The sequence below is a fragment of the Shewanella sp. S1-58-MNA-CIBAN-0166 genome, assembly GCF_040310085.1.
GTDB lineage: Bacteria > Pseudomonadota > Gammaproteobacteria > Enterobacterales > Shewanellaceae > Shewanella.
The window spans coordinates 1-57671 of the sequence record NZ_JBEOPN010000013.1 but is presented as its reverse complement, the minus strand read 5'-3'; the positions used below and the strand labels follow the sequence as shown (position 1 = coordinate 57671).

The 57671-nt window shown below is 41.3% G+C and carries 52 protein-coding genes, 7 tRNA genes and 1 pseudogene (1 of these 60 running past the window's edge); 35 read left to right on the top strand and 25 right to left on the bottom strand.

Translation table 11 applies throughout. The annotated features are described in order from the left end of the window. A protein-coding gene (miaB, locus tag AAEY99_RS10020) for a tRNA (N6-isopentenyl adenosine(37)-C2)-methylthiotransferase MiaB (RefSeq protein ID WP_101088708.1) crosses the window boundary here: on the bottom strand, positions 1-798 show its 5' portion. The gene continues 627 nt to the left of window position 1, outside the view; 798 of the gene's 1425 nt are visible here — the first part of the coding sequence; its start codon is at positions 796-798; its stop codon lies off the left edge, out of view. Positions 799-880: 82 nt separating this feature from the next. Next, positions 881-1288: a hypothetical protein gene (locus AAEY99_RS10015; RefSeq protein WP_351010341.1), complete on the bottom strand. Its 408-nt coding sequence runs from the start codon at positions 1286-1288 to the stop codon at positions 881-883. A gap of 227 nt (positions 1289-1515) precedes the next feature. Between AAEY99_RS10015 and AAEY99_RS10010 the strand changes: the two genes are divergently transcribed. The 11 genes from AAEY99_RS10010 to AAEY99_RS09960 all read left to right on the top strand — a co-directional run bounded on the left by AAEY99_RS10010 (position 1516) and on the right by AAEY99_RS09960 (position 7060). Beyond that, positions 1516-2739 (top strand): FAD-dependent monooxygenase, encoded by a 1224-nt coding sequence (locus tag AAEY99_RS10010; RefSeq protein WP_351010339.1) that lies wholly within the window; start codon positions 1516-1518, stop codon positions 2737-2739. A 218-nt stretch (positions 2740-2957) separates the two neighbouring features. After that, positions 2958-3545 (top strand): aminoacyl-tRNA hydrolase, encoded by a 588-nt coding sequence (pth, locus tag AAEY99_RS10005; RefSeq protein WP_101088711.1) that lies wholly within the window; start codon positions 2958-2960, stop codon positions 3543-3545. A gap of 77 nt (positions 3546-3622) precedes the next feature. Further along, positions 3623-4714 (top strand): redox-regulated ATPase YchF, encoded by a 1092-nt coding sequence (gene ychF / locus AAEY99_RS10000; RefSeq protein WP_101088712.1) that lies wholly within the window; start codon positions 3623-3625, stop codon positions 4712-4714. A 213-nt stretch (positions 4715-4927) separates the two neighbouring features. Next, positions 4928-5004: transfer RNA gene (locus AAEY99_RS09995), tRNA-Met, on the top strand. 45 nt (positions 5005-5049) lie between these two features. Beyond that, positions 5050-5134, top strand: a tRNA-Leu gene (locus AAEY99_RS09990). 45 nt (positions 5135-5179) lie between these two features. Beyond that, positions 5180-5254, top strand: a tRNA-Gln gene (locus tag AAEY99_RS09985). 23 nt (positions 5255-5277) lie between these two features. After that, positions 5278-5352, top strand: a tRNA-Gln gene (locus AAEY99_RS09980). A 5-nt stretch (positions 5353-5357) separates the two neighbouring features. Next, positions 5358-5434, top strand: a tRNA-Met gene (locus AAEY99_RS09975). 93 nt (positions 5435-5527) lie between these two features. Continuing rightward, positions 5528-5612, top strand: a tRNA-Leu gene (locus AAEY99_RS09970). Positions 5613-5660: 48 nt separating this feature from the next. Then, positions 5661-5735, top strand: a tRNA-Gln gene (locus AAEY99_RS09965). A 299-nt stretch (positions 5736-6034) separates the two neighbouring features. Then, positions 6035-7060, top strand: a complete 1026-nt coding sequence (locus AAEY99_RS09960; protein ID WP_351010337.1) for a patatin-like phospholipase family protein — start codon at positions 6035-6037, stop codon at positions 7058-7060. Between the two features lie 266 nt (positions 7061-7326). On the opposite strand, the gene AAEY99_RS09955 is transcribed toward AAEY99_RS09960, so the two are convergent. From AAEY99_RS09955 to lolB, 3 genes are all read right to left on the bottom strand, one after another. Beyond that, complete coding sequence (locus AAEY99_RS09955) at positions 7327-8274, bottom strand: ribose-phosphate pyrophosphokinase (protein ID WP_011636202.1); 948 nt, start codon at positions 8272-8274, stop codon at positions 7327-7329. A 90-nt stretch (positions 8275-8364) separates the two neighbouring features. Continuing rightward, entirely contained in the window at positions 8365-9237 is an 873-nt protein-coding gene (gene ispE, locus AAEY99_RS09950; protein ID WP_182744294.1) for a 4-(cytidine 5'-diphospho)-2-C-methyl-D-erythritol kinase, read from the bottom strand. 46 nt (positions 9238-9283) lie between these two features. Then, the gene (gene lolB / locus AAEY99_RS09945; protein WP_162023774.1) at positions 9284-9895 is read right to left on the bottom strand and encodes a lipoprotein insertase outer membrane protein LolB; all 612 of its coding nucleotides are present in this window, start codon (positions 9893-9895) and stop codon (positions 9284-9286) included. A 237-nt stretch (positions 9896-10132) separates the two neighbouring features. Between lolB and hemA the strand changes: the two genes are divergently transcribed. The 8 genes from hemA to AAEY99_RS09905 all read left to right on the top strand — a co-directional run bounded on the left by hemA (position 10133) and on the right by AAEY99_RS09905 (position 18018). Next, a complete protein-coding gene (gene hemA / locus AAEY99_RS09940; RefSeq protein ID WP_101088716.1) occupies positions 10133-11383 on the top strand; it encodes a glutamyl-tRNA reductase in 1251 nt (416 codons plus the stop codon). 14 nt (positions 11384-11397) lie between these two features. Then, positions 11398-12483 (top strand): peptide chain release factor 1, encoded by a 1086-nt coding sequence (gene prfA / locus AAEY99_RS09935; protein WP_101088717.1) that lies wholly within the window; start codon positions 11398-11400, stop codon positions 12481-12483. 9 nt (positions 12484-12492) lie between these two features. Further along, on the top strand, positions 12493-13347 hold the full coding sequence (gene prmC, locus AAEY99_RS09930; protein ID WP_059744790.1) for a peptide chain release factor N(5)-glutamine methyltransferase: 855 nt from the start codon (positions 12493-12495) through the stop codon (positions 13345-13347). A 124-nt stretch (positions 13348-13471) separates the two neighbouring features. After that, positions 13472-13867 (top strand): SirB2 family protein, encoded by a 396-nt coding sequence (locus AAEY99_RS09925; protein ID WP_351010335.1) that lies wholly within the window; start codon positions 13472-13474, stop codon positions 13865-13867. Positions 13868-13877: 10 nt separating this feature from the next. Then, positions 13878-14666 carry a transglutaminase family protein gene (locus AAEY99_RS09920; protein WP_101088718.1) on the top strand — a complete coding sequence of 263 codons (789 nt, stop codon included), beginning with the start codon at positions 13878-13880 and terminating at the stop codon, positions 14664-14666. Positions 14667-14859: 193 nt separating this feature from the next. Next, entirely contained in the window at positions 14860-16107 is a 1248-nt protein-coding gene (locus AAEY99_RS09915) for a DUF819 family protein (protein ID WP_101088719.1), read from the top strand. 17 nt (positions 16108-16124) lie between these two features. Then, positions 16125-16976 carry a 3-deoxy-8-phosphooctulonate synthase gene (kdsA, locus tag AAEY99_RS09910; protein WP_011636211.1) on the top strand — a complete coding sequence of 284 codons (852 nt, stop codon included), beginning with the start codon at positions 16125-16127 and terminating at the stop codon, positions 16974-16976. 169 nt (positions 16977-17145) lie between these two features. Continuing rightward, entirely contained in the window at positions 17146-18018 is an 873-nt protein-coding gene (locus AAEY99_RS09905; RefSeq protein ID WP_162023772.1) for a DMT family transporter, read from the top strand. Between the two features lie 94 nt (positions 18019-18112). On the opposite strand, the gene AAEY99_RS09900 is transcribed toward AAEY99_RS09905, so the two are convergent. Together AAEY99_RS09900 and AAEY99_RS09895 are read right to left on the bottom strand one after the other, a co-directional pair. After that, complete coding sequence (locus AAEY99_RS09900) at positions 18113-19090, bottom strand: ketopantoate reductase family protein (protein ID WP_351010333.1); 978 nt, start codon at positions 19088-19090, stop codon at positions 18113-18115. A 6-nt stretch (positions 19091-19096) separates the two neighbouring features. After that, complete coding sequence (locus AAEY99_RS09895; protein WP_101088722.1) at positions 19097-19453, bottom strand: VanZ family protein; 357 nt, start codon at positions 19451-19453, stop codon at positions 19097-19099. 337 nt (positions 19454-19790) lie between these two features. Between AAEY99_RS09895 and AAEY99_RS09890 the strand changes: the two genes are divergently transcribed. Beyond that, complete coding sequence (locus AAEY99_RS09890) at positions 19791-20276, top strand: YajQ family cyclic di-GMP-binding protein (protein WP_101088723.1); 486 nt, start codon at positions 19791-19793, stop codon at positions 20274-20276. A 272-nt stretch (positions 20277-20548) separates the two neighbouring features. Here AAEY99_RS09890 and AAEY99_RS09885 read toward each other — a convergent pair whose 3' ends face one another. From AAEY99_RS09885 to AAEY99_RS09865, 5 genes are all read right to left on the bottom strand, one after another. Beyond that, positions 20549-21820 (bottom strand): histidine kinase N-terminal 7TM domain-containing diguanylate cyclase, encoded by a 1272-nt coding sequence (locus tag AAEY99_RS09885; RefSeq protein ID WP_351010331.1) that lies wholly within the window; start codon positions 21818-21820, stop codon positions 20549-20551. Positions 21821-22232: 412 nt separating this feature from the next. Continuing rightward, positions 22233-23597: an AmpG family muropeptide MFS transporter gene (locus AAEY99_RS09880; protein ID WP_101088725.1), complete on the bottom strand. Its 1365-nt coding sequence runs from the start codon at positions 23595-23597 to the stop codon at positions 22233-22235. Between the two features lie 128 nt (positions 23598-23725). After that, on the bottom strand, positions 23726-24058 hold the full coding sequence (locus AAEY99_RS09875) for a hypothetical protein (protein WP_180957210.1): 333 nt from the start codon (positions 24056-24058) through the stop codon (positions 23726-23728). Positions 24059-24448: 390 nt separating this feature from the next. Beyond that, positions 24449-25033: a peptidylprolyl isomerase gene (locus AAEY99_RS09870; protein ID WP_182744290.1), complete on the bottom strand. Its 585-nt coding sequence runs from the start codon at positions 25031-25033 to the stop codon at positions 24449-24451. 60 nt (positions 25034-25093) lie between these two features. Next, the gene (locus AAEY99_RS09865) at positions 25094-25660 is read right to left on the bottom strand and encodes a YajG family lipoprotein (RefSeq protein WP_011638554.1); all 567 of its coding nucleotides are present in this window, start codon (positions 25658-25660) and stop codon (positions 25094-25096) included. 281 nt (positions 25661-25941) lie between these two features. On the opposite strand from AAEY99_RS09865, the gene AAEY99_RS09860 reads away from it, so the two are divergent. Together AAEY99_RS09860 and AAEY99_RS09855 are read left to right on the top strand one after the other, a co-directional pair. Then, positions 25942-26967: a DUF2804 domain-containing protein gene (locus AAEY99_RS09860; RefSeq protein WP_162023768.1), complete on the top strand. Its 1026-nt coding sequence runs from the start codon at positions 25942-25944 to the stop codon at positions 26965-26967. Between the two features lie 195 nt (positions 26968-27162). Further along, the gene (locus AAEY99_RS09855) at positions 27163-28041 is read left to right on the top strand and encodes a sterol desaturase family protein (RefSeq protein WP_351010329.1); all 879 of its coding nucleotides are present in this window, start codon (positions 27163-27165) and stop codon (positions 28039-28041) included. Between the two features lie 30 nt (positions 28042-28071). On the opposite strand, the pseudogene AAEY99_RS09850 reads toward AAEY99_RS09855, so the two are convergent. From AAEY99_RS09850 to AAEY99_RS09825, 6 genes and pseudogenes are all read right to left on the bottom strand, one after another. Then, positions 28072-28844: pseudogene (locus AAEY99_RS09850) on the bottom strand (class I SAM-dependent methyltransferase). A 187-nt stretch (positions 28845-29031) separates the two neighbouring features. Beyond that, a complete protein-coding gene (locus AAEY99_RS09845; RefSeq protein WP_350999693.1) occupies positions 29032-29973 on the bottom strand; it encodes a sugar kinase in 942 nt (313 codons plus the stop codon). Between the two features lie 2 nt (positions 29974-29975). After that, positions 29976-31262 carry an MFS transporter gene (locus AAEY99_RS09840; RefSeq protein ID WP_351010327.1) on the bottom strand — a complete coding sequence of 429 codons (1287 nt, stop codon included), beginning with the start codon at positions 31260-31262 and terminating at the stop codon, positions 29976-29978. Further along, positions 31259-31606 (bottom strand): cupin domain-containing protein, encoded by a 348-nt coding sequence (locus AAEY99_RS09835; RefSeq protein WP_162023764.1) that lies wholly within the window; start codon positions 31604-31606, stop codon positions 31259-31261. Before AAEY99_RS09835 ends, AAEY99_RS09840 begins: the two co-directional genes overlap by 4 nt. Before the next feature lie 31 nt (positions 31607-31637). Continuing rightward, positions 31638-33884, bottom strand: coding sequence for a heparinase II/III domain-containing protein (locus AAEY99_RS09830; protein ID WP_351010403.1), 2247 nt, complete (start codon positions 33882-33884; stop codon positions 31638-31640). A 32-nt stretch (positions 33885-33916) separates the two neighbouring features. Continuing rightward, the gene (locus AAEY99_RS09825) at positions 33917-36208 is read right to left on the bottom strand and encodes a chondroitinase-B domain-containing protein (protein WP_351010326.1); all 2292 of its coding nucleotides are present in this window, start codon (positions 36206-36208) and stop codon (positions 33917-33919) included. Positions 36209-37053: 845 nt separating this feature from the next. Between AAEY99_RS09825 and AAEY99_RS09820 the strand changes: the two genes are divergently transcribed. Next, positions 37054-37794 (top strand): FadR/GntR family transcriptional regulator, encoded by a 741-nt coding sequence (locus AAEY99_RS09820; RefSeq protein WP_101088735.1) that lies wholly within the window; start codon positions 37054-37056, stop codon positions 37792-37794. Between the two features lie 1005 nt (positions 37795-38799). Here AAEY99_RS09820 and AAEY99_RS09815 read toward each other — a convergent pair. Further along, the gene (locus AAEY99_RS09815) at positions 38800-39978 is read right to left on the bottom strand and encodes a methyltransferase (RefSeq protein ID WP_351010324.1); all 1179 of its coding nucleotides are present in this window, start codon (positions 39976-39978) and stop codon (positions 38800-38802) included. Between the two features lie 331 nt (positions 39979-40309). Between AAEY99_RS09815 and AAEY99_RS09810 the strand changes: the two genes are divergently transcribed. Further along, positions 40310-40720, top strand: a complete 411-nt coding sequence (locus AAEY99_RS09810; RefSeq protein ID WP_101088737.1) for a hypothetical protein — start codon at positions 40310-40312, stop codon at positions 40718-40720. 28 nt (positions 40721-40748) lie between these two features. On the opposite strand, the gene AAEY99_RS09805 is transcribed toward AAEY99_RS09810, so the two are convergent. Next, positions 40749-41231, bottom strand: a complete 483-nt coding sequence (locus AAEY99_RS09805) for a type II secretion system protein (RefSeq protein WP_192114342.1) — start codon at positions 41229-41231, stop codon at positions 40749-40751. Positions 41232-41442: 211 nt separating this feature from the next. Between AAEY99_RS09805 and AAEY99_RS09800 the strand changes: the two genes are divergently transcribed. Then, positions 41443-43236 carry an ABC transporter transmembrane domain-containing protein gene (locus AAEY99_RS09800; protein WP_351010322.1) on the top strand — a complete coding sequence of 598 codons (1794 nt, stop codon included), beginning with the start codon at positions 41443-41445 and terminating at the stop codon, positions 43234-43236. Positions 43237-43475: 239 nt separating this feature from the next. Here the strand turns inward: AAEY99_RS09800 and AAEY99_RS09795 are convergent, their stop codons facing one another. Beyond that, positions 43476-45074 carry an AMP-binding protein gene (locus AAEY99_RS09795; protein WP_351010321.1) on the bottom strand — a complete coding sequence of 533 codons (1599 nt, stop codon included), beginning with the start codon at positions 45072-45074 and terminating at the stop codon, positions 43476-43478. A 459-nt stretch (positions 45075-45533) separates the two neighbouring features. Between AAEY99_RS09795 and AAEY99_RS09790 the strand changes: the two genes are divergently transcribed. Beyond that, positions 45534-48140 (top strand): TonB-dependent receptor plug domain-containing protein, encoded by a 2607-nt coding sequence (locus AAEY99_RS09790; protein WP_192114344.1) that lies wholly within the window; start codon positions 45534-45536, stop codon positions 48138-48140. 125 nt (positions 48141-48265) lie between these two features. On the opposite strand, the gene AAEY99_RS09785 is transcribed toward AAEY99_RS09790, so the two are convergent. Continuing rightward, positions 48266-48799, bottom strand: a complete 534-nt coding sequence (locus AAEY99_RS09785; RefSeq protein WP_101088741.1) for a thioredoxin family protein — start codon at positions 48797-48799, stop codon at positions 48266-48268. 134 nt (positions 48800-48933) lie between these two features. Between AAEY99_RS09785 and AAEY99_RS09780 the strand changes: the two genes are divergently transcribed. After that, a complete protein-coding gene (locus AAEY99_RS09780) occupies positions 48934-49551 on the top strand; it encodes a LysE family translocator (protein WP_162023756.1) in 618 nt (205 codons plus the stop codon). Between the two features lie 195 nt (positions 49552-49746). On the opposite strand, the gene AAEY99_RS09775 is transcribed toward AAEY99_RS09780, so the two are convergent. After that, entirely contained in the window at positions 49747-50073 is a 327-nt protein-coding gene (locus tag AAEY99_RS09775) for a DUF3144 domain-containing protein (RefSeq protein WP_101088743.1), read from the bottom strand. A 71-nt stretch (positions 50074-50144) separates the two neighbouring features. Then, positions 50145-50696 (bottom strand): prepilin-type N-terminal cleavage/methylation domain-containing protein, encoded by a 552-nt coding sequence (locus AAEY99_RS09770; RefSeq protein ID WP_409085818.1) that lies wholly within the window; start codon positions 50694-50696, stop codon positions 50145-50147. 89 nt (positions 50697-50785) lie between these two features. Here AAEY99_RS09770 and ung point away from each other — a divergent pair, with 89 nt between their 5' ends. Further along, the gene (ung, locus tag AAEY99_RS09765; RefSeq protein WP_335692408.1) at positions 50786-51448 is read left to right on the top strand and encodes a uracil-DNA glycosylase; all 663 of its coding nucleotides are present in this window, start codon (positions 50786-50788) and stop codon (positions 51446-51448) included. A 119-nt stretch (positions 51449-51567) separates the two neighbouring features. Here ung and ispB read toward each other — a convergent pair whose 3' ends face one another. Further along, positions 51568-52539: an octaprenyl diphosphate synthase gene (ispB, locus tag AAEY99_RS09760; RefSeq protein ID WP_182744166.1), complete on the bottom strand. Its 972-nt coding sequence runs from the start codon at positions 52537-52539 to the stop codon at positions 51568-51570. 403 nt (positions 52540-52942) lie between these two features. On the opposite strand from ispB, the gene rplU reads away from it, so the two are divergent. The 7 genes from rplU to AAEY99_RS09725 all read left to right on the top strand — a co-directional run bounded on the left by rplU (position 52943) and on the right by AAEY99_RS09725 (position 57127). Next, positions 52943-53254, top strand: coding sequence for a 50S ribosomal protein L21 (gene rplU, locus AAEY99_RS09755; RefSeq protein ID WP_101088747.1), 312 nt, complete (start codon positions 52943-52945; stop codon positions 53252-53254). A gap of 16 nt (positions 53255-53270) precedes the next feature. After that, a complete protein-coding gene (rpmA, locus tag AAEY99_RS09750) occupies positions 53271-53525 on the top strand; it encodes a 50S ribosomal protein L27 (protein WP_011638531.1) in 255 nt (84 codons plus the stop codon). A gap of 200 nt (positions 53526-53725) precedes the next feature. After that, positions 53726-54892, top strand: a complete 1167-nt coding sequence (gene cgtA, locus AAEY99_RS09745) for an Obg family GTPase CgtA (protein ID WP_011638530.1) — start codon at positions 53726-53728, stop codon at positions 54890-54892. 20 nt (positions 54893-54912) lie between these two features. After that, entirely contained in the window at positions 54913-55671 is a 759-nt protein-coding gene (locus AAEY99_RS09740) for a threonine/serine exporter family protein (RefSeq protein WP_101088748.1), read from the top strand. Further along, positions 55671-56141: a threonine/serine exporter family protein gene (locus AAEY99_RS09735; protein WP_101088749.1), complete on the top strand. Its 471-nt coding sequence runs from the start codon at positions 55671-55673 to the stop codon at positions 56139-56141. Before AAEY99_RS09740 ends, AAEY99_RS09735 begins: the two co-directional genes overlap by 1 nt. A 19-nt stretch (positions 56142-56160) precedes the next feature. Then, positions 56161-56643, top strand: a complete 483-nt coding sequence (folA, locus tag AAEY99_RS09730) for a type 3 dihydrofolate reductase (protein ID WP_101088750.1) — start codon at positions 56161-56163, stop codon at positions 56641-56643. Positions 56644-56740: 97 nt separating this feature from the next. Further along, the gene (locus AAEY99_RS09725) at positions 56741-57127 is read left to right on the top strand and encodes a DUF3718 domain-containing protein (RefSeq protein WP_101088751.1); all 387 of its coding nucleotides are present in this window, start codon (positions 56741-56743) and stop codon (positions 57125-57127) included. The last annotated feature ends 544 nt before the right edge of the window (positions 57128-57671 follow it).

The window sequence follows — 57671 nt, the reverse complement described above, 5'->3', positions numbered from 1 at the left end:
CACCGGTAAATGCAGGAAGCTCACCAATTCAGGCGTGTCTTCATACACATCGATAATGTCTTGGGTGAATTCAATTGGGTGGCTAGTGGTAAAACGTAGACGGTCGATACCATCAATTGAGGCCACTAGGCGCAATAATTCCGCAAAGGTACATATCTCATCATCATGAGTTGCACCGCGATATGCGTTAACGTTTTGACCTAATAAATTGACTTCACGTACACCTTGGGCCGCTAATTGAGCCACTTCAAGAATAACGTCATCTAACGGACGGCTGACTTCTTCACCACGGGTATAAGGTACCACGCAGAAAGAACAGTACTTACTGCAACCTTCCATAATTGACACGAACGCGGTTGGACCGTCAGCGCGAGGCTCAGGAAGACGATCGAACTTCTCAATTTCTGGGAAACTGATATCAATCACGGCTTTTTCGCCACGTTGAATTTGTTCAATCATCTCAGGTAAACGATGCAATGTTTGTGGACCAAAGATAATATCAACGCATTGAGCGCGATCTTTAATTGCTTTACCTTCTTGCGAGGCAACGCAACCGCCGACCCCAATAATTAAATTAGGATTTTTATCTTTTAAAGATTTCCAACGCCCTAGCTGATGGAATACCTTCTCCTGTGCTTTTTCACGAATAGAGCAAGTATTAAGCAGCAGAACATCTGCTTCGCTTGCGTCCTCGGTCAAGGTATATCCTTGATAGTCGTCTAATAAATCGGCCATCTTTGATGAGTCATACTCATTCATTTGACAGCCCCAGGTTTTAATATGAAGTTTTTTACTCATCAGTGCTCGCCAGTAAATCACAGTAAAAATAGCGCGACATTTTACCTGTTGTCAGGCGGTCTGGCTAGCACTAGTGCAAGTTTCACTCATTTGAATCTAAACTTTGTAATAGCCTTGAAAATTGTAATGATTTATCGTTGGCGTTAAACGTGATGGATTGAGCGGAGTAAAAACCAAATTCCGCGGCCATTTGGCGACTTTGTTGCTGGACTTGAACGAGATTACTTTGGCTTAAATCGCGATTAAAGCTGAGCAACATTTCCGTGGTTTGTTGATATAGGGCATAATCGAATGCATTACGATATGTCACGGTAATGGTTTCAATGGAACCTATATTTGTTACGTCCGGAATGATTAAATTATTTTTGGGGTTATTGGCACTGGCATTAGTCGACAGTATTAATGCGCAACTTATGATTGTGGTGATCAAAACTGTGGCAATTAAACCATAGCGAATGTAATGGCGTACAAATTGATGGTGACGGTTCATGATGTCCTCTCTTGATTACGTAAAGTGGATCAATTAATCAGACAGTCACAGTATATAAAATCGTTTATTGATTGATTTTTGTTCATTGTAAGCGGATGTAGGAAAAAGCCGTTATAGCAACATTTGGTCATGCTTTAGCTCTTATAGACATATTTATACATATATTGACCTCTATTCACTGTCATATTAAACAGAAACTCATCTCACTATTTATGGATGCCAACACAATGCAAGATGCTTCATTTACATCAACGAACACCACTGGTCACACTAATCATTATGATGTTGTCGTTGTTGGCGGCGGAATGGTCGGTGCAGCAGCAGCGATTGGATTAGGTCAGTTAGGGCTCAGTGTTGCAGTGATTGAATCTCGCCAACCGCAACCTTATGAACCAGAGCAGCCTCTAGATGTACGAGTTTCGGCAATTAGTGTGGCATCTGAGCAATTGTTAGCGCGACTTGGTGTTATGGATGAGCTGCTAACCATGCGTCATGTGCCATATACTGGTTTAGAAACATGGGAACTTGATGGCTGCCTTACTGCATTTAGCGCCGAACAAGTTGGCCAGCCGCACTTAGGCTATTTTTTTGAAAACCGTTTAATTCAATTAAGCCTATGGCAACAAATTCATCAAATGGACAACATCACCTTACTGTGTCCAGCTAAAGTGATGCAGTTTTCGCGTTTAAGAGATGGTCATCAAGTCGGTGTTTTGCTGGATAATGGCGATATGCTTACTACAACATTACTTGTTGGTGCCGATGGGGCTAACTCGCAAGTGCGCCAATGGGCTGGTATTGGGGTGACAGGTTGGGATTATGCCCAATCGGCAATGTTAATCAATATAAGTACTCAAACTCCTCAGCAATCAATTACCTGGCAGCAATTTACTCCAGCAGGGCCTAGAAGCTTACTGCCGCTGCCTGGAAATAATGCTTCGTTAGTGTGGTATGACGATGCCAATCGAATTAAACAGTTATCTCAACTGAATGATCTACAACTTGCCGAACAAATCAGACTGCATTTCCCATCGAGATTAGACCCTGATTTTACTGTTGAAAATCGCGGTAGTTTTCCATTAACTCGGCGCCATGCACAACAATATTATCAAGATAATCTGGTTATTATTGGCGATGCAGCTCACACGATTAATCCATTAGCTGGTCAAGGCGTTAATATTGGTTTTAAAGATGTCGATGTGCTGGTGGCTCAAATTGCTAATGCTATTGGTAATGGTAAAACATGGTGGCATGCGAGTGTATTAAAGCATTATCAGCAAGCGCGATATTATGATAATCAATTGATGATGACTGCAATGGATGCTTTTTACGCTGGTTTTAGTAACAATTTATTGCCATTAAAATTACTGCGTAATGGCGCGTTAAAACTGGCCAATATCGACTCACCGCTAAAACGTAAAGTATTGAAGTACGCGCTTGGGCTGAATTAAACTATCGGTTGGCGATATGTGCCATTTGTTAGCTAGGCTTACTACGCAACAAACATGACTTCTGTAAAGAGTCGTCAACCGTAAAGCATGAGTGGCTTTGAATGATTACATTATGAGTGAAATTGGTATAAAATGCCGCGTTTTGCATCATGTGTATTTTGATGTACCCCATGAAGGCATTTAGCAGCATTGTTTGCTATTAAACTGACTAGGTTGTGATGAGTAACATTAAATTGATTGTCGGGTTGGCAAATCCGGGTGCTGAATACGCACAAACTCGCCATAATGCTGGTGCATGGTACGTGCAAGAATTAGCGCGTATATGTAATGTCCCTTTGGTTGCAGAGAGTAAATATTTTGGTGTCACAGCCCGTGCAACGTTGCATGGCAGGGATGTTCGTTTACTGATCCCGACAACTTATATGAACTTAAGTGGTAAGTCGGTTGCAGCGTTAGCCAATTTTTTCCGCATTTTGCCCGAGGAAATCTTAGTCGCCCATGATGAGCTGGATATGGATCCTGGTGTGGCTAAATTCAAGTTGGGCGGTGGCCATGGCGGTCATAATGGTTTAAAAGACATTATTGCCAGTTTAGGTAACGACAAAAACTTTCATCGTTTGCGCATTGGCATTGGCCATCCAGGCGATAAAAATAAAGTCAGCGGCTACGTACTTGGCAGGGCACCAACGATAGAGCAAGAGCGAATAAACGCCGCGATTGATGAAGCGGTTCGTTCAACCGAGATTTTATTTAACCAAGACATGGCGAAAGCCATGCATAGATTACATTCGTTCAAAGCAGAATAAGCCAAGCGAGTTTTGTTTTAACACCCTTTCGACATCATTATCCAATGGGATAACTCTACATATATAAAGGTAAGCATATGGGTTTTAAATGCGGCATTGTTGGTCTGCCAAACGTGGGTAAGTCAACGTTGTTTAATGCGTTAACACAAGCGGGTATTGAAGCGGCAAACTTTCCGTTTTGCACTATTGAGCCAAACACGGGTGTGGTACCGGTACCAGATGCACGTCTTGATGCGTTAGCTGCTATTGTTAAACCTCAACGTATTTTACCTACTTCTATGGAGTTCGTTGATATCGCTGGTCTAGTCGCTGGTGCATCGAAAGGTGAAGGCTTAGGTAACAAGTTTTTAGCTAACATTCGTGAAACTGATGCAATTGGTCATGTAGTACGCTGTTTTGAAGATCCGAACATTGTTCACGTAGCGAATAAAATTGACCCAGCTGGCGATATTGAAGTCATTAATACTGAGCTAGCTCTAGCAGACTTAGACGCATGTGAGCGCGCTATTTTTCGTCAAGCTAAACGTGCTAAAGGCGGCGACGGTGATGCAAAATTTGAAGTCGCTGTACTTGAAAAAATGCGTCCATTGTTAAATGAAGGCCAAATGTTGCGTTCGTTGGAATTAACTAAAGAAGAGTTAGCAGCCGTTGCTTACCTTAACTTCTTAACGATTAAACCAACAATGTACATTGCTAACGTTGCCGATGATGGTTTCGAAAACAACCCTCATTTAGATGTTGTTCGTGCTATTGCCGCTACAGAAAATGCTATCGTTGTGCCTGTATGTGCTGCTATTGAATCTGAATTAGCAGAAATGGAAGCAGATGACCGCGCAGAGTTTATGGCTGACCTTGGTTTAGAAGAGTCTGGCTTAGACCGCGTAATTCGTGCAGGTTACGAATTACTGAATCTGCAAACGTACTTTACTGCAGGTGTAAAAGAAGTTCGCGCATGGACAGTACCTGTTGGTGCTTCTGCCCCACAAGCTGCTGGCGTAATCCATACCGACTTTGAACGTGGCTTTATTCGTGCACAGGTTATGGCATATCAAGATTTTATTACCTACAAAGGTGAAGCTGGCGCCAAAGATGCGGGTAAATTACGTGTTGAAGGTAAAACATACATCGTTAAAGATGGCGATGTAATGCATTTCTTATTTAACGTATAAGTGTCACTTACGTTAATTAGAAATTAAAATGGGGCGTAAAGGTGTTTAAGGTGTGTTAATTGGGTTTATTTTGTCGATTCGGCATTCAGTTTGGTGAAGTTATAGCCGAACAAGTCGAATTGATGAAAATAGCGAAAAAAACCAGTTGACCTAGATAACCTGAATAAGCATAATACGCCCCGTTCCTCACCAAGAGGGATAGCAAGAAATAGTGGCAATATAGCTCAGCTGGTTAGAGCACAGCACTCATAATGCTGGGGTCGCAGGTTCAAGTCCCGCTATTGCTACCATCTATTTCTTACCCATCTGCTCAAGATGTTAAACTAGAGTGTTGTGCGGGAGTGGTGGAATTGGTAGACACGCCAGATTTAGGTTCTGGTGCCGCAAGGTGTGAGAGTTCAAGTCTCTCCTTCCGTACCATTTATTAGAAATATTGGCTTAAGCGGATGTTTCAAAAAGTTTGATTGGGATATCGCCAAGCGGTAAGGCACTGGGTTTTGATCTCAGCATTCCAAGGTTCGAATCCTTGTATCCCAGCCATTTATAAAGTTAGACAAGATTATTGGGATATCGCCAAGCGGTAAGGCACTGGGTTTTGATCTCAGCATTCCAAGGTTCGAATCCTTGTATCCCAGCCATCTTTGGCAATGTAGCTCAGCTGGTTAGAGCACAGCACTCATAATGCTGGGGTCGCAGGTTCAAGTCCCGCCATTGCTACCATATTTACTGGGTAGAGTGAGTTGTACTTACGTTAGCTGGTAAAGCAAAGTTTACTCTGAAATAAAAAGAGTATACTCTAAGTTAAAATTTGATGCGGGAATGGTGGAATTGGTAGACACGCCAGATTTAGGTTCTGGTGCCGCGAGGTGTGAGAGTTCAAGTCTCTCTTTCCGTACCATCAAATTTTAGTCACAATTGTTCTTCATATCTGTTTAAAAAATACTATTGGGATATCGCCAAGCGGTAAGGCACTGGGTTTTGATCTCAGCATTCCAAGGTTCGAATCCTTGTATCCCAGCCAAATTCTAAAAAGCCCGTCTTATAGACGGGCTTTTTGCTATTCTTTTTCAGCAAAATGTTTTCAGCAAAATGTTTTGAGCATATTGAAGCCTGTTGATGTTAATACTGCTCAAAGAAAATCACCCCTTAGCCTTATCCCATCTGCTATCAAGTTACTCTGAATAAGCAGATAATTAATACAATCGGTATTGTTTACCAATAGTATTTTCCTATCAACGCGATTGATTCTATCGGTTATCTATTTTACTTACTGTTGTTTAGACTTGTCTTATGCAGTGAATATTTTTAGAAAGGCTTATCATGAACGTCCTAACACCAACACCATTAACGAACCCTTATGAAGCATCACAACCCAAGATGGCACTGATTGCTGAAGGTGGTGGTCAGCGAGGGATATTCACTGCTGGTGTTTTAGATGCGTGGTTAGATAATGATTTTGATCCCTTTGATTTATTCATAGGCACATCTGCTGGTTCACAAAATCTCACGAGTTTTTTATCTCGCCAAAAAGGCTATGCCAAGCGATTAATCCGTGGGTTATCACGACATAAGCGATTTTACCAACTGGGCCGAGGGTTAGTTGGCGGAAATGTTGTCGATTTGGACTGGTACTTTGATAAAACGACTCAAGGTAGTTTTGCCTTAGACTTTACCGCAGCAGCAAAATCTTTGGGACAACGCGAGTTATTGATCACCGCAACTAATTCACGCGACCGACAAGGTTATTTCTTACGCCCAAATGGTGATAATGACCACTGGCGCGAATTGCTTAAAGCCTCAAGTGCATTACCCTTTCTATATAAACAGGGGGTTAAACTTGCGCCCTGGTTAACCGCCAGTGCAGCTAATCAAGTTCATACCGACGATGATTACCCTCAAGCGGACTTTTATCTTGATGGTGGACTGGCTGCGCCGTTACCGGTTCGTGAAGCATATCGCCGTGGTGCGAGAAAAATAGTGGTAATTCGTACTGTTAATGAAGATTTTCATGCACAGTCTGCTTGGGTGCATAAATTAAAATCATGGATTTGTGTGTCAGGTTATTGTCCCAAAACCATAGATTACTTGGTTCAGCATGAACATGCTTACGAACAAGAGCTCGCGTTTATCGCCAATCCACCAGATGATGTCGAGATCATTCAAATTTTTGCTGATGATGATCTGCAAAGCAAATTGTTGGGCAGCACAGATATGGGCTTACGCCATGATTATCAAACCGGTATCACTGCGGGCAATACTTTTTTACACACTCAAAAGACATTCTATTCTGCACATTCTCAGCATCCGCTAGAGTCGAATGCAGTCATGCAAAGCATGACTGCATAGATGAGTCTGGTTTTTGGGTTTGGAAGCCGACGATGAGATGATGCTATTGATTCAATCAATAAATGCACTTGTGAGTTGAATGCTTGAAGGTTGTAGAATGATTTGACGGTTAATGTTAGACATCAGCCATTCAATAATGACGAACATCTGGTAATGGTGGTTCGGCTTATTTCTCAAGTAACTTATATAAAGTATTTTTGCGAGGTTTAACCAAACAAAAACGCACTCGTAAGAGTGCGTTTAGTTGTTTCACTCACTAAAGATGATTAGTGGCGGAACATCGCAGAGATTGACTCTTCGTTGCTAACGCGACGAATCGCTTCAGCTAATACTGCAGACATCGTTAGCTGGGTCACTTTAGCCACTTTCAGCATTTCAGGGCTTAATGGCACCGTGTCTGTCACGATAACTTCATCGATAACAGAATTAGCAATATTTTCAGCAGCATTGCCTGAGAATACCGGATGAGTAGCATAAGCGAACACGCGGTTAGCGCCATGTTCTTTTAATGCTTCAGCAGCTTTACATAAGGTGCCACCCGTGTCGATCATGTCATCAACGATGATGCAATCACGGCCTTGAACATCACCAATAATATGCATTACTTGGGCAACGTTAGCTTGTGGACGACGCTTATCGATAATCGCAAGGTCAGAATCATCTAATAGCTTGGCAACTGCACGAGCACGAACTACACCGCCAATATCAGGAGACACAACAACAGGATTTTCTAATTTCTTTGCCAACATGTCTTCAAGTAACACAGGGCTACCGAACACGTTATCAACAGGGACATCAAAGAAACCTTGAATTTGCTCAGCATGTAAGTCACAAGTCAATACGCGGTCAACACCCACGCTTGACAAGAAATCTGCAACAACTTTTGCGGTAATGGGTACACGTGCACTGCGTACACGGCGGTCTTGACGAGCATAACCAAAGTACGGAATAACGGCAGTAATACGACCCGCTGATGCACGACGTAGCGCGTCAACCATTACAATAAGCTCCATGAGATTATCGTTAGTTGGTGCGCAAGTAGATTGGATGATGAACACATCCGCACCACGTACATTCTCGTTTATTTGAACACTGATTTCACCGTCGCTGAAACGGCCTACAACTGCGTCGCCAAGTTTGCAAAATAAACGGTCGGCTATCTTGGCGGCTAGATTTGGGGTAGCGTTACCAGCAAAGAGCTTGATGTCGGGCACTTTATGAACCTCAGGTGTTTGCTTTACGATTAAAGGCTAGATCAATTTTACGTGTTGTCACTCAAAACTGACCCAGAAGAAATAATGTTGTTAGAGCTGCTCAAGTCGTATTTGTAATGGCGACTTGTTCATCCCTTTTGCGACAAAACCTCGCATATCAGCCGGTAATTTGGCTAAAGCGTCAAGGGCTTGTTGCGAATGTGTAAATTCCCCGAACACGCATGCACCTGTTCCGGTCATTCTCGACGGCGCATATTCTACCAGCCAGCTTAAGGCATTGGCAACTTGAGGGTGCTTAGTTGTGACCAGTTTCTGACAATCATTGCTCCATTGTTGAGTCATTAAACTACTCATATCCAATTTTGGTGTGTTACGTGGCAAATCAGGATGTTGAAAAACATCCTGGGTTGACACATGTACATCAGGGACAATAACTAAATACCATGACTCGGGTGGATGTACTGTGATTAGCTTCTCACCTACACCTTCGGCAAACGCAGATAAACCATTAATAAAAACAGGGACATCCGCACCAAGCGTTAAGCCAATTTCAGCCAGTTTACTGGGTGAAACATTGGTTTTCCATAAGGCATTTAGCGCCACTAATGTGGTTGCCGCATCAGATGAACCGCCGCCTAAACCACCACCCATAGGCAACAATTTTTCTAACCAAATATGCGCACCGCCTTGATATTGGGCGTAACGCTTAAGTGATTTTGCGGCCTTAAGAATTAAGTTATCGCTGTTAGCGACAGAATCGGACATCGTAGAATGGAGAATTAAATCTGGTGTGTCTGTGATATGAAAATCAAGGTAGTCACAATGGTCAATAAATTGAAATAGTGTTTGTAATTCGTGATAGCCATCGGCTCGTTGACCAGTTACATGTAAAAATAAATTCAGTTTTGCAGGAGCAGGCCAACTTTTGGATACCGCTGATTTGCGTGATTTCGTCGATGTCATGTTTTGTTCACTACCTTGTTGATTAGCCAGCACTGAATATTTAACGTTATTTAGTTTTGGCTGCTACCGCTGTCCATTGATTAGTTTGAATTTTTATTTGTACATTCTCACGCTCAACCTTCAACAACCTAGGCACAAGCGCGCCGCTTTGTTGTTGCCAACCGAGAAAACTGACTACCCAATTGGCTTCAGAGTCGTGACTGATTAATTGTTTAATTGTGCCATCAGGATTATAGCTGACAATTTTATCATTGCTGCCAATTTGGCCGGTAATCCATAAAGGAAGGCTATCAAGCGGGATTGACCATCCGCTAATACCTGTCAGTAAATCTTGTGCATTACTGTCACGATAGGTTTTGCCGTCAACTTCAAGTGTCGCCATACCTTGATTTGTCTTAAGGGTTAATACTGTAGTGCCTAATACCGTTGTTAGGCGTAAATCATTTGCTTTAGGTTGATGTAGCCAATACAAATTGGTGCTGAATTTGTCTTGCGATGTCTTGACGGCAATTTTGCCTTGAAGTTCCCATGCTTTGGCTTGAGCTGCGTTGGTCACATCGATAGGGGTGAAATCATCAGATGGAGTGACACTACAACCGGCTAAGACAAGCAACACGGTAATGAGAGCTGTATGAAATAAAGATGCAGATAAACGCAATGGATTGCCTAGCGGTTGCTTAAGATGATCTTATGATACTGGGCTTAAGCCATTATGTAAAAATGCTTTTGCCAAAATTAATGTGATATTAATGTAATGGTTTGCACAATAGATATGTGATCAATAAATAAAAATTTAGACATTTATTCGGTTTTGTTAAGCCAATTGTGTTTTTAGTTGGTCCAATTCAGTAGAATAGCCTAATTAACGTCACCGAAAAGAACTTGATACCGTCTAATGAGCCTAGTAATAATCGGGATAAACCATAAAACCGCCACGGTAGATTTGCGTGAAAAAGTCGCTTTCTCTCCAGACCGCATTCATGATGCCATGAAAAGCTTGGCCAGTCGCACCCGCACGGGTGAGGCTGTTATTGTGTCTACCTGTAACCGAACTGAGCTATATTGCAATAATGCTGAAAAGGAAGACATTATTGAATGGTTAGAAGATTATCATGGTTTAGAACATAGCGATTTAATGCCGTGTATCTACGCCTATGAAGAACAAGTTGCTGTCAAACATTTAATGCGGGTAGCGTCAGGTTTAGATTCTCTGGTGCTAGGCGAACCGCAAATTTTGGGACAGGTCAAACAAGCGTTTGTGAAAGCCAAAGAAGCAGGCACTATTGCATTAACCATCGATCGTTTATTTCAAAATACTTTCTCAGTGGCTAAAAAAGTGCGTACTGACACTGAAATCGGTGCCGCCGCGGTTTCTGTTGCCTTTGCCGCTGTCAGCATGGCCAAACATATTTTCTCATCGTTGAGCACCACTAAGGTGTTACTCATTGGTGCTGGAGAAACCATTGAATTAGTCGCTAAGCACCTTAAAGATAATGGTGTTGCTTCTATGGTGGTGGCAAATCGCACGATTGAACGTGCTCAAGCCATGTGTGAAGAGTTTAATGCGACCGCAATTACCTTAGAACAAATACCAGACTTTCTCGCTAAAGCCGATATCGTGATATCCTCTACCGCCAGCCCTTTGCCTATTTTAGGTAAAGGTATGGTCGAAAAAGCGCTAAAACAGCGTCGTCACCAACCTATGTTGTTGGTGGATATTGCAGTTCCAAGAGATATTGAAGCAGAAGTCGGTGAGTTAGACGACGCATTCCTTTATACTGTAGACGATCTGCATAGCATAATTGAACAGAACATGGCTTCACGTAAAGAAGCCGCCGAGCAAGCAGAATTAATTACTGAAGATCAATCACACTTATTTATGGAGTGGATTAGGTCTTTAGAGTCAGTCGACAGTATTCGCGAATATCGCAGCCAGAGCTTGGCTATTAAAGATGAATTAGTTGAACGTGCCTTGAATAAATTATCTCAAGGCAGTGATAGTGAACAAGTGATACTTGAGTTAGCTAACAGGCTGACCAATCGTTTGATACATTCACCTACACAAGCGCTCACTTCAGCAAGCCGCCAAGGTGATTTGAATACGTTAGGCCAATTAAGAACTGCGCTTGGTTTAGATAAAAACTAAGGTTAGCGAGCTAAATGAAAGAATCCGTTATCCGCAAGCTTGAAGGCTTGCTCGAACGTAATGAAGAAGTATTAGCGTTACTCAGTGATGCTACCGTGATTTCGGATCAAGACCGTTTTCGTGGATTATCAAAAGAATATTCTCAACTTGAAGATGTTGTGAGTAGCTTTAAGGCATTTCAACAAGCTCAAAAAGATTTCGACTACGCCAAAGAGATGCTTGAAGAAGACGATCTTGAAATGCGCGAAATGGCGCAAGATGAGTATAAGCAGTCAAAGCAAGTGCTAGAAAAGCTTGAAGATGAATTACAAGTTTTACTATTGCCAACAGATCCTAACGATGACACCAACGCGTTTCTTGAAATTCGCGCCGGTGCTGGTGGTGATGAAGCGGCTATTTTTGCTGGCGACTTATACCGTATGTATTCACGTTACTGTGAAGCCAACCGTTGGCAAATGGAAGTGATGAATGTCAACGAAGGCGAGCATGGCGGCTTTAAAGAAATCATTGTTAAAATCAGTGGTGACGGTGCTTACGGCAAATTAAAGTTTGAGTCAGGCGGACATCGCGTTCAACGTGTGCCTGAAACCGAATCTCAAGGCCGTGTGCATACTTCTGCTTGTACTGTTGTGGTATTGCATGAAGTACCAGAGGCTGAAGCGATTTCGATTAATGCAGCAGACTTAAAAGTGGATACATTCCGCGCCTCTGGTGCGGGTGGTCAGCACGTTAACAAAACCGATTCTGCTATTCGTATTACCCATATTCCATCTGGCATTATTGTTGAGTGTCAGGATCAGCGTTCACAACATAAAAACCGTGCCCAAGCGATGAGTGTATTGGCAGCGCGTATTCAAGCGGTTGAAGATGAAAAAAGACGTAGCGCTGAAGAAACAACCCGCCGTAGTTTAGTGGCCAGTGGTGATCGTTCTGAACGTATTAGAACGTACAATTACCCACAAGGTCGCGTAAGTGATCATCGTATCAACTTAACGCTATATCGCTTGAATGAAGTCATGGAAGGCGATTTAAATGTCTTGCTTGAACCTATCATGCTAGAACATCAAGCAGACATGCTTGCAGCGTTAGCTGACGATTAAGGAGTGCTCTTGACTCAGTCTTCGTATTCAACAATTGCTGAAGCCCTGCAATGGGCTTATTCACAATTAGCTGCAACCTCTGAATCTGCACATGTGGATGCAGAGGCATTGCTATTGCATTGTATGAATAAAAATCGCAGTTTTTTATACACTTGGCCTGAGCGGCAGCTGACCAGTGAGCAATTTAAAGCTTATAGTCAGATGATTACTAAGCGTCAAAGTGGCACTCCGGTTGCGCATATTATTGGTGAGCGAGAGTTTTGGTCATTACCCTTCATTGTTAACGACTCCACCCTTATTCCACGACCTGATACTGAAATTTTAGTAGAGACTGCACTGAACTTATCTGTGCGTCACAATGCCAAAGTATTGGATTTAGGTACCGGAACGGGGGCCATTGCATTGGCTCTAGCGTCTGAGCGGCCAAAATGGCGAATTACTGCCATTGATAATGTGCCTGAGGCTGTCGAGCTTGCTAAAGCTAATCGCGGTAATCTTAATTTAACCGAAGTCGAAATTATCCAGTCGGACTGGTTTTCAGCGGTAGAGCAGCGCGATTTTGATTTAATTGTGTCTAATCCTCCTTACATTGATGAAGCCGATGAGCATCTTCATTTAGGCGATGTTCGCTTTGAACCGCAAAGTGCACTCACCGCAGGCAATGAAGGTTATGCTGATTTGTATTACATTGCAGAGCAAGCACGGGCTCATTTACTTCCCGGTGGTTACTTATTGCTTGAGCATGGCTATGAGCAGGCAATCAAAGTTCGTGAAAAACTGATTGAGCTGGGTTATCAAAATGTCGCCACAGTGCGAGACTTTGGCAGCAATGATCGATGTACGCTAGGACAATGGGCTGATTGATAATCCTGTCTTACTCGGCGTTTCCCTTCTAAGTAAATAACACTCATCGTGATATTGGTATGTGGCTGGTTGATAGAGTAGACTAGCCACCTTTTATTTTGACCTTTTTAATGAGACTTAATTAATGGAAACATTTTACAGTTTATATCCAGCGGTAAAGCATACTCACATGATGCTAGTTGCCATGAGTGTGATCTTTTTTATCGTGCGTTTTGTTTTGCATTTACGTCAGTCTCCTATTATGGAAAAAAAGTTTGTTAAAGTGGCGCCACATGTTATTGATACCTTTTTATTACTATCAGGCTTCACTCTTTGCTTTATGATCAAACAATATCCTTTTGTTGATCCATGGATGACAGAAAAAATCATCTGTGTTGCGGCATACATTGCTTTAGGCATCATGGCACTTAAATCTAACCGTAATAAACTGTTTAAGTTTTTTGCTTTTATCGGTGCAATAGGTTGGATAGTGTTAGCGGCCAAACTGGCTCATTTTAAACAAGTCGTATTCATGGGTTAATTGGTTTTTAATGGCAAAATATCATCTTGATGATGCAGTTTCGATACCTGAAACTGCATTTGAACTCTCTGAACATCTTGGCTTTTCAACCTCTAAACCTGCTATGTGGGCATGGTATGAAATGGCTGGTTCGGTATTGAGTCACTATGTTGTTGACCAACAAGCACGGCTTGAAGGTCTGTTTAAGTGGTTTTACAATGATTTAGGCTTTTGTGCTCGCGATGACTATTTTAGTGTTGAGGCGGCAGATTTAAGCTATTGCGTGTTAAAGCGTCAAGGTAACAGCACCACGTTATCAATATTACTCATTTTATTGGCTAAGCAACTCGACTTAACACTCGAGGCGGTTTTATTACCCGGTAATACGGTATTAAAAAGCCAAGTGAATGATGTTATTAGATATCATGATCCGCTTACAGGTGAAGAGCTTAGCCGTCATCAGTTGCATGCATTTGTACGCGGTGAATTGGGTAATGCGGCTAAATTAAAGCCGAGTCATCTAAAAACAGCTACGCTAAAACGATTAATTAGCCGCATGTTACATGAGCTAAAAGCGGGTTGTATTGTCAGTCATAAATTTGAACAGGCAATGGAATGCTGTAATTTATTATTACAATGGCATCCAGATGATGTACATCTTAATCGCGAGCGAGCGTTTATTGCGCAGCAATTAGGTTGCATTAAAGTGGCCATGTCTGATTTACAACACTTCATTGATTTGAGTCCGCATGATCCGGTGATTGAGCTGGTTAAGATTCAATTAAAGGAACTCAGTCAACATATGCAGGTTTATCATTAATGATGTGATATTACCTGCCGAACAGGCTGCTTTGGGTTAACTCAAAGTGGCTTTAGTTCGCAAGTCGGGCGCCAGCAAGCTCAGTTTTAAAAGCTCTGCTGCGAAATCATGCGATTTTAATCACCATTGATTTTCGCAATAACAATCACAATAACAACAAAAAATATAATGTATTTGTAAGGGAGAACACTGCATGACAACGTCAGCAATGGTGAGCAATGATGCCACCGCACTGGGTATACTCGCCGTTATTTTAGGTTTTGTTTTTTACACTAGTTCATCTACCCATCCGTTTTGGCAAAAATTCTATAAATACATCCCAGCATTACTACTGTGCTATTTCTTACCTTCATTATTAAACACTTTTGGCGTGATCGATGGTCATGCGTCACAACTGTATTTTGTTGCTTCGCGGTATTTATTGCCTGCGTGTTTAGTGTTATTGATTTTAAGTGTCGATTTAAAAGCCATTCTTAGTTTAGGCCCTAAAGCGGTGATAATGTTTTTAACCGGCACGCTGGGTATTGTTATTGGCGGACCGATTGCGCTATTAAGCGTATCAATGATAGATCCATCACTACTAGGTGGTAATGGTCCAGATGCCGTATGGCGCGGCATGACAACCTTAGCGGGAAGTTGGATTGGTGGTGGTGCAAACCAAGCCGCGATGAAAGAGATTTATTCGGTCGGTGGTGAGATATTCTCGGTAATGGTTACGGTAGATGTCATCGTGGCCAATATCTGGATGGCAGTACTGCTGTTTATGGCATCAAAAGCTAAAGAGATTGATGCCAGAACGGGTGCAGACACCACCGCAATTGAAGCACTAAAAGAGAAAGTAGAAAAGTACCACGCCGAGAATTCACGTATTCCATCACTTCGCGACATCATGTTAATTGTGGCTGTTGGGTTTGGGGTAACAGGTTTTGCCCATTTTGCGGCAGATTTCTTGGGGCCATTCTTTGAAGCCAACTATCCGTGGACCGAAGATTACAGTTTAACCTCTAAATTCTTCTGGTTAGTGGTAATTGTGACTACTATTGGCTTAGGACTTTCATTTAGCCCTGTGCGTCATCTTGAAGCCTCTGGCGCATCTAAAATCGCCTCAGCATTTTTATACATTCTCGTTGCAACCATAGGTTTGCATATGGATGTGTCTAAAGTCATGGATACGCCGATTTATTTCTTAATCGGTATCGTGTGGATGTTAGTGCATGCAGGATTAATGTTATTGGTTGCTAAACTCATTAAAGCGCCATTGTTTTATATGGCAGTGGGCAGCCAGGCAAACGTGGGCGGAGCTGCATCGGCGCCAGTGGTGGCTGCTGCGTTCCATCCAGCATTAGCACCTGTAGGGGTGTTGTTGGCAGTATTCGGTTATGCATTAGGTACTTACATGGCATGGCTATGTGGTCAGTTATTACAAATTGTTGCAGCGTAATGCGCTAAGAGGATCAAATGGATCAAAAAATTATTCAGTTATCTAATAACGTTCAAGTCGCTAACGATAAGCCGTTCGTGTTATTTGGTGGTATGAATGTGCTTGAGTCGCGCGATTTAGCGATGTCGATTGCCGAGCATTATGTGGAAGTGACCCAAAAGCTTGGCATTCCATATGTGTTTAAAGCGTCTTTTGATAAAGCCAATCGTTCATCGGTTAACTCATACCGTGGCCCTGGTATGGAAGAAGGTTTACGTATTTTTGAAGAAATAAAATCAACCTTTAACGTACCGATGATAACCGATGTGCATGAAATTCATCAGTGTGCGCCAGTTGCAGAAGTTGTCGATATTATTCAGTTGCCTGCATTTTTAGCACGCCAAACTGATCTTGTAGTGGCAATGGCGAAAACCGGTGCAGTGATCAATGTGAAAAAACCGCAGTTTCTAGCGCCACACGAAATGCGTCACATCATTACCAAGTTTAACGAAGCCGGTAATGACAATATTATTTTATGTGAACGTGGCAGTAGTTTTGGTTACAACAACCTCGTTGTAGACATGCTAGGCATGGACGAAATGAAACAAACCGGTTATCCGGTAATATTTGATGCCACTCATGCACTACAACGCCCTGGTGGACGAGCAGATTCTGCTGGTGGACGTCGTGCACAAGCAACCGAGCTTGCTCGTAGTGGTATGGCATTAGGTTTAGCGGGTCTATTTATCGAAGCCCATCCCGATCCTGATAATGCAAAATGCGATGGCCCATGTGCGCTACCACTGCATTTATTAGAGAAATACCTAACGCAGATGAAAGCGGTTGATGAATTGGTTAAATCTTTTGAGTTTATTGATACCAGCAAGTAAGCCATCAATGACATTGAATGACTGAAACAGCGGTAAGTTGATTTTTAATCAATTAGGCATTTAATCAGTGTCTTTTAATGGTCGTAAACAGTAATCTAATTGCCCTTGTATAAGCCCTGACTTTTTACCAAGTTTCAGGGCTTTTTTATGTAATGAGCAATAGTTAATTATGTGGATCATGTTTACCTTCCTCGCTGCGTTTATGCAGGCGTGGCGCAATGCATTTCAAAGCAAACTCAGTAAAGAAGTCAGTGTTGCAGGTGTTACCTTGGCTCGATTCATTTGGGCCGGCCCCATTGCTGCGTGTTATCTGTATGGTTTACATCAATATCAACCTAGTGCATTACCTGAGTTTACAGGGACATTTTGGGGTTTTGTGATTGGTGCATCATCGATGCAAATTCTAGCAACAGGCTTGATGGTTAAACTGTTTAAAATGCAAAACTTTGCCATTGGTGCCGGGCTGGCTAAAAGTGAAGCATTAGTCGCTGCAATACTTGGGGTGCTATTTTTCGGCACACAATTATCCCTATTAGGCTGGATAGGCGTTGTTATTGGCGGCTTAGCAATAATGTTGTTAAGCAGCAAACAGGGTTTTAAACAACTTTCAGTTAAAACAGTCTTATTAGGGCTTGCATGTGGCAGTGCTTTTGCGTTGACCTCGCTATGGGTACGCGAAGCAAGTTTAACTCTGCAAGGGCCGTTTACGCATCGTGCAGCATGGGTATTACTGTGGGTTATTGGTTTACAAACCATCGTGCTCATTGGTTATTTGCTGGCAAAAGATAAATCGACTTTAGCGGCGTTGTGGCAACGACCCACATTAACCTTATCAATTAGTATCACCAGTTGCATCGGTTCAATTGGTTGGTTCAGTGCAATGTCGTTGCAGGCTGTGCCTTATGTTAAAACACTCGGCCAGATTGAGGTGTTTTTTACCTTGATGATCGCTGTTTTTTGGCTTAAAGATAAAGTTAAAATTAACGATGTAGCGGGTTTGATTTTAATCGCGATAGCAGCTGTTTTGGTAATGTGGAGCTAAATCCAGTAGCGAATAGTTATCAGTCCAAATATTTTGATTTGGGCTGACTTACCCGATGATTTAAATTGAGTTGAGGCCAGTGATAGCATCGCATTCAAGATTTACTCAATTGCAAAACCTTGTCGACGAGATATTGATTATTGGGCACATTAAGATGAAGCGCCTTAGCTTGCTGGCAAATGTAGCCATTTATCTCATTAATTTCAGTCGGTCTGCTGTGGGCGACATCTTGATACATAGATGAGAAGTTTGCCGAGGTTAACTCAATCACCTGATAAACCCGCACTTTGACAGCCGCCTTATCTAATATGATGCCATCATATTTAGCCACTTCTACTAGCTCATCGATAATGGCACTGATCTGTGATTGATATTCTGTTGCTGCCAATTGGCCATTCGCACACTGATTTAACGCGGTTAACGGGTTTATTACTGCATTAATGGCCAGCTTTTGCCACAAGACTGGTAATACAGGTTGATGCCACTCAATCGGTTGGTTGTCACTATGTAGACGAGTTAAGCATGTCTTTAATGCTGCCGACATAACAGAGCCACAATAATGACCTAGCTGAGTCACACCCAAACCACTGTACTTCACCTGCCACGGGCTTAACTTCAACGCCGCTTGTGAAGTGGTGCCTAAGGTTAAGCCCATATCCTTATACCGCATAAGGGCTGCAGCAACAGGTAAGTGCGGGCCTAAACCATTATGCAGTAATACAATATGGCATTGAGGCGACAGTTTCGGTAATAAAGGTAAAAGCGCTTGCTCGACTTGATAGGCTTTAACACACACAAACAGTAATTCAACTCGCGCTAAGCGGTTATCATCTGTTCCCAATATAGTCGCTAAGGCTTCATGGGTGTGTTGGGTGTGGTCAATAAAACGCAATTGTTGATGGCGAGTCTGCTTATCTCTGCCAATCAATATCACCTCGTTTACTTGAGCTTCTTGGGTATTAACACTCAATTTATGATACATCAATTGCCCAATCGCACCTGCACCTAAAACGGCAATAAGAGCATTATTGTCGTGTGTGGATGACGCTGGCAACGCTGATGTTTTTACCATGAGGTATTAACGATTCGCTTTTAATTTACGGTACTTATTGATAGAAAAGTGCAATAAGTAAAATAATGCAATCCCGACAAAATCGGCAATGACATCGGCAGCTGATGCACTGCGATAAGGTAAGCGAGATTGAATCAATTCAATTAACACTGCATAGGCAGCCAAAGAGGTACACAAAAAATACCAACGCGGTTTAAAAGCGTAATGTGCTAGATATGAAAGGGCTAAAAAACTGCCTAAATGGCCCACTTTATCCATATGGGCGAACGTTTGCGGGTAACTTGGTTTTGAAAAAACAAGATAGCTAGTCACTATCACAGCAACAACTAACGCAAGTTTAAAAATGTTTTTATAAGTGATCACGAGCGTAACATCAGCCTTGTGAAATGAGAATATCGCTAATAATAAGAAACCTGTTTAAAATTGTCACTAATTAACCTCTATAGAAAGTAACAATTGTTCAAAAAGGGCCGTTTTTACTATTGATAATGACAAACCCATAGTCGTAAAACTCAATAGAATGGGCGTTTTAACTACATTATCATTTAAAATAGCTGGTTAATGATATTTTGTTAATCAATGGGATATTAGCGCACGATAATCGGTTTAATAGAGCCTAAGTTGTACTCCACTATCCTGTTAATGACTCCTAGTGTAAAATAGCCGTATATAAATGTGATGAATCAAAGAGGAAAGCAACATGCCATCTATGGATATTGTGTCGGAAGTTGATGAAGAAGAATTACGTAACGCGGTAGAAAACTCTCGCCGTGAAGTGGCTAGCCGATTTGATTTACGTGGTAAAGAAATTGAAATTGAATACAAAGACAACGTTGTCACGCTAAAAGCGGAAGATGATTTTATTTGTAAGCAGCTCGTTGATATTTTACGTATTCAGTTGAGTAAACGCAACGTCGATCCGTCGTCAATGGAAGTCGATGACAAAGCGGTTCACAGTGGCAAAACCTTCAGTTTAAAAGTTAATTTTAAGCAAGGTATCGATTCACTGATTGCTAAAAAGCTAGTTAAAGCCATCAAAGACAGCAAGCTTAAAGTGCAAGCCGCTATTCAAGGCGACTCAGTACGCATCACTGGCAAAAAGCGCGATGACCTACAAGCGGTCATGCGTCTAGCCAAAGAATCAGAACTCGGACAACCATTCCAGTTCGACAACTTCAGAGACTAATCCTGAAGTGATAAATTCTCCACAGGCAAGTTCTGTAGAGACAAAAAGCCGATAAGGGAAACCCTATCGGCTTTTTTGGGAAGTAATGTTTGCGTTAGTTTGTTTTGCTTATATTCAATTTTGATTAGCGTACATTGTATGGGGGGACAACATCATGAATGACAATGTGTTCGACTCTGTAACAGATTCTGTATAGCTTCTTAGCATTGATAGTAGTCCATGACTAAATAGATACATAATAAATATTATCAATCGTTTCTTGCTCCAGCACGCTAGGTCATCAGTGCTTCTGATTCCGATAGATTTAACACTCTAATTGTATTCTTTCCTTGATTTTTGGCGATATAGAGGGCTTCATCTGCTTTAGATAATAGTTGTTTTGATAGATTTTTACTTACTAAGTTTTCAGCCCCTGAGCTCACCATCCCAAAAGAACATGAAGCACTAAATTGCAGTGTGCTTAGCCCAAATGTGGTTTCAAATATACTCTTTTTGATCCGTGCAACGATCTCATAAGCGTGCTGATCATCTAAGTCAATAAGTAGAAGAACGAATTCATCCCCGCCCAAACGAGCAAAGCAATCAATGGGGCGAATGTTCTCTTTGACAATAGTTGCGATTGCTTTGAGTAATTCATCTCCGTTTATATGTCCATAACTATCATTAATGGTTTTAAAATTGTCTATATCAAATATACATAGGTGTAATTTAATTGAATGGTTTCTCGACATTTTATTAATGGCTTCGGTCAAACGGAATTCAAAGTAGCTGCGTGAGAAAGCCTGAGTAAGATGATCATGCATAAGACGATTATTTAACTGTCGCCTTTGCTCATAAAGATCGTCAATATGAAGGACTAGAATCCAAGCATTGCAGCATGTTACTAAAAAAGAACCAACCCATGTTAAGGGCGGCAGATCAATAACTTGTATTCCTGTTAAGGTATCAGCTACGCCAGTTACCATCCATATGCTCGTAGCCCCTAAAAGTAATTGCACTGTGCCAAGAGAATTATTTTTCTTTTTGTATTGACGCACATAGATCCGAGTAAGAATAACGATACAGTATCCTGCTAATAACAGTATCCAGATCCCCCACAGCTGGAATAAAGGACCAAATACCAGGCCGGTGTAATATGTTGAGGTGGCATAATACTCTTTGGCTAGAAAATATTGATTTGGTACCAAGGCTAGTAAAGAAAAGACGCCACATATGGCATAGCATAATTTGAGTAGCACAGGGGCTTTATATTCAAAGAATGCGACAAAGAAATGCAGGCCAATCACAATGGTGAACATTGCAGTAATGATGGTCACTCGGTTGGATATATTGAGATAATCGAGATTTTCAGAAGAATTAATGAGGATCGCAAAGGCTGCTAAAAAGACACTACTTAACAATGCTGATAGCGAAAAAATCAAGTAATAGTACACTTGTTCTTCGTGACGTGATTTCAGACGATGATATAGCAACATGAAAAACAAGCTTAGAATAAAGCTGATGCTAGAGCAGACAATTAAAGGTAAGGAGTAAAGTTGAATCATTATTTATCCGTTCAAATACTATGATGCAGCGCTTTGTTGTTTTATCGTCTGAACCAAGCTGGTGTCCTAGTAGAACGCCCTCCACAAGTCAGTCAAAAATCTCTTAACCCTACACATATTTATCTGCTGAATATTACCATACAACAAATAGTCTCAAGGTAAACATATTTTTCATTTCAGCCAGTTGGGCGAGGCTTAGTGATAAGACCGATTTGAAGAGAGTACTGTCAAGTCTGTTTATCATTTCGGCTTTGTGATGAAACACTTTTTGATTAATAAAAACTGTGATTTAAAAATGCCATCAGATAAAGTATTACAAGGTTGTGTTGGTGTCGCTATGCTAATTTTAATCAAGTTAGGTTAGTTCAAAAGATGATTTTGCCACATCAGTAATTTTTCTATTACCTCACTTTTATTTTAAATTTTGGTTTTGCGATCGATTCACCAACACCACTAATAGCAACACCGGAAAGCCAATTAAACTCGCAGCAATAAAGAAATTGATGTAACCAAAAGCATCAACATACAAGCCCGAAAATCCTGCGATAAATTTAGGAAATAGTAACATTATCGAAGACAATAACGCATATTGTGTCGCGCTATAACCACTGCTGGTTAAACTGGACAAATAAGCGATAAACGCTGCGGTTGCGATACCTGCACTAAAATTATCTACCGATATGGCTAAGGTTAAAAATGGCACGTTGTAGCCAATATACGCTTGCCAAGCAAACAACAGGTTAGTGACCGCGACTAACAAGGCACCTAAGAATAGAATTTTCATGGTGCCATAACGCATAAGCAACACACCACCAAAAGCGGCGCCGACTAAGGTCATGATCAAACCATAGACTTTACTGATAAAAGCGATTTCTTCTTTGCTAAAACCGATATCAACATAAAACACATTTGCCATAATACCCATGACAATATCGGAAATGCGATAGCACGAGATTAACAACAAAATCAGAATAGCGCTTTTGCCATAACGCTTAAAAAAGTCAATAAAAGGCAATACGCTAGCGCTGTATAACCAGGCTAATGCCCCAGCGACTTTAGCAGGGTATTTGGCAGCAAACTCGGCTCTTAATAGGCGTTCTTTATCGTCAGCCTGTTTGGTATCGACTTGCGGTTCTTTGGCACATAACGTGGTAATGATACCAATGCCCATTAACATCGCCATGGCAAAGTAAGCTGTTTGCCAAGCTTCTAAGTTGTAAGCATCATCGCCAGGAGAAACCCAAGCTGCAATGGTTAATGCGCCTGCTGTTGCGATGATCATCGCACTGCGATAACCGACTTGGTACGCTGCAGCAAGCGCTGCTTGCATTTTTTCAGGGGCGGATTCAATCCGAAAAGCATCAATGACAATGTCTTGGGTGGCGGAGGCAAATGCCAAAAGTAGGGCGCATAAGGCCAAACGTTCAAGATTGACCACTGGATCGCTAACAGACATACCGAGTATGGCGCCGACTAAGCACAGTTGTGCGAACAGCATCCATCCGCGTCGTCGTCCTAAAAAACGGGTAAAAAAGGGCAATGACATACGATCGACTAATGGCGACCACGCCCATTTAAATGCATACGTTAGTGCTATCCAGCTAAAATAACCAATCGCCGCTCGGTCGATGCCAGCTTCACGTAACCAAAAACTTAAGGTCGAAAAGACTAACATTAATGGTAAGCCGGCAGAAAACCCCAGCAAGAGTAAAATAAATACTCGTTTGTGGTAGTAAACCGATAACGCTTCACGGGTACGAGACAAGAAAACCGACATAAGACAACTGGATAAAGGAGAATGGCTCTAGCTTATGTTGCAAGGGGTTTAGGTTCAAGCCATTCTAAAAGATTATTCAGTCAGTTTGAGGTTAAATTAGCATTCAGAGCAGATTTAAGATAATCGCCTTAAGGTCTGATACCAATACAACTTTGTGGCACATTGCCGCCAATATTAATGTAGTCGCAACATTCATGAACTTGCTGGCGTAAGTATTGATTGCCTTTAATTGCCCAACCAGACCAATGATCGAAGCAATACAATAAGTGCCAAAACACTTTCTCGGTATCGCTAGGTTGTTCGGCTAATTGGATGGGATTATTTGATATAAATTGCCACTCTTCTAGTACATCCCACATATAGAGCTGTATCTCTTTGTAATCTAATTGATTATTTAAAAAAGCTTTACCAAAATAGGCAAGTTGTGGTGCTTTGGTTTCAATAAAATCATTAGCCGTCATCATAATTGCGTCCTTGAATATTCGAAATGCGGTTGCGAAGAATTGCGCAGCTAACTAGGTGAATGGGTCAAATAGAGTATAGACGTTAATTTAGCTGTCGATAGTCAAAAGCTTAAAAAAGTGTCGATTCAGTCATTCAATAGTGCTATTTAGTTGATTTATCAGCTAGTAAAAATGTATAGGGTAACAATTTATGACGTCACAATATTGAGCAAGTTTGGACCAATTAATCGAGCTAAAACTGGTTGAGATAATATTGACCGAGATAAGACTGACCGAGATAAGACTGACTGAGATAAGACTGGCCAATATGACATTGTTGGAGACAACATAAATGCCGATGGCATGCATTAACATGACCATCGGTAGGTATAGGCGATTAGTGGGATATTAGCGAGGCAGTAGAGTCGCTTTTTTCAACATGACAGTATTAACCGGAAAATCGGGCCAATTTAGGGTGGTGTTATGTTCAGTTGGTACCAATGAAATGGCTTCTAATACATCCATCCCCTGAGTCACTTCACCAAAAACGGTATAGCCCCAACGACGTTTAGAAGGGTCTAATTTTTTATTGTCACCTAGGTTGAAGTAAAACTGACGTGTTGCTGAATGAGGATCGTTATCTCGAGCCATGGCAATTGTGCCAAGGGAGTTTGATAAACCATTACCGGACTCATTTACAACCGGCTCTAGCGAAGGGCGTTCTTCTAATTTAGTGGTTAACCCGCCACCTTGCACCACAAATTCGGCAATCACACGATGAAAAATAGTATTGTCATATTCGCCTTTAACCACATAGGTTAAAAAGTTATCTACGGTAAGCGGTGCACGAGTGCGATCTAACTCAACCACTATTTTCCCCATAGAGGTGTCCAACTCTACTTGCGGATATAAAGTGTCTTTTTGAATGTCGACCGCAGCGTTGGAACTTAAGCTGGTCAATAACAGTAGGCAAGTGGATAACCATTTCAACATAATGTGACGTCCTTTTTTATTGGCATCTCTCGATGCCAATACCTGATAAAGCGGGTTGGATTAACGTTGAATAAATTGGTGTAACTCTTCATCGTTAAGAATTTCAGTGGTGAGCTTATCAACGAGTTTGGTGATATCTAATTCAAGAGTGGCAAAATCTGGACTTAGCGGGCCTTTTAAATAGCCATTAGCGTTATAGGATTTGGTGAACTCTTGTTGTGAGTTTTTAGCCAATACATTGATAACTAAACGTGTTTTTGATTCGTAACTGAACGTGGTATCCGTGACGTCAGCTAACAAGTAATTTAGCTGAAACTGCACTGAATTGCGTGCGGCAGGGTCAATAACATAACCGGCTTTGTTCATGCCATTACGGAACAGTGTATCCAACTGTTGACGGATGGGCTCACTGGCGCTGACTAATCTTGGTGATTTGCCTTCTTCATTAAAGCGCACCACAAAGCTTGCTTCGCGAGTATCGATGGTGTCGACCAGTACAGGGAAATCGACTTCAGTTTGTAACTGAATCGGACCCAGCGTGGGATTAAGACCAACATGAGTCGGTTCATAACTTGCGCAAGCCGACAACAATAATGTGGACAGTAAAATAGGGATCAATAACTTCATGAGACAACAATAACCAGTAAAAGGTGGATAAATGATACCAGAATTTGTCTGGGTTTCCAGTATCGCTAAGGTTATGTTGTTATAAAGAGAACTAGAGTGATGCCCATTACAATTTATGCAGGCGCCATCACTTATTAATATCTGGTTTTAACGTCATTTTAACGTCATTTTAATGGGGTTATACGGCAACTATATACTTGGTTATTGACATTAATGACTGATCAATTCAGGTTAGTGATATGTAACTTAAGTTTGATAAACAACATGATGTAGGTAATGTAATGCAACATAAACAGCCGCAATTGGCTCCTGATAAATTGATTAATGTCAACGGCCAGCCTGTGTTTGGCATATTTGATGGGATTGTTGATTCACTCAATGTTAATCAGTTTGCTTATTCGACGGTAATGGACAAGCCTGCATCGGCAATGGCTAAGTACTTTGATTTTAAACAATTCCAATTCGTTAGTATTATCACTCCTCATTATATTATCGCCCTGGCGATTGCCGATATTCGTTATGTCGCCAATGGTTTTTGCTACCTTTATGACATTAAAACTAACAAGCTGACCCAAACGCAATGGCTAACGCCATTCGGGTTTGGCTGCCAGCTAAGTGACTCTCCTAAGCGTGGGCGCGCCGAAATTGGCCGTAAACACAAAGGTATTGTTATCAATATTGTCGACGGACAATGGCAAGTCGAGATTAACCTTGCAGACATACAAGCCAATTTACGTATTCAACCTGCGCCGTTGAGTTTACCCATCAGTTTGTGTACCCCAACGGGTTATAACGGTTGGACCTATACACAAAAGCACAATGGCTTAGCCGTAACAGGGCAATTAACTATTCATCATGAACCGCAGCCTTTACAATATGCGCTTGCAGGTTATGACTTTTCGGCTGGGTTTATGCGCCGCGAAACCAGTTGGCGCTGGGCTTCAATGAATGCCAAAACTGACGCCGGGGTTATTGGGTTGAATTTAGCCGCTGGCGTTAATGAAACGGGTCAAACAGAAAATGTGATGTGGATAAATGGCCAACGCCATATACTGGGCGGGGCACAGTTTGATTTTAATCGACACTCACAACAAGATGTGTGGCATATCACCACTAATGATGGCAATGTCGATTTGCATTTTAGGCCGTTAAATCAACGCAGCGAAAAGCTCAATTTAATCTGGTTAAAAAACAACTTTAGACAATACATTGGCTACTTTAGCGGAGTGATTTGCGACAACAATGGTAATCAATATAAGTTAACTAACCAGCTAGGATTAACAGAAGATCATTTTGCCAAATGGTGATGACGATTAACGGTGTCGACTAGATTAGTGACCTTTTTAGTCTATGGCTTATTAAAAACGGCCTATTAAAAACGGATTATTAAAGCGGTTTACTAAAATGGGTTGTGCCGGAAGAGCGATTTGATTAGGAATGCGAAGTAGCGAAGCGTTATTACAAACGTTGTTAACATAATAATAAATAGAAATGGATAACATATGGACATGGATTTACTGATAGCTCACCCAGAGTGGTTATTACTGGTGTTAGCGCCGATTTTTTTCGGCTGCATTTTACTGGAATGGTGGTTTGGTGTTCGCGCCCAGCGATTACCGAGTAATGCTCAATATCGTCCTGCCGAAGTATTGTGTAATTTTGTATTGGCAGGTATGCACCAAGTGGCGGATATCGTCGCTGGCTTGTTTATTGCGAAGATATATTTACACTTTTTCGGCTGGCGCTTATTTGATATTGAAATGACATTATTCACTTTTGGTTTATTGCTCATTGCGCAAGACTTTTGTTATTACTGGTTTCATCGCGCTAGCCATCGTATCCGTTGGATGTGGGCTGCACATGTGGTGCATCACAGCTCAGAAAACATGAACTTCAGCACCGCCTTTAGACAAAGCTTAATGTACCCGTTGGCAGGCATGTGGTTGTTTTGGTTACCGTTGGTGGTGATTGGCTTTGATCCTAACTGGGTGGTGTTTGCGGTGTTGCTCAACCTTGGATTGCAGTTCTTTGTTCACACCCAAGCGATTAAATCGTTAGGACCGTTAGAATTGATTTTCAATACACCGTCCCATCATCGTGTTCATCATGGGCGCAACCCACAATATATCGACAAAAATTATGCCGGTGTGCTGATTATATGGGACAAAATGTTTGGTACGTTTGAGCCTGAAAATGAAACTGTGGTGTACGGTATTACCAAACCGGTAAACAGTTTTAATCCGTTAGTGGTAACGTTTAGTGAATGGCGCGACATGTGGGGTGATGTTACCCAAGCGCAATTATCGCTAACACAACGTTTACGGATATTATTTGCACCGCCTTCAACACATCAACAGTCATCCACTAAATCCGATATTTGAGCCCATTGTAAACAGGCTTCAGGCTAGTACTTATCCCACTTTGCTTGCTTTAATAGAGTAAATAAGTGGGATGAGGTGGTCTTGATGTTTCAGCTGGTAACCTTTGCCTACCACAAACTCCAAACCTTCGACGCAGTTGTAGGGACTGTAAGGGTGCTCGTTAAACGCTTCGATACAGAGTCCTGCACTAATGAGTGCGCTAATGACTTCGCTTATCGGATGTGGCCAAGTGACTACCGTTTCAATTTGGTCATTGTGGTTTTCGGTGTAAGTGACTTCATCTTCGATATCCGGTTGTGTCTGTGGAAAGTAGCCATAACCACACAACACATCATTAAAAGGGTGGAACTCAACCAAATGAAATTCACCGCCTGGACGTAATGCTCCAGCAATGGTTTGCGCCCAGCGAGTTAAATCTGGTAACCAAGCTAACACCCCATAAGAGGTGAATACGATGTCATATTGCTCGACATTGTGGTCACCAAATTGATAGATGTCATTATTGATGAATGTTGCTGGTAAGTGTAATTGAGCAGCCAGTTTTTTTGCAGTTGTAATCGACTCGCTTGATAAATCTACGCCAGTGACATTGGCGCCAAGCCTTGCCCACGATAAGCTGTCTTGTCCAAAGTGACACTGTAGGTGCAACAGGTTTTTTGGTGCACATCGCCGACTTGTTCAAGTTCAATGGGGTTTAATGATGACTTACCTTGGATAAATGCGTCTAAATCGTAAAATGTTGAGTCGAGGTGGATTTGAGTTCGCTGGTTCCATGCGTGTTTATTGATGGCTAAATAGTCCATGTTCAATGTCTTCTTATTGCTTTAATGGGGTAAATTATCGAAATTATTCAGTAATGTTACTTGGTTTGAAGCTAAAACACGAATGGCTCAATAGGCGATGTGTTACTTTTTCTTAGCAAATAAAAAGGCTTGATAACTCAGTGTTATCAAGCCTTTTTAAAAGCGACAAAAGATGATTCTTTAGCTGTTATTGCATGATTAATTTTTGACGTTCAATAAATTGATGAAACTCAATTTTAGGTGCTATGGCACCTTTATGTTGGATCACAAATCCTGCTGCTTGGGAGGCTAATTTTATCGCTGTGCTGATATCTGCGCCAGTTAAGCGTGCGCCTAAATACACCCCGTTAAACGAGTCCCCCGCTGATGTGGTGTCGACAACATTCGTTACTGGTGTGATTGAGAAATGCTGTTGCTGACCATTAATTACATAATTAATGCCGTTTTCACCATTTTTTATCACCAGTTCATTAATGTCGTAAGGCTGGCAGAACGCAATAATGTCTTCAACGGAGCTAATACCGTAAAGTTGATTAAAGTCATCAACACCTGGCAGTACGACATCGGCCACACTAAACGCAATATCAAACTGCGCCTTTGCTTGGTCTGGACTGTGCCACATTCTTGCGCGGTAGTTAGGGTCAAATACAATACTGACACCTGCTTGCTTACATTGTTTAATCAGTAACCAAAATGCGTCGCGATCTTCTTCATTAATTACTGCTAAAGAAATGCCCGAAAAAAACACCATATCTGCCTGAGATATTTTACTGATGGCCGCATCATCAATAAATTGCATGATTTGCTTGGCGGCTGAATCGTTGCGCCAGTATGTAAAGCTGCGCTCGCCTTTACTGTCGGTTTGTATTGCATACAGACCGGCAATTTTGTCGGTGCTTTGAAAGACCATATCAGTATTAATTTTTTCATCGTCAAAGCGTTGCAACATGGCCTGGCTAAAACTATCTTGGCCAATGGCTGTGACTAGGTGGGTATTAATATCACTAAAGGTGCGTTTAAGGTAAACCCCAGTGTTATACACGTCACCAGCAAAAGATTGCTGTAAACTGGTGGCCGTTACACGCTGTAATTCGACCATACACTCACCAAATAAATACAGACTCTTCACGGTTATGCCTTCCTTTTTACCGGTTCAATTTTTCCGCCTAACCACAACGAAATTAATGCTAGTGGAACTAACGCCGCACCTAAAATAAAGAATGGCGTATAGTCACCGCCTTTGGTCATCATTGGCACTAATTGGATGGTGATAATTACACTTAATACTGCCGATGTACCACTAATACCAGCTAAGGTTCCGACAGTTTTACCGGAGAAGTAATCACTTGGTAATGTTTGAACGTTGCCAATAGCTGTTTGAAAACCAAATAAGATAAGCGCTATAAGGCCCATTGCCATCCAAGGCGTTGCAGCAAGAGATGTCAGTAACAGTGCTGGCAGCATAACCATACAACCTAAGACAATTGCACTACGACGGGCTTTATTCACCGACCAGCCTCGGCTCATCAAGTGGCCACTAAACCAGCCACCAAATAATGCTCCGATGGCAGCTCCGACATAAGGTAACCAAGCAAATGCGCCAATTTGTTTAACATCAAACCCAAATTTTTCGTTTAAATACAATGGTAGCCAAGCAACAAATAACCACCAGATAGGGTCGATAAAGAAACGTGCTGCAATCACTCCCCAAGTTTGACGGTGGCGTAATAACTGTCCCATAGTGGGCACGTATTCTTTGTCCTGTTGTATTTCTGAAGTGCATCGTTGTCCGGTTAAGATATGTTGGCGTTCTTCTTCAGTGATCCATGGATGTGAGTCTGGTGATGATTTATAAACAATCAACCAAGGTAAAATCCAAAGAATACCCAAACTACCAATGACGATAAAGGTTGCCTGCCATCCTAAAAAGGCATACAAAAAAGCAATTAATGGTGGGGCGATAATCGAGCCTAAAGACGCACCAGCATTGAAGATGCCTTGTGCTAGAGCGCGTTCTTTAATCGGAAACCATTCAGCATTCGCTTTGGTTGCGCCAGGCCAGTTACCCGCTTCACCTAGCCCGAGCATGGCTCTAAAAATAGCAAATGAGGTAACGCTTGCTGCAACAGCATGGAGGGCGATTGAGACCGACCACACTACAATGGATAGTAAAAAACCTAAGCGTGTACCAATAGCATCAAATATCTTACCAAATAGAGACTGACCAATTGCGTATGAGATCATGAACACGGTAATAATGTTGGCATAATCACTTTTATCTAAACCTAAATCTTCTGCAATGCCTGGCCACATAATGGCAAGGGCAGATCGGTCGATATAGTTAATGACAGTAGCGAGTGCCACTAAGCTGACAACAAGCCAACGTAGGTGCTTCAATTTAAGGGGAACTTTTTTCATGCTAAACCCTCAACAAAATCTTCTCTAGCCGGGCTAAAGGTATCAATTAAAATGCCGCCAGTTGGGCAAACTGCACCATGGTCTACATGAGGTGGCACAAAGAAACTGTCTCCAGCCGTTAGCACCTTAATCACGCCATCGACATTGACATGAAACTCACCTTCTACCACATAAGATACTTGTGAATGGCGATGAGCATGCACATAGCCTTCTGCTCCCTTATCAAACCAAATCTTTACTGCCATGAGTTCATGATTAAATCCAAGCATTTGGCGCTTTAACCCTCCGCCAATATCTTCGATTTCTGTTTGTTCCCCAAATGAAAAATGTTCACTTTGCTGCATGGTGTTTATTCCTTTTTATTTTAATTTTGTGTTACTTGAATTCTTTAATGTCTAATAATTCGGCGCGTCCGCTAAATGGGTATTGCACCCCATTGACGCTAATGACACTTTGAGTTTCTTGAGTCACAGCGATATCTGCGTGGTTGATTGCTAATAGATATTGTTGTCCATCGGTAAAGCGTATTTGCACCGCTTCTAGATCAGCTTGTTGATGATGAATCAGCTCAGCAATACTGCTGGTGGCTTCTAAGGTGTATTCTTTTGATGGGTTGTACTCGCCGTGTGGCTCCATCACGCTGACATAAGTATGATTAGTAGCATTCACTCGATGAATGAACGACTGCTGTTGGCGTAAGTTCATATCCGGATCGTTGGCACCCAATTGGGTGAATAACATTTGCTCGTCAGTGGCGTTGTTAAAGTTAGTATTAACTAACGTGCTAAGGGTATAAAAATGGCCGTTATCATTTAACCAAGTGACTTTAGCCAGTTTATTCGCGGCTTTGTCTTTGGCTAGGTTAGCAGTTGCTAACAACCATAGATGTTGATAACCATTTTCGGTACCCAAAGCAGACAATTGAGTCAAGGATGCCTGTCTGTCAAAGTTGGTATCGATTAATTGCCCTTGATAATGCACGGGTAAGTCGTATTGATGTGGCTTGTTAGCTGTAACACGCATTATATCGATGCCAATTACCGCATCACGTTGCTTGATGTTGACTAAGGCGAGAGTGCGCTTAAATGCGACATCATCATAAGCGGTATCGATAGAAGCCGACGCGATGGTGAGGTCTTGCTTTGCTGAGTAGAAGTGTAATGTAGGGTTATTTTTGTTAGCCGCTTTAAGCTTGCCATTAAAATGACTTTTCTCGTCAACAATTAAAGTGTTATGGGCAATGGTTTGTTTAGCCCACGATTCATTTTCAGGTAAATAACGGCCACCAAATTTAGCTTCAACATTTAGAAAACGTGCAGCGCCATAATCGGATACGATTTCATTACCAGCATCGTAAAACTGCCACGTTAACTTATCAAAATGGCCATGACCTAAACCTTGAGCGGTTGCTTTAAATACAATGGCTTGGTCGGTTGCTTTGCCTTGACGCATAACCACTAATGCACCGTCATCACCTTGTTGGCCATCACGGAATAATGTGGAAACGAATGGAAATGGCTGTTGTAGTTTGTTGTCTAACCCTTGTGCAACTTTGAGCCCATCACCCGTTAATAAAATATTGTGTTGTTGCTGAGCAATATCTAATAAACGTGGATCAGCGTTTAGGCCATAAGCAATGGCGACGCCGTTGACGAGTTCAATAGTGTCGATGCCTTTGCTTTTAATCGCATCGTTAAGCGGGAAAAACAGTTTGTTATAACTGAGTTCAACCGTACTCGTAATAGCTTTAAGTAATATACCGTCACGGTATTGAAAAATCTTACGCTGCGGTTCATTTTGCTCAATGGCTTTAGCAAAAGTCACAAATGGCATTAATGCATAACGTTGATAATATGGCCCTTCATTGTAATAACCGTCTGGTGAAAATAATTCGTCCAACTGACGCATAAAACCGCCTTTTTTGGCGAGATTTAAGTCGTACAATGCACGTTCAACCCAAAGTGGCTTATCGAGTACATATCCACTCATACCAACAGCAGCAGTGGCCCAAGTGCCGTGGTTATGTACCTTATTAAAGGTGTGCGGAGATTGTTCTGACAAAAAGAGTGCGGCGGGTATTATTGCGCCCGTTTCGATGGTATTACGTTCTGCAGGTGTTAACGCATCATAGATAAAGTCGTACGCCTGAATGGTGTGTACCAACCAAACTGCTTCATTGAGTCCTTGCCAGAAAAGTTTACCTTCATTGTTACTTTTACGCATAGGGTGCAAAGGTAGCGTTGGGTAAAGTGTGGCATATTGCAACAGCATGTCTTTAACGTATTTGGCATATTTTTTATCGCCAGTCAGCTGATAAATAATGCCAGTGTCATACATTTGTTGGTAATTGCTTTTGTGTTTTTCGTGGGTATAACCACCACCTGCATCTTTGGGTACTGGTACTTCAATTGGCTGATCCAGTCCTTTGTCCACATTGTTCTGCGTGGTATTGAATGCATTTTGAAATGCCCCAGGTTGAGTGATGGCCTGTTTCATGGCTGCCACATCTTGCTGGTTTATGACTAAGTTTGGATGTTGCGCAGCCATAACGGGTAATGAAATAGCGCACGTCATTGACGCCAATAGCGCTATTTTTCCTACTTGCTTAATGACACGCGTCATCGGGCTTACGCCTGCGGCTATATTGAAGTTTTTCATAGTTTTTGCACTTTATTATTGTTGATATCTGCAGTGTGTTTACCTATTGCAACTAACTCCGTTACTTGTGGGCTAGGTGTATTAATAAACTGATTATGCGTAATGCGGGTTTGTGGTTCACCGACGGTGTGCTCAACAATAATAACGGCACTGTCGTTAAATTTATTGTGCTCTATTTGGCTCATTTGAACCCCATGTAACTTCAGTGACGCGCCTGTTTTATTGCGCTTACCTTGACCGACTTTAGTGAACACATTGTTGGTTACCGATACATGGGGACCAAAGGTGCTCTCATCCGTACCACCGCGGTATACCGAGGCAATAGCACCTTCAATATCGTCAAACTGGTTATTGTCCAATATGAGGTATTCGGTGTTATAAATTCCTAAGTCGTCGGTTTCTTTGTCGAGGCGAAATAAATCCCCGCTAATATGGCGGAACTGGCTATTGCTGACATTAATACTATCTGCAAAGGCGCGACTGCCCGAATCGAAAAAGTGAAATGAGTGATTCACATTAAGTTGCTCAACAATGCTGTTTGTCATTTCAAAACGATAATTCGTTAACATGCCCCATTTGCGGGTTCTTACCACGCTATTACCGGCAGCATCAGGGCTGTTTAAGCCAGTAATGACTAGACCATCGAGTTGCAAACTACCATTGTCTTGAATTTCAAATAGACTAGGGCGTTCAAAGCTGATTATTGCTTGGTGAGCATTAGCGGCTTTAAAGCTTAACGTTTTGTTGATCGCCAGTATTCTGCTGATGTTATATTTGCCATCACTGAGTAATAAAATATCGCCTGGTTGAGCTCGTTCAACTGCGCTTGCTAATTCATCGTCACTGGCGCTAACCTTGATGGTGTTGCCAGATTGAAATGCGACAGTAGGCTCTGCTTTTGGATACCAAAGTGTGCCGGTATCTTGCTTTAATGTAGGGGTCAGTTTTTTACTGGCACCATATGCTGCAAAATTTTCATCACTTGGGTATAACAAGCCATTAGCAGCGCGTTTCATGGTGATATCTTGTGAATGAATACCTTTAGCCATTAATGGGCTTAACGTTTTGGTCGCAAAATTACTCAGGTTGTCGTTAAAGCTAAGTCCGCTAATATCATCGTATAAAGTAAATGGCGCGGTTGGGCTAATAAACAGATTGTGGTTTAATTTACTGTCTAGTGGCACTGCTGAACGTTCGCTGTCACTGCCCGCGGCCAGCTCAATATGGTCAAGATTAATAAAGCTGTTGTTATTAACATTGGCGTTAACCACCTGATGATAGCGATTAATTGATGAATTTGGCACGCCATTCATAATAGTAAAACCACTGCCAAATCGATTGCCGGTTAAGCCTTCTAGATAGTTGTTAGTAATGGTTTGATCGCGGTTAATCACGCGGATCCCGCCGGTATGTTCAACGCCATTACCCAAAAACACATTACTATCGATAATATTACCGTTACCGTGCCTTAAGGTTAATGTGCCTCTTGATTCATAAAAGACGTTATTTTGAATACGGTTTTTACCCGATTTGACTGAAATAATTTCGACTTCGCCATCGCAGCGATCAAAATAATTATTTTCAACCACGGTAAAAGAATCCGTTAGTGAGTAATGGCTGGTGCCAATTCTGAGGGTTTCGCCACCATTAGAGCCTAAGATTGGGCGAGGACCAAAATAGTTATGATCAATTCGGTGATGGTTTTGCTGGCTGCTTTTACTGTCTAAACGCACAGCAACAGTTACGCCTACATTGCGTTTACCAACAAAGTGATTGTGATCAAGTCGGTTATTTTGTCCATATAAGCTGACCCAATAATCAGACTCTTGGCGATCTAGATTGCTGTAGTTATCGATAACCACTTCGGTTACTCGTGAGTGATTGGCTAACTGAGTTTTACTTTTACGAAAAGCAATAATTTCATTACTTGGCGTAGAGCCATTTTTAAATACTAGCCCCGATACCTGTAAATATTCACCAGCCAGTTTAAGGTTCGATTGGCCAGACAGGATCACTTTACCTTTAGTTTCGGCAGTTAATTCAATAGGCGCATTGGCGGTGCCTGTCGCCATAAACAACACTTCAAAATTTTGCCATGTACCATTTTTTAAAATGATTTTATCGCCAGGCTCAACCAGCTTTAGTGCTTTTTTGTACTCAGCCTGGGTAGTCACTAAGCGATCTTTTGCCTGCACATAGATTGATGGGATGCAAAGCATTAATAAGACTAACAACTGCGTGAATAACCAATGCCTTGACGATGACGTATTGTTATTTGAATGATTCATCTAGTCTCTCGTTTAATACTGTTAAAATGATATCCCCATGGCTACATTAAGTAGTTATCAAGGGGGAAAGGCTCAAAATTACTTTTTCACCTTAGAATTCGTTAGCGCCATAACGTGAATAATCAGCAACTGTGGTGTTATTTTTATTGGGAATTATTTTGAGTTTACCCAACATTTTCATGACTTTGAAACAACATGACAAGAAATCTGCCACTGTAACGTTAGCCAACAAATTGAGGTCGTCCACTGTCATGCGCATCGTGATAAGAGCTGTCTGGAAATGGTAAGTTATTTGGCTGGGTGTCACTCTCACGGTATTGCTAAGTAAGCGTAACCGTAATTAAGCGTAGCCTAGTCCAATTACCTAGCATTTAAGAGACTGTGACGTGCTGTTTTTGTATTGACTCGTTTGTCTCTGTTGCACGTTCATGATTGCTTGATAGAGATATTAGTGCCGCGTCGTAAATTGCTGATCTTGATTGCGACTTTAATCCTGTTAATCTCAAAGTATTGCTTGTCTTGATAAATTTCACGTTAACCTCCCCAGATTAGTTGATTTCCTTTTCTTTACGTACACACAAAATTTAAATTATTCTGTTAAATGATCATTTGTGCTTGAATAGAAACTAACCAATCATTAAGATTATGTCAATAAATTGTTTTACCAATTGCTATGATTTTATATTTTTAGTCTATTACCAATATTTTTAAAGGTATGACAATGTGCTATTATTTCTATATTGAGATTAACATAACATGTAATTTAGTTGTTTGCTGCTAAGGTATTAACCGATAATATGTCAGCATTAACCAGTAAATTGGTTTTACTTTTCGAAGGAAGGTATATGAAAAACCGTCGTTTATTTTGGCGAATAGTCGATACGATTGAAGCCGCTATCGCCAGTGGCGAGTATCCGGTAGGCAGTCGTTTACCCCCAGAGCGTGAGCTTGCTGAAAAGTTTGAAGTAAGCAGGCCAACCATTCGTGAAGCTATTATTGCACTAGAAGTGCGTGAAAAAGTGGAAGTGAAAACGGGTTCTGGCGTGTACGTGGTTGACCATCAGCAAAAACCGGTAGCGGTGAATAATGTTAACGCATTTGAATTAACCCAAGCACGTGCTTTAGTTGAAGGTGAAATAGCTGCTTTAGCAGCAAAAACCATTACTGCAGAAGAACTTGAAAAACTCCATGACACATTAGTAATGATGAAAGATATGCAAAATGTCGAAGAGGCAGACGAGCTGTTTCATCAGATCATCGCATATTCTACTCGTAACGGCGCGTTGATAAATTTGTTTGAAAACATGTGGGCGCTGCGTTCATCAAGTAATGAAATCATTGAAGATTATAATATTGTTTGTAGCACAGATAATAATAAAACCTTAGCAGAGCATACCGCAATTTATCAGGCATTATCACTGCACGATGCCGCTGAGGCTCGTTTAGCAATGCATAAGCATTTTAATCGCTTAATCAATGTATTGTTTGATAAATTAGAACAGCAGGCATTAGAAGAAGTACGCCGCAAAAATAGTGCTAATCGCGACTTGTATTCAATTGAGAGTTTAGTAAAAACAAAAGGTTAATGCTTTTTAAGCGTATTAGCTCATTGCGATAAAATTAACGTGCCGACACTTAAGTGTTAGCGCGTTTTTTATGGTTTTTTATGAGTAATGTTATGAGTAATGTTATGAGGGATGTTGACCATAATATCGGTAACGATGACTTCATGATTTCAACTGCCAGCTTGAGATAACAAGCAATTTAGTTAACGCCATCAATAATCCTATCCCCAATGCAATGATGTGTCGCATTTTCAGCGGCCACTTTAGCTATTTTGTTACGTGACTTGTTTCTTGCGCTAATGGAGTTGCAACATTCCACATAAATGGCGACCAATTAAAGCAACTTGGTTAGGGGTCGCTGATCTTCATGGTCAACTTACAAAGAAAAGAGGCTGTTAAATTGGTCTTTCAAAAAACATAAAAAACCACTATTAACTTTAATATTATTGCAGAAAATTAGCTTGATTGTTTATTACAGCGGCTATTCTACCTATGGAAATATGATTGAGTTCTATTGTTAACGCCATTTATACCCAGTTTGGTAATGTTATTAGAGGTGTATTTTATGCTTTAGTGTTAACCAATTATGTTTTCTTGGTAATGCCTGATGTGGATTGTTAAGGCACAGATTGGCGTTAGTCATAAGGTCATTGTGTCTATTTATCATTGTGTTCATCTATCATAGAGGCTATTGATGCCTTGTTATTGCAAACGAGTGCTCAAATCAATGCGGTATATAGTTATTTATTCAAGGGATATGCACATCTCAAAGCGATTTGCTTTTAGTCACAACAAACCAGACCTGTATCGCCGTTTATACTGATGAATGTTCAGTGGTTATTGGTGTCCGTTAATGTGAGTGTTCGAGATAAACAAGGTGTAGCGAGTTGCAAATACATACGAGTGAAGGGCTGCACATAAATTGTGTCGGCCCTCGCTCGTTACTATCAATATTGGTTTAGTTTTATATGCAGGGCCATGCAGGGCCATTTAGGGGAACATGACCTTAGTACCTCATTCATGGCATTATTTTATTGCTTGTAAAATGACAAACTTACCATTAGAGGCAACAGTGGTGCAGTTTTTAAAAATACGGTTTATTTTAACGTGGTAGGCTAAATGTCGATTACCAACGATATGTAATAAACCGCCTTTTTTTAGGCGCTTATGTGCATCAACAAACATTTGCCAAGCGATATGGTCGGTAATGGCTTCACCTTGATGAAACGGAGGGTTACATATCACTAAATCTGGTTCAACATCAGCTGGTAAATTACTCAGGCAATCGTCCCAATGGAAAAAAGCTTGTGGCGTTTGTTCTGTTTGAGGATCTTGGGATTGAAGATCTTGAGATGGAGTATCTAGCGCGTTCGCTTGCCAATTATGCTTTGCCGAGGCGATGGCCATATCAGAATCATCCACAAAGTGGATTTGCGCATTGGGATAACATTGCTTGGCGTGTAATCCTAAAATACCGTTACCACAGCCTAAGTCTATAATGTGGTTGAATTCACCTTTGGGCATGTTGTCGAGCATAATCCTTGCGCCAATATCGAGCTTATTGGCAGCAAATACATTCGCAAGGTTACTGATAGTGAGTTTTAGCTCATCGACATTCCAATTCACGGCTTTTGCTAATGGCCGTTTTTTACCATCGCTAATACAGCTAATTACCCGTGTTTTTTTCCACGCTAAACTGGCGGATGCGGGACCTAGATTTTTTTCAATACTGGCCAATAATGCTGGATTGATTGACTTGGCTTTAGCACCTATCAGTATTTGGGTTCCCGCAGGAAGCACCGTTGATAAACGCGCAAGCTGCTGGCCAAAATAGTGTAGGTTTTTAGGTAACTTCATCAGCACTAATTGAATATTTTGTGGCAGCGTTTCGCGGCTATTTAGCCAATGTATGTTGGTTGGTGCGAGTTTGTTGAGTAATAAATTTTGCTGATAACCTAACAAGCTGGTTTTAGCATCCGTTTCGACAAGCAATTCACTGTGTGGATATTGCATGGTTAATGCACACGTTAGCGCGCCAAAGTTGTCATTTAGAATGGCGGTTGTGGTTGCTGTTATTTCGGTGTCGATTAAGTACTTTACTAGGTGTTCATCAGCGGCATCCCATGCTTGTAAGTTTGATGCTTGTTGGCTTGGATAACGAAAAAGCTCAAGCTCTATACCTGAACAAGCAAATTGGGTTGTCATAACGGTGTTACCTAATAAAAAAGAATATCGATAAAATAGCCCGATATTATCTCAGATATCACTTACCAGCGCGAGGCTTAGGCTTAAACAAGTTGATAAGGGGAATTTTGTGGAGTGGCGCTAGTTTTATTGAATATCAAAGTTTCTCTGTTTAACTCGTGTTAAACGACATGTTGAATGTAGGATACAGAACAAGATGATATTGATTGTTAACTTTGAAACTAAAACCTAATATCACGAACATGATTGTACTGCAGAGATGATTGCTATTAATTGTACGGTTCAGTAACATCAATATATTGACTTAAGATAATGGTTTCAAGGGATATTGATGAAAGGTGCTGGTGGAACGTCAGGTGGAATGGGTCAGTTCTTTATTGGGCTAGTGATGATGTGCGGTGGCTTTTATATGCTATTAAATGCCATTAAAGTGACAAGCTCATTTGGCTTTAGCAGCCATTTATATCAGCTGGGCGGCTTTGGGCTTACCAGTGGAATGGTGATGATACCCTTTATGTTTGGTGTTGGACTGATGTTTTATAATGGCAGAAACATACTTGGGTGGTTACTGACATTTGGCTCGTTAGTGGCATTGATTTTTGGCGTGATAAGCTCGATTAATTTTAGATTTTCTTACATGAGTGCATTTGATTTAATCGTTATATTGGTACTTTGTGTGGGGGGTATAGGGTTGTTTTTACGTTCGCTAAAAGCGATTGAAAAACGTTATCCTGAGTCTTAATGTTATGGTTTTTTAAACCCATTGATGTCTAACATCCGCTTGTTTGAACATCTATAACAGGTCGTGCGGTGGCTGATGTTACTTGCCTGTAACGTAAATAACATGCAGCAACGCCCGCATCCTCTTTAATGACACCATGCCAATATACCCATGCAGTTATAGGCAATGTACTTTTGCGTTGTTGCCAATCACCTTCGGGAATATTCATTAGCATTGCAATACCAGCGGCTGTTCCATCGGGATAGCCATAAGCTAAGTTAACATTGACCCCATCAATATTAAGCGTCGTAGTCGCAAGTCTTTCTACACCAGCAATAGCGGCTTTTGAATAGGTTAACGTTGCAGCTGATTGCATTGCTGTTTCCATTCCTACCATGGTAGATACAATTGCATCTTTGCGTAAGCTAATGAATTTACTGCTCGCGACAACGGCCAATAAGGCCAAAATAATAATCACAACAACCAACTCTATTAATGTAAAACCGTGCGATGGTCTTATATTATTTCTCATACTATTTCTCATACTATTTCTCATACTATTTTTCATCTTATTGCTCATGCTATTTTTCATGTTATTTTTTAGTCGATACTAGCATCATTTTTTCGGCGGTCGTAATCCTGCTGGCCGGCGCCTTATTGTTAAGGCATCTACAATGTTGTGTTTTATTGGTACTATCAGAATATCTTAGTTATATATGCTGGTTAATACTGTGACGAATCCAATGACGACTTCAACTGAGTCAATATCTTCTGCTAAACCTCCTTTAAAACATTCTGTTCTACCTTGGATTTTACAATTTCTGTCTCCTTATCGTATGAAAGTAGTGGCGGCGATTGTATTTCTGTTTATTGGATCGCTGGCATGGTTATCGCTTGGCCAAGGTGTTCGGTTAATGGTCGATGAAGGATTTATTGCCGATAATGCAGGGCGATTGAATGAGATCATGTTGTTTATTATTGCTATTACAGCAATCAGTGGAACTGCGGTTTTCTGTCGTTTTTATCTGATGACTTGGCTTGGCGAGCGGGTCAGTGCGGATATTCGGTTACAGGTTTACAATCATTTATTATCGTTATCGCCAGCTTTTTTTGCGACTCAGCGTACCGGTGAGGTTATTTCACGTTTTACGGCAGACAGTACCTTGTTACAAAGCGTTGTCGGTTCAAGTTTATCTATGGCGTTGCGTTCAAGTGTGACCGTGATTGGTGGCATCGTTATGATGGCGTTTACCAGTGTTAAGTTGACAGCATTAGTGTTGTTAGCCGTTCCTTTGGTATTAGGCCCGGTGATCTTTTTTGGCCGAAAAGTCAGAACCTTGTCGCGTAAAAGTCAAGATAGGGTAGGCGATCTTGGTGCTTATATTGATGAAACCTTACATGAAATTCATACCGTGCAAGCGTATACCCACGAGGCTAAAGACCGCCAGCTATTTGCTGACAGAGTCGAGGCGGTAATGGATGTGGCTAAAGGCCGTATTATGTATCGTGCGCTGCTTATTTCAACGGTAATGTTTTTAAGCATTGCAGCAATTGCTTTTGTTACATGGATTGGGGCGCAAGATGTGATGTCTGGCAGTATCACCGGTGGTGAGCTGTCTGCATTTATGTTTTATGCCGTGATGGTTGCAGGTGCTGTAGCGACCATCAGTGAAGTGTTTAGCGAAATACAACGCGCCTCTGGTGCGGCTGAACGTTTAGTTGAATTAGTCAAAACGCCCGTTGATATACCTCAGCAAGTTGTACCAAATAAGTTATTGTTGCCTGTTAATGGCTTGCTCAGTTTTGATAATGTGTGCTTTGCTTATCCATCTGATCTGGGTCAAGACGTGATCCGCCAATTGTCGATGGACATTGCACCGGGAGAGCGAGTCGCGTTAGTGGGCCCAAGCGGAGCAGGCAAAAGCACCTTATTTGAACTGATGATGCGTTTTTACCAGCCTAAACAGGGGCGGATATTATTAGATGGTATTGATATTTCGACGCTGTCGTTGGCAGATTTACGCCAACAGTATGCTCTTGTGCCGCAAGAGTCGGTGATTTTTGCCATGAACGTACTCGATAATGTGCGTTATGGTCGCTTAGATGCCAGCGATGAAGAGGTGAAACAGGCCTGTATTGCGGCTAAAGCGGATGAGTTTATTCGCGAATTTACTGACGGTTATTCGACTTACTTAGGTGAACGTGGAGTACGTTTGTCTGGCGGGCAAAAGCAACGTATTGCAATCGCAAGAGCGATTCTTGCTGACAGACCAATATTACTACTTGATGAAGCGACGAGTGCGTTAGATGCCATAAGCGAAATCAAAGTAAAACAGGCCCTCGATTCACTTATGGCCAAACGTACCACTGTGATTATTGCCCATCGTTTAGCTACCGTGATCAATGCAGACCGGATTTTCGTGATAGATAAAGGACAACTTATTGCCAGTGGTACTCACAACGAATTAATGGCAAGTAATGAGCTATATCGCGAATTTGCCAGTTTACAGTTATTGATGGATAACGAGCCGTCATAATGGTTACTGCTTGGTGCAGTGATCGTGTCGTTGAGAAATAAAAAAAGATGCCGAAGCATCTTTTTTATTTTCGAATCAATTAACTGTTTCAAATGATGTTAATCGCAGTTTGATAAGCCGTTATTGTTCTGCATTGAGGTTAGTTGCATAGCGTTTTAAGCAAGATAATATCTACTCTACTAGCGCAGTTTTTTTCTTGCTTGTGAAGTTCTTACTTACGTAGCTCTTATAACGTAGCTCTATTTACGTAGTTCTCGACGCAAAATTTTCCCTACAGCACTTTTCGGTAATTGTTCAGTAAACTCAATAATGCGTGGCACTTTATACGCAGTCAGTTGGCTGCGGCAGTAATCATTAATCGCCTGTTTGACCGCCTCGATATCCGCTGGCGGCTGTTTTAATACAATCACGGCTTTTACTGCTTCGCCAGAACGTTCATCTTCAACCCCGACAACAGCACACTCTAAAACTAACTCATTAGTTGAAAGTACGTCTTCAACTTCATTAGGATAGACGTTAAAACCAGAAACAATAATCATGTCTTTTTTACGATCGACAATGGTGTGATAACCATCTTCGCTGGCAATGCCAATATCGCCAGTTTTAAAGAATCCGTCTTTTGTCATGACGTTAGCGGTTTCTTCTGGTTTATTCCAATACCCTTGCATAACTTGCGGACCGCGCACGGCAAGTTCGCCAGCTTGACCGATAGCCACTTCATTATCATCCATATCGAGCACATGAACTTCAGTGCCCAATACCGGTTTACCAATAGTACCAAGGCGTTGATACCCTGGTGCATTAAGGCTGACAACAGGAGATGTTTCAGACAAGCCATAACCTTCTGAAATCATACATTGGGTGGTTTGTTGCCATAAGTTAGCTGCTGCACTCGTTAATGCGGTACCACCCGAAATGGTTATTTTCATTTTACTGAAATCTAAGGCCTTAAATTCCGGCTGATGACATAAGCCAACAAATAGAGTGTTTAAACCCGCAAACCCAGTAAATGGATAGGCTTTCATGGTATTGATTAGCCCTGCAATATCACGAGGATTAGGAATTAATACTGAGCAACTACCTGACTCAAAATACAGCACCAAATTAACCATAAATGCATAGATATGGTAAATCGGTAATGGCGCGACAAATACATCATGTCCTTCGGTCATGGTGCTAGCAATTCGTGATTTTACTTGACCAGAATTAGCCAAAAGGTTGCCATGATTGAGCATAGCGCCTTTTGATAAACCGGTTGTGCCGCCAGTGTATTGCAGAGCAATTAAATCATCATGGTTAGGTTTTATTGACTGATAAGGATGCTTAGCACCTTCAACGAGCACAGAGGTAAATGCCACTTTGTTAAAAGGGGGTTCTGGTTGAGGTTGCGGTTGAATAAGATCCATTGCGTGGGTCGAAATCACCAACTCTACTGTTGTTTTGTCGATCACGTTAGTTAATGTGGGTAGTAAATCCGACAATACGACTAAGGCTTTTGCCCCTGAGTCGTTAAATTGGTGAATGAGTTCACGCTCGGTGTACATCGGATTGGTATTGACTAGCACCATACCGGCTCGAATTACCCCATAAGCCGCAATCACAAACTGAGTAATATTAGGCAACTGTATCGCTACTCTGTCGCCAGGTTGCAATGAAGTGCTGTGTTGCAAATAACTGGCAAAATGGCGCGAGCCTTGTTCTATTTCACGAAAACTAGTGCTTTTCCCAAGACATGCATATGCAATATTGTCTGCATACTTGTCACAAGCTTTTTCGATCAAATCAACTATGGATGTGTATTGGTGTAAATCAAGTACTGAATCTGCATCATAAGCCATGCATACCACCTTAGATATTTTTGGTTATTATTATAAATCAAACGTCCGTTTAGATTATTTTTACTAACCTACACGGGTCAATATCAATTGGCAAAGGTTCACTGAAATTGAATCAATATTAGATTACTCGTTTAATACATCACCATCAAAACACGATTTTTTGTGTAAACTAATGGTTACACTTGTGTTTTGTGTTGATTTAGTTAAAAAAGTTTACTTCTAGTAAATAATTCGATTTGTGACCTATATCACTAAAAATCAACTGCTTAGAGCATTTTTTTATAAATTGCTATTTAGCGCTTACTTATTTATCCCAAAAAGTGTTAGCAATTGTTTTTCAATTGTTATAAAAATGTAGTTGAGATAGGGAGTATTTCGATAGGGATAGACGTGTTTTTCATTCATTTTGTGAGAAACATCGTCGACAAACAACAATAATAAGCAGTTGAGAACATAATAATGATGCAATCAAAAAAATCTAAATTTGGTATCAGCTCTTTGAGCTTAGCCATTTCATTTGCACTTGCCGGATCTGTAGTTAGCACTCAAGCATTCGCAGCCGATGAAGAAGTTGCAAAGAAAGAAAACGTTGAAAAAATCGCAGTCGTGGGTTCTCGTGCGGCACCTCGTTCAATTGGTGACTCACCAGTTCCAATTGATATCATCAGCAGTGATGATTTAAAGAAAAACGGTTCGACTGACATGATCGACATGTTAGTAACATCAGTGCCTTCTTTTAACTCTCGAGCACAACCTATTAGTGATGCTGCAACGCTAGTTCGTCCGGTTAACTTACGTGGTTTACCGTCTGACAGTACGCTTATTTTGGTTAACGGCAAACGCCGTCATCGTGCGTCAGTTATTGCTTTCCAAGGTGGTGGCATTAACGATGGTGCACAAGGTCCAGATATATCTGTTATTCCTGGTGTGGCATTAAAGCAAGTTGAAGTATTACGTGACGGAGCTGCTGCTCAGTATGGTTCGGATGCGATTGCTGGTGTAATGAACTTCGTATTAAAAGATGCTTCTGAAGGTGGTTCTATCACTGTCAGCCAAGGTGAATACTACGAAGGTGACGGCGCAGCAACCACAATTGACGGTAACATTGGTTTACCTTTGACTGATGATGGCTTTGTTAACATCAGTGCACAATATAAAACGGCAGATGCGACTAGCCGCAGTGTACAGCGTCCAGATGCAGCAGCTATCGCTGATGCGGGTAATACCTCAATTCTTAATCCAGCACAAACTTGGGGTAACCCTGAGATCAATGATGATTTTACTGTATTCGTAAACTCCGGTTTTGATATTAACGACAATACCCATTTGTATGCGTTCGGTAACGTGTCATCACGTGAAGCAACTGGTGGTTTCTATTATCGTAACCCGCATAACCGCGGTAACGTTTATTCTGTAGATGGCGGCGAAAGTTTATTAGTCGGGGATGTTGGTTTGGCTACCGATGGGGTAGCAACATGTAACAACATGAATGTCCCTATTCCTAAAATAGATATCGATGGTGATGGCATTCCAGATCAAGACGGAAACGTGTTGGGTACTGACGCTTATCAAGCAATGGTTGCCGATCCTAACTGTTTCTCTATGAACCAAGTTCGTCCAGGCGGGTATACACCTCAGTTCACCGGTAAAATTGAAGATATGTCTTTCTTCGCTGGTGTAAAAGGCGAGTCTGGCGAGTGGATGTATGATGTGAGCGCAGGTACGGGCAGTAACAAAGCCAGCTTTGGTTTAAAGAACTCATTAAACCCATCAATGGGTTTAGATACACCAACTGACTTTGATACTGGTTCATACGAGCAAGTAGAAACAACTTTTAATGCTGATTTTAGTCGATTCGTTACTATTGGTAGCTTAGAAGACATTAGCTTTGCTACTGGTTTTGAATGGCGTGAAGAGTCATTTGAGATTGGTCAAGGTGATGAAGCTTCATGGATTGCAGGTCCTTATGCTGATCAAGGCTTCAACATTGGCTCACACGGCTTTAAAGGTTTTGGTCCAGAATCAGCCGGTAAAAATGACCGAAGCAACATTGGTGTTTATACCGATATTGAAGCGTATTTAACCGAAGACTTATTATTAGGCTTTGCACTTCGTTATGAAAATTTCTCTACTTTTGGTGACACATTAAACTACAAGTTAACAGCGCAGTATGTTGCAACCGATGAATTATCATTCCGTGCATCGCACAGTACTGGTTTCCGTGCGCCAACCGTTGGTCAAGAAAACGTAGTTAACACTCAAACATCGATTGTTAACGGTGACTTGATTCAAACCTTCATTGCTCCACCAACAAATCCATTAGCGGCTTTCTATGGTGGTGAAGTACTTAATCCTGAAGAGTCTGTTAGCTATGCAGCAGGTTTTGTATACCAATATGATAACTTGTTCCTAACTGTTGATTACTACAACATTGAAGTAACTGGTCGTATTGCACAATCTAGCCAAATTTCGGTTGAAGCTAGTGACTACGATGCATTACGTGCCGCTGGTGTTGAGTTCCCTGAGTTGATTTCTGCGGTAACCTTCTACACTAATGATTTTGATACAACGACTCAAGGTGTTGATGTTGTAGCGTCTTATACTACAGAAATGTTATCAGGTGATGCGAAATTCAGTTTAGCCTACGGTTGGACTGATACCAGTGTTGATAAATATGACCCTGAAACAACTGATGCAGGTAAAGTTCGTCGTTTAGAAGATGGTATTCCTGCACACCGTGCAACCCTTACTTGGGGCCAAAGCTGGGATGATTTAAGCATGTCAGTTCGTGGTAATATGTTTGGTGAGTACTACGCTACACACGCTGATGATACTTCTGATTGGGGTTCTGAGGTGGCAGATGCTGCTGTGACTATCGATCTTGAAGTGAGCTATGCGGTACTTGATAACTTAACGGTATCAGTTGGCGCAAACAATATCTTCGATCAAGAAGCGCAGAAGCTAAAAGATGGCACTCTGGGTGAATTAGGTGCGGTGTACTACGAAAGTGGTCCATTTGATTACAACGGTGGTTTCTACTACGGCCGTGTTAATTACCGCTTCTAAGCGTTAGCGACATTCAATAACTAAATCAATAACTAAAAAGACTGCTTCGGCAGTCTTTTTTATTGTGAAAGTTTTCTAGGCTTTTTGCTTGAAGATTACATATTCTGTTTTGAAGATTAAGTATCTTACTTGACGACTAAAGCTAATGCTCGATACACATCGTCGATAATCAGCGCTTTGGGCAACTCAATGCCTTCTGGGTAAGACGGGGCATAGATTTTATTAAACGGCGTACCAGCAACTGCCTGTTGCCCCATATACTGTTCAATGACGGTATCGGCTTGAGTCCAATTACCTTGCATGAGAATAATGTGTGGCTGGTTTAATTTATTTACGACTTGTTCGCGATGAAGTACGTTGGCTTTATTTGTTTGGCAGGGAACACACCAGTCGGCTGTAATATCAACAAACACAATATTACCTTGTTTAACATAGGCGGCAATTTTTTCAGGTTCAAGTGGTTGCCAATTCAATGTTTGATATGCTTGATAGTTTTCACCTTTATTAACAAATGCAATGATCCCCGCAAAACAGATCCCCATCAAAATGAGCATGACTATCACTAAGGTCGGAATCGATTTTCCTTTTATTTTAGCCCAAATCAATATTACTACGGCAATAAAAATAACCAAGAGTAATATCAGCATTAATGTCGTCATAGGTTTCCTCTGTAAATACGTTATTATACTCATCCATATAAGTGACGATACATTAACAACGCATACTTAACTGGTTGTTAAAATGTATTTTTGCAAAATATTAATAACTGGATAGTTGCAAATAAAGGAGTGTTATGACGTTAAGTGCTTGGCTGGGATTATTAGCGATATGCTGTTTGGGTGCCATGTCTCCAGGCCCGAGTTTAGCCATGGTAGTGAGGCATACACTCAGTGGTGGAAGATTACACGGCATAGTATGTGCTTGGGCGCATTCAATTGGTATCGGTGTGTATGCGCTGGTGACTCTATTGGGTTTGGCTGCAATATTAAAAGCATCACCATTAATGTTTAATGCCATTGCGATAATCGGAGCAATTTACTTAGCTTGGATGGGTATTCAAGCTCTTGGTTCCAAAGGCGGGATGCAGCAAAAATTAGCCGCTGGGGAAGCCACTAGTTTATGGATTGCAGCTCGTGATGGACTCGCTATTTCACTGCTTAACCCTAAAATATTATTATTTTTTCTAGCCTTATTTAGTCAGTTTGTCTTGGCAGCACAAACGACCACTGGCCAAGCATTGATTGTATTTACCCCGCTAATTATTGATGGCTTGTGGTATACCGTTATTGCATTCGTGTTATCACATTCTGCTGTATTACCTAAGTTACGAGAAAAGGCAAAACTGATTGATAGGCTCTCAGGTATTGTATTGATTTTGCTTTCTATTAGGGTTATTTACACGTTGTTATAGTACTGGCATCTACTCGGTTAACAGTGATTAATTATGTTGGTTATGCATAGGTTTATTTGTTAAAGCGAACAGCGACAATAGTATGCGGTGAGCGGGGAGTGTTAAATGTGCTTTATTTTAAAAAGTAATCCCCACCAGATGTGCGGTAGGGATTATTGATTAACGGCTAATTATCAGTGACGTTGTTAGCGAATGCTAGGCACCTTTGAACATTTGTACGCTATCATCGCTTTTCTGCTCTTGTTGCGGTGCTGCTACAGGAGGATTAGCAATATGATCTTCTAAGTTTTCTTTTAACATGGCTTTAAATTCATCAGAAAACCAAGCTAATGCATGATCTTTTTCAGCGGCAAGATCAGCTGATTTAATTGAGGCTTCGAACGCATTAAAGCGTGCTGAAGCAAATCTCATTGCCGTACCCACTTTACCAATATCATTTTCTTGTTGGCTTAGTTGATTGGCTAGGGCAATAAATTGGTCAGCTATTTGATACATTGTTAATTCTGTTTTGGCTTCAGACATCAGATCCACTTTTTTGTGAGTTAATTTTCCATTGAGTGTAACGTCTTTATTGGAAAATATCAGGTAAAAAATTAGCTATTGGGATCTGAATCTACCAAGACTTGGCCGTTACGTGAGTCATAATATATCGACATAAGTGATAGCAAGTTGTAGTTATATCGGCATTGATCTGGATTGATATATTCGGCTTGGTAATCAGATGAACCTTTATCGGTACTGATAGAAACGCTTGGACCATCCATCAACAGAGTCGGCCAGACGGAAAGGCAGTCATTAACATTATTCAGTCTTGGAGAGGCTTCGTAAGGTGGATAATTTTGCGCAGGATAGCCCCATTGGTTCATATCCAGTTCGCCATCGGTTCCAGCTTGACTGAAAATTGCTAAATTATCTGCTGGGCCTGAATACCCCATCGCGGCCCATTTTAAATGAGCCAAGGTTATTGCTGAAGAAAATGCCCCGCCAGTTGCTTTTACACTGGCTATTTTAGCGTCTTGGCCTAAATCGATGAACTTAGGCAAAGCGATAATTGCGATGATCCCAAGTATGATAATAACAACGACAAGTTCAATAAGGGTAAAACCGTTATTAGCAGTGCTTTTGTTATTATGTAATGGCATCATATTATTCATAAGGGTGATTAATCTGTTAATAGTAAACCAAAGACTAAGCAGTTCACAAATTTGTCGTTTTCATTTAAGGAATACATCGAATGACTTCCCATTGGCAAGAGCTGTTTGAGCAACAACAATCGCAGGCATATTATCAACATTTGCAACACTTTATAGCCTCACAAAGAGCCGATAATAAAACTGTTTATCCGCCTGATGATGAAGTATTCGCGGCTTTTGATTTAACACCGCTGTCAGAGGTTAAAGTCGTGATACTGGGGCAAGACCCTTACCATGGACCTAATCAAGCTCATGGGCTTTCTTTTTCGGTTAAAAATGGCATTAAACCGCCACCATCACTAGCGAATATCTATAAAGAGTTAACCAATGATATTGAAGGCTTTGTGACTCCCGAACATGGCAATTTAACCTCTTGGGCTAAGCAAGGCGTTTTATTATTGAATACGGTATTAACGGTAGAGCAGGGGTTGGCTCATTCACATGCTAAATCTGGTTGGGAGACATTTACTAATAATGTATTGCAGCGATTAAACCAACAATCTTCGCCGATTATATTTGTGTGTTGGGGTAATCATGCTATCAAGAAAGGTCATCTGATCACGGCTGCGCATCATCATGTATTCAACGGCCCACATCCATCGCCATTATCTGCTTACCGAGGCTTTTTTGGTTGCGGTCATTTTTCAAGCATTAATCAATTATTAATTGAACAAGGCAATTCAGCCATAAATTGGCAAGTTTGATCATAAAAAAAGGTGTGAATTGAGTATTCACACCTTTTTATGCATCAACATCAAAAAATGAATTCATGATTGATTGTGGTAGTTACTAACTAATTGTTACTAACTACTATTAATTACTATTAACTGCTGCGATTAACTGACAAATGAGCTAACGAAATGAGTGCTTGCTTGTAGTTACTGTCAGGAAAAACACTGAGTGCATCTATGGCCTTCTGTGCTTCTGCTTGAGCTTTATCCTGAGTATAAACTAATGCGCCAGACTCCTCTAACGCCACCAAAATTTCATCAATTGCTTTGGTGCCATCACTTTGCTCAATTGCATCTCGAATGAGTTTTTTAGCCGTGTCAGATCCGTTTTCCATGGCATAGATTAGCGGTAATGTTGGTTTGCCTTCAGCAAGGTCATCACCGATGTTTTTACCTAGTTCGTCAGCGTTAGCAGTGTAATCCAGTAAATCATCCGTTAATTGAAAAGCTGTGCCGAGGTATTTACCGTAATCAGCTAATGCTTGTTCTTGCTCAGCGCTCACATTGGCTAAAACACCGGCTAACTGAGTTGCCGCTTCAAACAATTTTGCGGTTTTACAGTAGATCACCCGCATGTAGTTTGCTTCGGTGGTATCAGGGTCATTACAGTTCATCAACTGTAAAACTTCACCTTCGGCAAGTACGTTAGTGGTATGGGCAAGGACTTGCAGTACTTTCATGTTATCGAGCTCGGTCATCATTTGAAATGAACGAGTATATAAAAAGTCACCTACTAGTACGCTAGCACTATTACCAAATAAGGCATTGGCGGTTTCACGGCCGCGACGCAATGTCGACTCATCAACAACATCATCATGTAACAAAGACGCAGTATGGATAAACTCGATGATCGCCGCGAGTTTAAGGTGATGTTCACCTTGGTAGTCAACGGTTCGTGCGGCTAATACTGATAATAACGGACGTAAACGCTTACCACCGCCATTGATAATGTAAAAGCCTAATTGATTAATTAGGGCTACATCAGATTCAAGTTGTTTGTATATCAGCTGATTGACTGCTTGCATATCAGTGTCAGCCAGTTGACGAATGGCGTTTAAATCCATAATAGTCTCTGGTTGTTGGGCGACAGGCTTGCACCCTTAATTAGTCATATCGAATTAGAGCGCATATCTTACAGGATATCAGTGCTATTTTTCAAAGTATGTATTTCCACAATTGAACATACAGAATCCTGATTTTACGATAGTTAGTAGGATTCTGACCAATTTAATTATAAAACTTAGGTATAAATTAACATGGCCATGTTAACTAAATTTTAAAGAAGGCACATTAGCTATTAATGAATAGTGTGCAGTGATGAGGTCTTTTTTATTTGATAGTGAATTAAGACTTGCCTGATGATAATTCTTCGCGTAGAATCCGCGCCCATTGTCATTAAAAGTTTTTTAGCACCTAGTCTCGTCAATAATATGAGTTAGTGTGTTAGTCATTTGGAGTAAAATAGCCATGTATGCTGTTTTTCAAAGTGGCGGAAAGCAACACCGTGTTGCTGAAGGTCATACAGTTCGTTTAGAAAAATTAGAAGTTGCTACTGGTGAAACCATAGAATTCGATCAAGTTTTGTTGATCGCTGATGGTGAAACAGTACACGTTGGAGCTCCTTTAGTTGCTGGCGGTAAAGTCGTAGCTGAAGTAGTTGGCCACGGTCGCGGCGAAAAGGTAACTATTATCAAGTTCCGTCGTCGTAAGCATCACGATAAGAAGATGGGCCACCGTCAGTGGTTCACCGAAGTTAAAATCACTGCGATTAGCGCATAATTTAGGAGTCTAACTCATGGCACATAAAAAAGCTGGCGGTAGTACTCGTAACGGCCGCGATTCGGAAAGTAAACGTCTTGGTGTTAAGCGTTTTGGTGGTGAATCAGTTCTAGCTGGTAACATTATCGTTCGTCAACGTGGTACTAAGTTCCACGCTGGTGTAAACGTAGGTATTGGTCGTGACCATACTTTGTTTGCATTAACAGACGGTAAAGTAAAGTTTCAAGTTAAAGGTCCTAATAACCGTAAGTTTATTAGCATCGAAGCTTAATTCTTTCTAAGCTAGATCTCGAAAGCCCTGCCTATGGTGGGGCTTTTGTGTTTTTTATATCATTAAACTGTTATTGATAGTTTAATGATTTTGTTTATATGCAGTAGGCGATATCGTGATGAATGCTATCTTCAGCGCTTTCCTGCAAATTCCAGTGATTTGGGATTATAATTACAGATTAAGTGGCGTCAGGAGTCAGTATGAAGTTTGTTGATGAAGCGAATATTCGCGTAGAAGCAGGTGACGGCGGAAGCGGTTGCGTGAGTTTTAGACGCGAAAAATATGTTCCAGATGGTGGTCCAGATGGTGGTGACGGTGGCGATGGCGGCAGTGTATATCTGCAAGCTAACGAAAACTTGAACACGCTGATTGATTATCGTTTTACTCGTTTTCATATGGCTGAACGTGGCACCAATGGTCGTGGCCGTGATTGTACCGGACATGGTGGTAGTGATTTGGTTCTGCAAGTACCAGTAGGTACTCGTGCTATCGATCAAGAAACAGAAGAGTCACTTGGCGATCTTACTGTAAATGGACAAAAGCTGCTTGTTGCTAAAGGTGGTTTCCACGGTTTAGGTAACACCCGTTTTAAAAGTAGTACTAACCGTGCTCCGCGCCAAAAGACATTAGGTACCCCTGGTGAAGTACGCTCAATTAAACTTGAGTTATTGTTACTTGCTGATGTGGGTTTACTAGGGATGCCAAACGCAGGTAAATCAACCTTTATCCGCTCTGTATCACGTGCGACGCCTAAAGTTGCGGATTATCCGTTTACGACTTTAGTGCCAAACCTTGGTGTGGTTAATCCGCGTCCAGGTCAAAGCTTTGTTATTGCCGATATCCCAGGTCTAATTGAAGGTGCTGCTGAAGGTGCCGGCTTAGGTATTCGTTTCTTAAAGCATCTTGAACGTTGCCGTATGTTGTTACACATTATCGACATCGAACCTATTGATGGCGTAGACCCAGTTTATTCTGCTCGTGCAATTGTCGGTGAACTTGAAAAATACTCTCCAAAACTAGCGGCAAAACCGCGTTGGTTAGTGTTTAATAAAACTGATTTACTGCTAGATGAAGAGATACAAGCTAAAATCGATCGTATTGTCAAAGAGTTAGATTGGCAGGGTGATGTTTATACTATGTCAGCTTACAATCGAACTGGTACTGAAGAGCTAAGCATTAAGATGCTTGACTACATTAGAAGTTTACCGGCTATTGTGGAAGAAATTACCGCTGATGCTGACGTTGAGTTTAAATGGGATAATTACCATAGCGCTGAAGATGAAAACGCTAATGAAAATTATGATGATGACTTTGACGAAGATTTTGATGATGATGACTATGATGTAGAAGTCATCTATCAACGTTAAAGAGCTCATTTGAGGACGTCGTGTACGAAGATAGCCAAAATGAAATTACCCGCCTTGTAGTACGCTGTGCGCAGCTACTACTGGCATATGGTGCTGAGTCTGATCTCGTTGAAGAGATTAGTCAGCGCCTTGGTAAAGCACTCGGTATTGCTAGCATTGAATTATCAATATCATCCAATGCATTAGTATTAACTAGCTTGGTACACGGTAGATGCATTACCACAACCCGTCGTATTCGTGCTCATGGCATTAATATGATGGTGATTTGTGAGCTTCAACGAATTTGCATACTAGCCGAAAAAGGTATTTATGGTGCCAATGAAGTTCGTAGACGCCTCGCTCATATTTCTCCTAAAACATACCCCGCAATTGCCGTAGTTCCTATGATAGGTTTGTCGTGCGCAAGTTTCTGTCATTTATTTGATGGCGACATGATGGCATGCTTGATCACATTTTTTGCCTCAGCGGTTGGAATGATAGTACGCCTTTTTCTGGCATCTCGACATTTCAATTTATTGGTTAACTTCTCACTGACTGCATTTGTGATCACGGCTATAGCTCAAATCGGCTATCTTGGATCTATCTCCGAAACACCTCAAGCAGCAATGGCGGCCAGCGTGTTGATGCTAGTACCAGGGTTTCCGTTGATTAATGCAATTTCGGATATGGTCAAAGGTCACATGAATGTGGGTATTTCCCGCTGGGGTCATGCAACCCTATTAACTTTAGCATCGGTTATTGGTATTACCATTGCGATGCAAATGGGAGGGATATTTTAATGTTATCCTTTCTAAGTTTATTGCTGCATGATGCCTTTTTTTCGGCGATACCTGCGGTCGGTTTTGCGATGGTGTTTAATGTCCCTAAACGCTATTTAATTTATTGTGCCATCGCAGGTGCTATTGGCCACAGCTCAAGAACTTTCTTATTACATTTTTCAATGCCAATTGAATGGGCGACATTTATCGCCGCAGCTATTGTTGGCTTGATTACTATTCAGTTTGCCAAACGTCACCTTGCTCCACCATTGATGTACGCTGTTGCTGCCATTATTCCAATGGTACCAGGAACGTATGCATTCAATACTGTCATTGCATTAATTCAACTCACAGCACAGAGTCAGGTTAGTCCCGAACTCACAGCTCAGGTCATCGTCAACGGTTTAAAAACAGTATTTATCTTAGGTGCGCTGGCGGTAGGGTTAGCGTTACCAAGTTTGCTTTACTACCGTAACAGACCAATTATTTAACCATAAGGATTTTGCTTCAATGCGTATCGCAATGATTGCCGCAATGGCCAACAATAGAGTTATAGGTAAAGACAATAAAATGCCTTGGCATTTACCTGAAGATTTACGCCACTTTAAAGCGATGACCTTGTCAAAACCTGTTGTTATGGGGCGCAAAACCTATGAGTCAATTGGTCGACCATTGCCCGGGCGCCACAATATAGTGATTAGCCGTAATAGTCAGTTGAGTATTGAAGGTGTTACCTGTGTAAAAAGTTTCGATGAAGCTATCACTGCAGCGGGTGATTGTGAAGAAATGGTGGTGATTGGTGGTGGTCAACTTTATCAACAACTATTGCCTCAAGCTGACGTATTATATCTAACGTTAATTGATGTCGATGTAGAGGGTGACACGGTATTTCCTGCCTGGGATGATGGTTCTTGGGATTTACAGAACTCAGTAACTGCAACAAACGACAAAGGATTGCAATATAGCTTTAACACTTTAGTTAAAAAGTGTTAAATTAGTCGGGTTTACCCCTGAAATTAATATGTAAAAGTGATCTAAATCATGATCTCTATACATAGTTATATAACTATAAAATATAAAGGAGTGTCAGATGCGTCTATTGCCTGTAGCTATTGCAGCCCTGATTGCAGCATCTTTTGTGTCAGCCCCTGCTATCGCCGATACAGATCAATTAGTTGCAAATATTTGTGATTATGTGAAATCAGACGACAAAAGCCGTTTACGTAAGAAGATGAAAGAAAGTCGTGTTAAATTACGTAATGTTTATTCAGGCATTTCTTGTGATGGCAGCAGTTTATTGCGTACTGCCTACAATTCAAATGCTAATGATGTCGGTGAGTTTATCGCAAAGCGTCTACCTTCAAGTGATTTAGCTATTCCTGAGGCTGATGGCAAAACCATTCTAGATTGGGCAGCTGCTAATGGTCATGACGGTAGCCCGATTACTGCCGCGATTAAAGACCGAGTTGGTGGCTAATCCTGGCGATGTGTCATCGTTGAGTCAGTCAATGTAATTAGAAATGCCGATAAGTAATTATCGGCATTTTTTATGTCGATAATTTACCCATTAGGTTGATTAGCAATGACGGATTACATTCGCCTTATATTTATTTGTTGTTTGCTTTCAATTTTCAGCCTGTTTACTGATAACTTGCTACTTACTGCGACCTATCTGCACATCAATTTGAGTCTAAAATCCATGTTCTATTAATGCCAGACAAGCCATTGGTTTCTGCCTGGCGTCACCAATTACAATCAAGGTTACCACACGCGTGAGTTGATAGTTGAAAGCGTGCTTTGTGGCTGTTCAGCGACTAGTTTAGACATAATATTTTGCTTGTTATAAATCGATTTATTTCATTTACCATCAGAGTGTCAGTTACTCGTAATCAAATATTACAGGCAATAAAAAAGGCCCACTAAGGGCCTTTTGTGAATACTAACTTAACCTGAACTCGGGATAAGAATTGAACTAAACGCCCTCTTTACGATCAGATCTTTCGACCAAGAAGGATTTAATC

What these genes read in the sequence shown, in the direction of transcription:
- AAEY99_RS09880 (WP_101088725.1), bottom strand. Translation starts at nt 23,597, where the DNA reads ATGTCGGTTTTCTTGTCTCGTACCCGTGAAGCGTTATCGGTTTACTAC.
- AAEY99_RS09785 (WP_101088741.1), bottom strand. Translation starts at nt 48,799, where the DNA reads ATGACGACATTAATGCTGATATTACTCTTGGTTATTTTTATTGCCGTA.
- prfA (WP_101088717.1), top strand. Translation starts at nt 11,398, where the DNA reads ATGAAAGAATCCGTTATCCGCAAGCTTGAAGGCTTGCTCGAACGTAAT.
- AAEY99_RS09800 (WP_351010322.1), top strand. Translation starts at nt 41,443, where the DNA reads ATGACGACTTCAACTGAGTCAATATCTTCTGCTAAACCTCCTTTAAAA.
- AAEY99_RS09780 (WP_162023756.1), top strand. Translation starts at nt 48,934, where the DNA reads ATGACGTTAAGTGCTTGGCTGGGATTATTAGCGATATGCTGTTTGGGT.
- AAEY99_RS09920 (WP_101088718.1), top strand. Translation starts at nt 13,878, where the DNA reads ATGGCAAAATATCATCTTGATGATGCAGTTTCGATACCTGAAACTGCA.
- ychF (WP_101088712.1), top strand. Translation starts at nt 3,623, where the DNA reads ATGGGTTTTAAATGCGGCATTGTTGGTCTGCCAAACGTGGGTAAGTCA.
- cgtA (WP_011638530.1), top strand. Translation starts at nt 53,726, where the DNA reads ATGAAGTTTGTTGATGAAGCGAATATTCGCGTAGAAGCAGGTGACGGC.
- AAEY99_RS09790 (WP_192114344.1), top strand. Translation starts at nt 45,534, where the DNA reads ATGATGCAATCAAAAAAATCTAAATTTGGTATCAGCTCTTTGAGCTTA.
- AAEY99_RS09735 (WP_101088749.1), top strand. Translation starts at nt 55,671, where the DNA reads ATGTTATCCTTTCTAAGTTTATTGCTGCATGATGCCTTTTTTTCGGCG.
- AAEY99_RS09805 (WP_192114342.1), bottom strand. Translation starts at nt 41,231, where the DNA reads ATGAGAAATAATATAAGACCATCGCACGGTTTTACATTAATAGAGTTG.
- AAEY99_RS09925 (WP_351010335.1), top strand. Translation starts at nt 13,472, where the DNA reads ATGGAAACATTTTACAGTTTATATCCAGCGGTAAAGCATACTCACATG.
- AAEY99_RS09775 (WP_101088743.1), bottom strand. Translation starts at nt 50,073, where the DNA reads ATGTCTGAAGCCAAAACAGAATTAACAATGTATCAAATAGCTGACCAA.
- AAEY99_RS09795 (WP_351010321.1), bottom strand. Translation starts at nt 45,074, where the DNA reads ATGGCTTATGATGCAGATTCAGTACTTGATTTACACCAATACACATCC.
- AAEY99_RS09860 (WP_162023768.1), top strand. Translation starts at nt 25,942, where the DNA reads ATGCAACATAAACAGCCGCAATTGGCTCCTGATAAATTGATTAATGTC.
- AAEY99_RS09905 (WP_162023772.1), top strand. Translation starts at nt 17,146, where the DNA reads ATGTGGATCATGTTTACCTTCCTCGCTGCGTTTATGCAGGCGTGGCGC.
- AAEY99_RS09865 (WP_011638554.1), bottom strand. Translation starts at nt 25,660, where the DNA reads ATGAAGTTATTGATCCCTATTTTACTGTCCACATTATTGTTGTCGGCT.
- ispE (WP_182744294.1), bottom strand. Translation starts at nt 9,237, where the DNA reads ATGACATCGACGAAATCACGCAAATCAGCGGTATCCAAAAGTTGGCCT.
- AAEY99_RS09840 (WP_351010327.1), bottom strand. Translation starts at nt 31,262, where the DNA reads ATGAAAAAAGTTCCCCTTAAATTGAAGCACCTACGTTGGCTTGTTGTC.
- AAEY99_RS10010 (WP_351010339.1), top strand. Translation starts at nt 1,516, where the DNA reads ATGCAAGATGCTTCATTTACATCAACGAACACCACTGGTCACACTAAT.
- pth (WP_101088711.1), top strand. Translation starts at nt 2,958, where the DNA reads ATGAGTAACATTAAATTGATTGTCGGGTTGGCAAATCCGGGTGCTGAA.
- AAEY99_RS09885 (WP_351010331.1), bottom strand. Translation starts at nt 21,820, where the DNA reads ATGATTCAACTTTACTCCTTACCTTTAATTGTCTGCTCTAGCATCAGC.
- AAEY99_RS09770 (WP_409085818.1), bottom strand. Translation starts at nt 50,696, where the DNA reads ATGATGCCATTACATAATAACAAAAGCACTGCTAATAACGGTTTTACC.
- ispB (WP_182744166.1), bottom strand. Translation starts at nt 52,539, where the DNA reads ATGGATTTAAACGCCATTCGTCAACTGGCTGACACTGATATGCAAGCA.
- AAEY99_RS09915 (WP_101088719.1), top strand. Translation starts at nt 14,860, where the DNA reads ATGACAACGTCAGCAATGGTGAGCAATGATGCCACCGCACTGGGTATA.
- AAEY99_RS09960 (WP_351010337.1), top strand. Translation starts at nt 6,035, where the DNA reads ATGAACGTCCTAACACCAACACCATTAACGAACCCTTATGAAGCATCA.
- AAEY99_RS09870 (WP_182744290.1), bottom strand. Translation starts at nt 25,033, where the DNA reads ATGTTGAAATGGTTATCCACTTGCCTACTGTTATTGACCAGCTTAAGT.
- AAEY99_RS09890 (WP_101088723.1), top strand. Translation starts at nt 19,791, where the DNA reads ATGCCATCTATGGATATTGTGTCGGAAGTTGATGAAGAAGAATTACGT.
- AAEY99_RS09815 (WP_351010324.1), bottom strand. Translation starts at nt 39,978, where the DNA reads ATGACAACCCAATTTGCTTGTTCAGGTATAGAGCTTGAGCTTTTTCGT.
- rplU (WP_101088747.1), top strand. Translation starts at nt 52,943, where the DNA reads ATGTATGCTGTTTTTCAAAGTGGCGGAAAGCAACACCGTGTTGCTGAA.
- AAEY99_RS09875 (WP_180957210.1), bottom strand. Translation starts at nt 24,058, where the DNA reads ATGACGGCTAATGATTTTATTGAAACCAAAGCACCACAACTTGCCTAT.
- AAEY99_RS09900 (WP_351010333.1), bottom strand. Translation starts at nt 19,090, where the DNA reads ATGGTAAAAACATCAGCGTTGCCAGCGTCATCCACACACGACAATAAT.
- AAEY99_RS09855 (WP_351010329.1), top strand. Translation starts at nt 27,163, where the DNA reads ATGGACATGGATTTACTGATAGCTCACCCAGAGTGGTTATTACTGGTG.
- AAEY99_RS09725 (WP_101088751.1), top strand. Translation starts at nt 56,741, where the DNA reads ATGCGTCTATTGCCTGTAGCTATTGCAGCCCTGATTGCAGCATCTTTT.
- kdsA (WP_011636211.1), top strand. Translation starts at nt 16,125, where the DNA reads ATGGATCAAAAAATTATTCAGTTATCTAATAACGTTCAAGTCGCTAAC.
- AAEY99_RS09820 (WP_101088735.1), top strand. Translation starts at nt 37,054, where the DNA reads ATGAAAAACCGTCGTTTATTTTGGCGAATAGTCGATACGATTGAAGCC.
- rpmA (WP_011638531.1), top strand. Translation starts at nt 53,271, where the DNA reads ATGGCACATAAAAAAGCTGGCGGTAGTACTCGTAACGGCCGCGATTCG.
- AAEY99_RS10015 (WP_351010341.1), bottom strand. Translation starts at nt 1,288, where the DNA reads ATGAACCGTCACCATCAATTTGTACGCCATTACATTCGCTATGGTTTA.
- AAEY99_RS09810 (WP_101088737.1), top strand. Translation starts at nt 40,310, where the DNA reads ATGAAAGGTGCTGGTGGAACGTCAGGTGGAATGGGTCAGTTCTTTATT.
- AAEY99_RS09825 (WP_351010326.1), bottom strand. Translation starts at nt 36,208, where the DNA reads ATGAATCATTCAAATAACAATACGTCATCGTCAAGGCATTGGTTATTC.
- AAEY99_RS09835 (WP_162023764.1), bottom strand. Translation starts at nt 31,606, where the DNA reads ATGCAGCAAAGTGAACATTTTTCATTTGGGGAACAAACAGAAATCGAA.
- ung (WP_335692408.1), top strand. Translation starts at nt 50,786, where the DNA reads ATGACTTCCCATTGGCAAGAGCTGTTTGAGCAACAACAATCGCAGGCA.
- folA (WP_101088750.1), top strand. Translation starts at nt 56,161, where the DNA reads ATGCGTATCGCAATGATTGCCGCAATGGCCAACAATAGAGTTATAGGT.
- hemA (WP_101088716.1), top strand. Translation starts at nt 10,133, where the DNA reads ATGAGCCTAGTAATAATCGGGATAAACCATAAAACCGCCACGGTAGAT.
- AAEY99_RS09830 (WP_351010403.1), bottom strand. Translation starts at nt 33,884, where the DNA reads ATGACGCGTGTCATTAAGCAAGTAGGAAAAATAGCGCTATTGGCGTCA.